62 protein-coding genes (1 of these 62 running past the window's edge) are annotated in these 57,671 nt (G+C 41.0%); 16 read left to right on the top strand and 46 right to left on the bottom strand.

What is annotated here, in order from left to right; translation table 11 throughout:
• Positions 1-186: 186 nt before the first annotated feature.
• From AC3WJJ_RS01525 to AC3WJJ_RS01515, 3 genes are all read right to left on the bottom strand, one after another.
• Positions 187-747 carry a GNAT family N-acetyltransferase gene (locus AC3WJJ_RS01525; protein ID WP_492537379.1) on the bottom strand — a complete coding sequence of 187 codons (561 nt, stop codon included), beginning with the start codon at positions 745-747 and terminating at the stop codon, positions 187-189.
• 29 nt (positions 748-776) lie between these two features.
• A complete protein-coding gene (locus tag AC3WJJ_RS01520) occupies positions 777-1,376 on the bottom strand; it encodes an AAA family ATPase (protein WP_492537378.1) in 600 nt (199 codons plus the stop codon).
• A gap of 196 nt (positions 1,377-1,572) precedes the next feature.
• Positions 1,573-1,872 (bottom strand): hypothetical protein, encoded by a 300-nt coding sequence (locus AC3WJJ_RS01515; protein WP_492537376.1) that lies wholly within the window; start codon positions 1,870-1,872, stop codon positions 1,573-1,575.
• Between the two features lie 495 nt (positions 1,873-2,367).
• On the opposite strand from AC3WJJ_RS01515, the gene qoxA reads away from it, so the two are divergent.
• The 4 genes from qoxA to qoxD all read left to right on the top strand — a co-directional run bounded on the left by qoxA (position 2,368) and on the right by qoxD (position 6,246).
• Positions 2,368-3,351, top strand: a complete 984-nt coding sequence (gene qoxA, locus AC3WJJ_RS01510) for a cytochrome aa3 quinol oxidase subunit II (RefSeq protein WP_492537374.1) — start codon at positions 2,368-2,370, stop codon at positions 3,349-3,351.
• 69 nt (positions 3,352-3,420) lie between these two features.
• Positions 3,421-5,364, top strand: coding sequence for a cytochrome aa3 quinol oxidase subunit I (gene qoxB / locus AC3WJJ_RS01505; protein WP_492537373.1), 1,944 nt, complete (start codon positions 3,421-3,423; stop codon positions 5,362-5,364).
• Positions 5,361-5,957 (top strand): cytochrome aa3 quinol oxidase subunit III, encoded by a 597-nt coding sequence (gene qoxC / locus AC3WJJ_RS01500; RefSeq protein WP_422656714.1) that lies wholly within the window; start codon positions 5,361-5,363, stop codon positions 5,955-5,957. The genes qoxB and qoxC overlap by 4 nt, the downstream gene beginning before the upstream one ends.
• Position 5,958: 1 nt before the next feature.
• On the top strand, positions 5,959-6,246 hold the full coding sequence (gene qoxD, locus AC3WJJ_RS01495; protein ID WP_492537370.1) for a cytochrome aa3 quinol oxidase subunit IV: 288 nt from the start codon (positions 5,959-5,961) through the stop codon (positions 6,244-6,246).
• Between the two features lie 133 nt (positions 6,247-6,379).
• Here qoxD and AC3WJJ_RS01490 read toward each other — a convergent pair whose 3' ends face one another.
• From AC3WJJ_RS01490 to AC3WJJ_RS01445, 10 genes are all read right to left on the bottom strand, one after another.
• Positions 6,380-7,795: a sensor histidine kinase gene (locus tag AC3WJJ_RS01490; RefSeq protein ID WP_492537368.1), complete on the bottom strand. Its 1,416-nt coding sequence runs from the start codon at positions 7,793-7,795 to the stop codon at positions 6,380-6,382.
• Entirely contained in the window at positions 7,792-8,496 is a 705-nt protein-coding gene (locus AC3WJJ_RS01485; protein ID WP_492537366.1) for a response regulator transcription factor, read from the bottom strand. Before AC3WJJ_RS01485 ends, AC3WJJ_RS01490 begins: the two co-directional genes overlap by 4 nt.
• 119 nt (positions 8,497-8,615) lie before the next feature.
• On the bottom strand, positions 8,616-8,987 hold the full coding sequence (locus tag AC3WJJ_RS01480; RefSeq protein ID WP_492537364.1) for a hypothetical protein: 372 nt from the start codon (positions 8,985-8,987) through the stop codon (positions 8,616-8,618).
• Positions 8,988-9,066: 79 nt separating this feature from the next.
• Positions 9,067-10,269 carry a cell wall-binding repeat-containing protein gene (locus AC3WJJ_RS01475; protein ID WP_492537362.1) on the bottom strand — a complete coding sequence of 401 codons (1,203 nt, stop codon included), beginning with the start codon at positions 10,267-10,269 and terminating at the stop codon, positions 9,067-9,069.
• A gap of 127 nt (positions 10,270-10,396) precedes the next feature.
• A complete protein-coding gene (locus AC3WJJ_RS01470) occupies positions 10,397-11,635 on the bottom strand; it encodes a DHH family phosphoesterase (protein WP_492537360.1) in 1,239 nt (412 codons plus the stop codon).
• Between the two features lie 268 nt (positions 11,636-11,903).
• Entirely contained in the window at positions 11,904-12,113 is a 210-nt protein-coding gene (locus AC3WJJ_RS01465) for a hypothetical protein (RefSeq protein ID WP_492537358.1), read from the bottom strand.
• Positions 12,114-12,296: 183 nt separating this feature from the next.
• A complete protein-coding gene (locus tag AC3WJJ_RS01460) occupies positions 12,297-12,647 on the bottom strand; it encodes a rhodanese-like domain-containing protein (RefSeq protein WP_492537356.1) in 351 nt (116 codons plus the stop codon).
• A gap of 178 nt (positions 12,648-12,825) precedes the next feature.
• Positions 12,826-13,821: a biotin synthase BioB gene (gene bioB, locus AC3WJJ_RS01455; protein ID WP_492537354.1), complete on the bottom strand. Its 996-nt coding sequence runs from the start codon at positions 13,819-13,821 to the stop codon at positions 12,826-12,828.
• A 154-nt stretch (positions 13,822-13,975) separates the two neighbouring features.
• Positions 13,976-15,886, bottom strand: coding sequence for an LTA synthase family protein (locus tag AC3WJJ_RS01450; RefSeq protein ID WP_492537352.1), 1,911 nt, complete (start codon positions 15,884-15,886; stop codon positions 13,976-13,978).
• 148 nt (positions 15,887-16,034) lie between these two features.
• Positions 16,035-16,952, bottom strand: a complete 918-nt coding sequence (locus AC3WJJ_RS01445) for a DMT family transporter (protein WP_492537351.1) — start codon at positions 16,950-16,952, stop codon at positions 16,035-16,037.
• A 75-nt stretch (positions 16,953-17,027) separates the two neighbouring features.
• Here AC3WJJ_RS01445 and AC3WJJ_RS01440 point away from each other — a divergent pair, with 75 nt between their 5' ends.
• The gene (locus AC3WJJ_RS01440) at positions 17,028-18,380 is read left to right on the top strand and encodes a TrkH family potassium uptake protein (RefSeq protein WP_492537349.1); all 1,353 of its coding nucleotides are present in this window, start codon (positions 17,028-17,030) and stop codon (positions 18,378-18,380) included.
• 102 nt (positions 18,381-18,482) lie between these two features.
• Here AC3WJJ_RS01440 and AC3WJJ_RS01435 read toward each other — a convergent pair whose 3' ends face one another.
• Complete coding sequence (locus AC3WJJ_RS01435) at positions 18,483-18,758, bottom strand: hypothetical protein (RefSeq protein ID WP_492537347.1); 276 nt, start codon at positions 18,756-18,758, stop codon at positions 18,483-18,485.
• A 151-nt stretch (positions 18,759-18,909) separates the two neighbouring features.
• On the opposite strand from AC3WJJ_RS01435, the gene AC3WJJ_RS01430 reads away from it, so the two are divergent.
• The 4 genes from AC3WJJ_RS01430 (at position 18,910) to AC3WJJ_RS01415 (ending at position 23,083) form a co-directional block, all read left to right on the top strand.
• Entirely contained in the window at positions 18,910-20,142 is a 1,233-nt protein-coding gene (locus AC3WJJ_RS01430; RefSeq protein WP_492537346.1) for an aminopeptidase, read from the top strand.
• 130 nt (positions 20,143-20,272) lie between these two features.
• Positions 20,273-21,502 (top strand): aminopeptidase, encoded by a 1,230-nt coding sequence (locus tag AC3WJJ_RS01425; RefSeq protein ID WP_492537344.1) that lies wholly within the window; start codon positions 20,273-20,275, stop codon positions 21,500-21,502.
• 197 nt (positions 21,503-21,699) lie between these two features.
• Positions 21,700-22,287: an RNA polymerase sigma factor gene (locus AC3WJJ_RS01420; protein ID WP_492537342.1), complete on the top strand. Its 588-nt coding sequence runs from the start codon at positions 21,700-21,702 to the stop codon at positions 22,285-22,287.
• Positions 22,268-23,083 (top strand): DUF4367 domain-containing protein, encoded by an 816-nt coding sequence (locus AC3WJJ_RS01415; protein ID WP_492537340.1) that lies wholly within the window; start codon positions 22,268-22,270, stop codon positions 23,081-23,083. Before AC3WJJ_RS01420 ends, AC3WJJ_RS01415 begins: the two co-directional genes overlap by 20 nt.
• A gap of 52 nt (positions 23,084-23,135) precedes the next feature.
• Here AC3WJJ_RS01415 and AC3WJJ_RS01410 read toward each other — a convergent pair whose 3' ends face one another.
• Entirely contained in the window at positions 23,136-23,627 is a 492-nt protein-coding gene (locus AC3WJJ_RS01410) for a hypothetical protein (RefSeq protein ID WP_492537338.1), read from the bottom strand.
• Positions 23,628-23,791: 164 nt separating this feature from the next.
• Positions 23,792-25,108 carry a hemolysin family protein gene (locus AC3WJJ_RS01405; protein ID WP_492537337.1) on the bottom strand — a complete coding sequence of 439 codons (1,317 nt, stop codon included), beginning with the start codon at positions 25,106-25,108 and terminating at the stop codon, positions 23,792-23,794.
• 341 nt (positions 25,109-25,449) lie between these two features.
• Here AC3WJJ_RS01405 and AC3WJJ_RS01400 point away from each other — a divergent pair, with 341 nt between their 5' ends.
• Complete coding sequence (locus tag AC3WJJ_RS01400) at positions 25,450-27,303, top strand: alkaline phosphatase (protein ID WP_492537335.1); 1,854 nt, start codon at positions 25,450-25,452, stop codon at positions 27,301-27,303.
• A 58-nt stretch (positions 27,304-27,361) separates the two neighbouring features.
• Here AC3WJJ_RS01400 and gerQ read toward each other — a convergent pair whose 3' ends face one another.
• Positions 27,362-27,871: a spore coat protein GerQ gene (gerQ, locus tag AC3WJJ_RS01395; protein ID WP_492537333.1), complete on the bottom strand. Its 510-nt coding sequence runs from the start codon at positions 27,869-27,871 to the stop codon at positions 27,362-27,364.
• A gap of 29 nt (positions 27,872-27,900) precedes the next feature.
• A complete protein-coding gene (locus AC3WJJ_RS01390) occupies positions 27,901-28,326 on the bottom strand; it encodes a cell wall hydrolase (RefSeq protein ID WP_492537331.1) in 426 nt (141 codons plus the stop codon).
• A 174-nt stretch (positions 28,327-28,500) separates the two neighbouring features.
• Here AC3WJJ_RS01390 and AC3WJJ_RS01385 point away from each other — a divergent pair, with 174 nt between their 5' ends.
• The 3 genes from AC3WJJ_RS01385 to AC3WJJ_RS01375 all read left to right on the top strand — a co-directional run bounded on the left by AC3WJJ_RS01385 (position 28,501) and on the right by AC3WJJ_RS01375 (position 31,697).
• Positions 28,501-29,394 (top strand): carbohydrate ABC transporter permease, encoded by an 894-nt coding sequence (locus tag AC3WJJ_RS01385; RefSeq protein ID WP_492537329.1) that lies wholly within the window; start codon positions 28,501-28,503, stop codon positions 29,392-29,394.
• Positions 29,391-30,215, top strand: coding sequence for a carbohydrate ABC transporter permease (locus AC3WJJ_RS01380; RefSeq protein WP_492537327.1), 825 nt, complete (start codon positions 29,391-29,393; stop codon positions 30,213-30,215). The genes AC3WJJ_RS01385 and AC3WJJ_RS01380 overlap by 4 nt, the downstream gene beginning before the upstream one ends.
• A 108-nt stretch (positions 30,216-30,323) precedes the next feature.
• The gene (locus tag AC3WJJ_RS01375) at positions 30,324-31,697 is read left to right on the top strand and encodes an ABC transporter substrate-binding protein (protein ID WP_492537325.1); all 1,374 of its coding nucleotides are present in this window, start codon (positions 30,324-30,326) and stop codon (positions 31,695-31,697) included.
• Positions 31,698-31,764: 67 nt separating this feature from the next.
• On the opposite strand, the gene AC3WJJ_RS01370 is transcribed toward AC3WJJ_RS01375, so the two are convergent.
• From AC3WJJ_RS01370 to AC3WJJ_RS01345, 6 genes are all read right to left on the bottom strand, one after another.
• The gene (locus AC3WJJ_RS01370) at positions 31,765-32,841 is read right to left on the bottom strand and encodes a copper resistance D family protein (RefSeq protein WP_492537323.1); all 1,077 of its coding nucleotides are present in this window, start codon (positions 32,839-32,841) and stop codon (positions 31,765-31,767) included.
• A 3-nt stretch (positions 32,842-32,844) separates the two neighbouring features.
• Positions 32,845-33,501, bottom strand: coding sequence for a copper resistance CopC family protein (locus tag AC3WJJ_RS01365; protein WP_492539538.1), 657 nt, complete (start codon positions 33,499-33,501; stop codon positions 32,845-32,847).
• Positions 33,502-33,791: 290 nt separating this feature from the next.
• A complete protein-coding gene (locus tag AC3WJJ_RS01360) occupies positions 33,792-34,541 on the bottom strand; it encodes an SDR family NAD(P)-dependent oxidoreductase (protein WP_492537320.1) in 750 nt (249 codons plus the stop codon).
• A gap of 61 nt (positions 34,542-34,602) precedes the next feature.
• Positions 34,603-35,019 (bottom strand): DUF2500 domain-containing protein, encoded by a 417-nt coding sequence (locus AC3WJJ_RS01355; protein WP_422656741.1) that lies wholly within the window; start codon positions 35,017-35,019, stop codon positions 34,603-34,605.
• 226 nt (positions 35,020-35,245) lie between these two features.
• Positions 35,246-35,437 carry a hypothetical protein gene (locus AC3WJJ_RS01350; protein ID WP_492537319.1) on the bottom strand — a complete coding sequence of 64 codons (192 nt, stop codon included), beginning with the start codon at positions 35,435-35,437 and terminating at the stop codon, positions 35,246-35,248.
• Between the two features lie 224 nt (positions 35,438-35,661).
• Positions 35,662-36,951 carry a WD40/YVTN/BNR-like repeat-containing protein gene (locus AC3WJJ_RS01345; protein WP_492537317.1) on the bottom strand — a complete coding sequence of 430 codons (1,290 nt, stop codon included), beginning with the start codon at positions 36,949-36,951 and terminating at the stop codon, positions 35,662-35,664.
• A 233-nt stretch (positions 36,952-37,184) separates the two neighbouring features.
• Here AC3WJJ_RS01345 and tlp point away from each other — a divergent pair, with 233 nt between their 5' ends.
• Entirely contained in the window at positions 37,185-37,409 is a 225-nt protein-coding gene (tlp, locus tag AC3WJJ_RS01340; RefSeq protein ID WP_492537315.1) for a small acid-soluble spore protein Tlp, read from the top strand.
• Positions 37,410-37,664: 255 nt separating this feature from the next.
• Entirely contained in the window at positions 37,665-38,594 is a 930-nt protein-coding gene (locus AC3WJJ_RS01335) for an L-lactate dehydrogenase (protein WP_492537313.1), read from the top strand.
• Positions 38,595-38,776: 182 nt separating this feature from the next.
• On the opposite strand, the gene AC3WJJ_RS01330 is transcribed toward AC3WJJ_RS01335, so the two are convergent.
• The 6 genes from AC3WJJ_RS01330 to AC3WJJ_RS01305 form a co-directional block, all read right to left on the bottom strand.
• The gene (locus tag AC3WJJ_RS01330; protein ID WP_492537311.1) at positions 38,777-39,697 is read right to left on the bottom strand and encodes a tyrosine-type recombinase/integrase; all 921 of its coding nucleotides are present in this window, start codon (positions 39,695-39,697) and stop codon (positions 38,777-38,779) included.
• Positions 39,698-39,874: 177 nt separating this feature from the next.
• The gene (locus tag AC3WJJ_RS01325; protein ID WP_492537309.1) at positions 39,875-40,267 is read right to left on the bottom strand and encodes a spore germination protein GerPE; all 393 of its coding nucleotides are present in this window, start codon (positions 40,265-40,267) and stop codon (positions 39,875-39,877) included.
• Positions 40,267-40,467, bottom strand: a complete 201-nt coding sequence (locus AC3WJJ_RS01320; RefSeq protein WP_492537307.1) for a spore gernimation protein GerPD — start codon at positions 40,465-40,467, stop codon at positions 40,267-40,269. Before AC3WJJ_RS01320 ends, AC3WJJ_RS01325 begins: the two co-directional genes overlap by 1 nt.
• On the bottom strand, positions 40,445-41,059 hold the full coding sequence (gene gerPC, locus AC3WJJ_RS01315; RefSeq protein ID WP_492537305.1) for a spore germination protein GerPC: 615 nt from the start codon (positions 41,057-41,059) through the stop codon (positions 40,445-40,447). Before gerPC ends, AC3WJJ_RS01320 begins: the two co-directional genes overlap by 23 nt.
• Positions 41,060-41,115: 56 nt before the next feature.
• Positions 41,116-41,349, bottom strand: coding sequence for a spore germination protein GerPB (locus tag AC3WJJ_RS01310; RefSeq protein WP_492537303.1), 234 nt, complete (start codon positions 41,347-41,349; stop codon positions 41,116-41,118).
• 12 nt (positions 41,350-41,361) lie between these two features.
• On the bottom strand, positions 41,362-41,586 hold the full coding sequence (locus AC3WJJ_RS01305; RefSeq protein WP_492539535.1) for a spore germination protein: 225 nt from the start codon (positions 41,584-41,586) through the stop codon (positions 41,362-41,364).
• A 113-nt stretch (positions 41,587-41,699) separates the two neighbouring features.
• Between AC3WJJ_RS01305 and AC3WJJ_RS01300 the strand changes: the two genes are divergently transcribed.
• Complete coding sequence (locus AC3WJJ_RS01300; protein ID WP_492537301.1) at positions 41,700-42,155, top strand: Hsp20/alpha crystallin family protein; 456 nt, start codon at positions 41,700-41,702, stop codon at positions 42,153-42,155.
• A 759-nt stretch (positions 42,156-42,914) separates the two neighbouring features.
• Here the strand turns inward: AC3WJJ_RS01300 and AC3WJJ_RS01295 are convergent.
• The 16 genes from AC3WJJ_RS01295 to AC3WJJ_RS01220 form a co-directional block, all read right to left on the bottom strand.
• Positions 42,915-43,271: a hypothetical protein gene (locus tag AC3WJJ_RS01295; protein WP_492537299.1), complete on the bottom strand. Its 357-nt coding sequence runs from the start codon at positions 43,269-43,271 to the stop codon at positions 42,915-42,917.
• Positions 43,272-43,365: 94 nt separating this feature from the next.
• Positions 43,366-44,673 (bottom strand): DUF4179 domain-containing protein, encoded by a 1,308-nt coding sequence (locus AC3WJJ_RS01290; RefSeq protein ID WP_492537297.1) that lies wholly within the window; start codon positions 44,671-44,673, stop codon positions 43,366-43,368.
• Positions 44,600-45,202, bottom strand: a complete 603-nt coding sequence (locus AC3WJJ_RS01285) for an RNA polymerase sigma factor (RefSeq protein ID WP_492537295.1) — start codon at positions 45,200-45,202, stop codon at positions 44,600-44,602. Before AC3WJJ_RS01285 ends, AC3WJJ_RS01290 begins: the two co-directional genes overlap by 74 nt.
• 137 nt (positions 45,203-45,339) lie before the next feature.
• On the bottom strand, positions 45,340-45,966 hold the full coding sequence (locus tag AC3WJJ_RS01280) for an ABC-2 transporter permease (protein ID WP_492537293.1): 627 nt from the start codon (positions 45,964-45,966) through the stop codon (positions 45,340-45,342).
• Positions 45,959-46,825, bottom strand: coding sequence for an ABC transporter ATP-binding protein (locus tag AC3WJJ_RS01275; RefSeq protein WP_492537291.1), 867 nt, complete (start codon positions 46,823-46,825; stop codon positions 45,959-45,961). Before AC3WJJ_RS01275 ends, AC3WJJ_RS01280 begins: the two co-directional genes overlap by 8 nt.
• Complete coding sequence (locus AC3WJJ_RS01270; protein WP_492537289.1) at positions 46,822-47,154, bottom strand: GntR family transcriptional regulator; 333 nt, start codon at positions 47,152-47,154, stop codon at positions 46,822-46,824. Before AC3WJJ_RS01270 ends, AC3WJJ_RS01275 begins: the two co-directional genes overlap by 4 nt.
• Before the next feature lie 208 nt (positions 47,155-47,362).
• The gene (locus AC3WJJ_RS01265) at positions 47,363-47,599 is read right to left on the bottom strand and encodes a DUF896 domain-containing protein (protein WP_492537287.1); all 237 of its coding nucleotides are present in this window, start codon (positions 47,597-47,599) and stop codon (positions 47,363-47,365) included.
• A 99-nt stretch (positions 47,600-47,698) separates the two neighbouring features.
• Positions 47,699-48,589 (bottom strand): hypothetical protein, encoded by an 891-nt coding sequence (locus AC3WJJ_RS01260; RefSeq protein ID WP_492537285.1) that lies wholly within the window; start codon positions 48,587-48,589, stop codon positions 47,699-47,701.
• Positions 48,590-48,860: 271 nt separating this feature from the next.
• Positions 48,861-50,933 carry a LamG-like jellyroll fold domain-containing protein gene (locus AC3WJJ_RS01255; RefSeq protein WP_492537283.1) on the bottom strand — a complete coding sequence of 691 codons (2,073 nt, stop codon included), beginning with the start codon at positions 50,931-50,933 and terminating at the stop codon, positions 48,861-48,863.
• Between the two features lie 203 nt (positions 50,934-51,136).
• Entirely contained in the window at positions 51,137-52,180 is a 1,044-nt protein-coding gene (locus tag AC3WJJ_RS01250; protein WP_492537281.1) for a hypothetical protein, read from the bottom strand.
• 76 nt (positions 52,181-52,256) lie between these two features.
• The gene (locus AC3WJJ_RS01245) at positions 52,257-53,060 is read right to left on the bottom strand and encodes an ABC transporter permease (protein WP_492537280.1); all 804 of its coding nucleotides are present in this window, start codon (positions 53,058-53,060) and stop codon (positions 52,257-52,259) included.
• An 11-nt stretch (positions 53,061-53,071) separates the two neighbouring features.
• Entirely contained in the window at positions 53,072-53,881 is an 810-nt protein-coding gene (locus AC3WJJ_RS01240) for an ABC transporter permease (RefSeq protein ID WP_492537279.1), read from the bottom strand.
• Positions 53,878-54,861: an ABC transporter ATP-binding protein gene (locus AC3WJJ_RS01235; protein ID WP_492537277.1), complete on the bottom strand. Its 984-nt coding sequence runs from the start codon at positions 54,859-54,861 to the stop codon at positions 53,878-53,880. Before AC3WJJ_RS01235 ends, AC3WJJ_RS01240 begins: the two co-directional genes overlap by 4 nt.
• Before the next feature lie 28 nt (positions 54,862-54,889).
• A complete protein-coding gene (locus tag AC3WJJ_RS01230) occupies positions 54,890-56,065 on the bottom strand; it encodes a radical SAM protein (RefSeq protein WP_492537275.1) in 1,176 nt (391 codons plus the stop codon).
• On the bottom strand, positions 56,037-57,143 hold the full coding sequence (locus AC3WJJ_RS01225; RefSeq protein ID WP_492537273.1) for a glycosyltransferase family protein: 1,107 nt from the start codon (positions 57,141-57,143) through the stop codon (positions 56,037-56,039). The genes AC3WJJ_RS01230 and AC3WJJ_RS01225 overlap by 29 nt, the downstream gene beginning before the upstream one ends.
• 24 nt (positions 57,144-57,167) lie before the next feature.
• Positions 57,168-57,671 carry the 3' portion of a hypothetical protein gene (locus AC3WJJ_RS01220; protein ID WP_492537271.1) on the bottom strand. Its footprint extends 882 nt past the window's final position, so 504 of the gene's 1,386 nt are visible here — the last part of the coding sequence; its start codon lies off the right edge, out of view — the gene reads right to left on this strand; its stop codon occupies positions 57,168-57,170.

The raw sequence follows: 57,671 nt of genomic DNA, 5'->3' as shown, positions 1-57,671 counted from the left end.
GGCCATGGAGAAAAAGGTCTTCTCAGCTGTTTGAATCTTCCTAACCAGGGCAAATCCGGCATCCTTCCCACTGATTGCTTATCGTTTCTTTTTCATTTACAGGAGCTGCATATACTTCAACATGGCTTAGGTTCATCCTAAATCACCTCCTCACTTCAAGAATTTGCGTGACTTATTGTGAGATATCTACTTGTATTCTTCTCCACGCACTTTAGCATAGATCATTAGATTAATAAGATGCCCGTATTCATCTCTTCTCCAATTCCGAAGTGTACCTTCATAAGTGAATCCCGTCCGCTCCGCAACGTTCTTACTTCGAGTATTCCTTGAGTCGACTCGAATCTCAAGTCGGTTTGCTCCTAGAATCGTGATCGCATAATTCGAAATGCCATCAACTGCCTCGCTAATAAACCCTTTACCTGAACACGAACTACGAATCCAGTAACCAATCTCAAATCGCCTTGCCTTCCAATCGATGCGGTGAAGTCCGCTGCTTCCGACGAAAGCACCTGTCTTCTTGTCAAATAAATGGAGTACCATATCTGTCCGCTCGAGAAAACTCACTCTAGCTTTTCGCACAAAAGACTCCGATTCATGTACCGACGGTACGTTCATTGCAAAGTGCAGCCATTTACGGAGATCCGAAGCACTCTCTCTAATCGCATCATTAATAACTGCTCCATCACCCCATAAAGGAGCTCGTATGAGCAAACGCTCTGTTTCAAAACTTTCAGGAAATTCAAGCATTATTGGATTCAGTCCAAACCCCTCCTATATTAATGATCAAATAGACGCATTTTTTTTAATTGTGTAATTAGACGATCTACTGTCTTGCGAGGCTTTGATCGCTGGTCGGGAAGCATATGTACACCTGACAATGAAGCAATCTGTTCTACTACATTTTCAATGCGCATTCGGTCTGTATTGAGATGATGTTGAAATACTTCATGTGACAAGCCTTCAATGCAGCGATTGATTTGCTGTGCTGGCCAGGAGTCTGCACGATCTCCACGTTTCTTTAGTCTGTGAAGAAGCACCTCTCTGGAAGCGCATAATGTAAAATGATGAACTGTGATGTCATCTCGTCTCAATCTACCGACAATTTCATCAAAGTATTGAAGACTCGTAATGGTCATCGGCACAATGATAATATTTGAGGATGTCTCATTTATGTAGCGCAGCATTGAATAGTTAAACTCTCTCCACATCGGATAATCCTGAAAATCACCATGTTTACTATCACTCGGTAAGTTCTTACGAATATAATAACCAGCATTTTCAGGATCATAGACATAAGAATTCGGTAAACGGCGATGTATCTCGTAAGATGTCTGGCTCTTGCCCGATCCAAATGCACCATTAATCCATATAATCAAAGATTGTCACTCCTTCTACAAATCTTAAACCTATCCTTTCGTCAAGGACAGCTTATAATCCTATTAGACCGAAATTATTCTCTGTTCATACGTGCATACACATAAAAAGGAGATCTATTATCACAGCTTCTACGCTGCAATAATAGATCTGCACGTGAAAAGACAACAGAAGTCCTACCTCAATGCGTATAACCTATTATATCGTAGGGATCGCATCTTCAAATGAAGAAATGAGAAGTCCGCCAAATGCGGCACCTTCCGCAGATGAAGAAAGTTCGACTTTTGTTAAAAGCTCTACAGATAAGCTACGGCTATTGAATCCAGAAATCGTGTACGTAGCATCTTCGGCTTCCGCACTTGAAACAATAAGCTCCACTGGATGTGGGGAGAGGTTTAGAATGTTAATGGTCGCGTTTTTTCCAGTAGACATATCCTCATAATATGTCTTGGTTTCTCCCGTAGGCAGATAAAATAATTCAGGAATGATAAAAGCCATAATAGCAACCTCCTCTCGCTTTTGAGATAATACATAGTATTCCTCAAATCTAGTTGTGCAACGGTAGATGTCATTGCTTAACACTATTTTTATTGGAGGTTGCAAGCTTTAAATTCAGATAATCATAGGCTCAAAAGTATTTCATGGCAAACATCCCCTTTGATTCCTTCAATTACATGAAACCCTATAAACTCTTACACCACAAGGATTTTCAGGCTTTTTAAGCTCTGAAATTGTGACGAATCTGGTAACTATCGTGAATATTTGAACAAAGTTTGAACTCCCCGAAAACCGCAGTATTACAGTGATTTCTCTCACAACGACCCCTCTTTGTAACAATTTGAACACAGAATGTTACATACTTCGTCATGAATAATACATTTAATGGCAATAGGTGAAATAAATGCTTTTTGCAAACTGTGAAAATAATTCTTAGTATAGATTAAGGAAAGAAACAACCACCAGATGAACAAGTATGAAAGAAAGGGGTACACCATGAAAAAACGAGGGCCGTTATTTGCATTGTTCTTGAGCTTTACATTGCTTTTATCGGGATGCAGCTCACTTACAGTTTTAGATCCTAAAGGACCTGCTGCAAGAACCCTATCTGAGACCATCATATTTTCCATTCTTATGATGCTTGGGGTTTTGGCGGTAGTATACACACTGTATATCTTTATCCTGGTTAAATATCGGGCTAAGAAGTCTAACGAAGGATACGTGCCACCTCACGAAGAGGGAAGTAAGTGGCTGGAGATCACTTGGATCGCCATTCCTATTATTATTGTAGCTATTCTGTCTGTAGTGACCGTTAAGACTACGGTTGCTGTCGAGAAGGTTCCAGCTGGTTATGAGGAGCAAAAGCCACTTGTAATTTATGCTGCTACATCAAACTGGAAATGGCATTTTAGTTATCCGGAGGAAGGAATCGAAACCGTTAACTATGTAAACATTCCTACGAACCGTCCTATTGAATTCCGCATTTATTCATTCGGACCGATCACAAGCCTTTGGATTCCTCAATTGGCTGGACAAAAGTATGGTATGAGTGACATGGTCAACAAACTTAATTTGGTAGCAGATGTTCCTGGATCTTACCTAGGTAAAAACTCAAACTTTAGTGGTGAAGGATTCGCTCACATGGAGTTCGAAACACTGGCTATGCCAGCTGCTGATTTTGATGAATGGGTAAACGACGTGAAGGAAACTGCACCAGAGCTTACGGAAGCTGACTTTAAAAAGCTTCTTGATACGAAATTCGTAGGCAGAATGTCTTTCTCGAATAACCACTTATCATTTAGCCCTGCACCAGAAGAAGGGCATCATGGAAATATGAATCATCAAGAGAACAAGACTGAACATCCTGATCCTGCAACAAAAGATGAGGCTGAGTTCGATACAGAACCAAATGTTGATCCGAACAAGCCTCTGCCGGAATCCCCGGCTGAAGACAACTCAACAAACCATGAAGGACATTAATGATCTGGAGGGATACTCCCTCCTGCCTTTGATATGTACTTCGGACATCCAGAAAGGAGTTAAGCCCTTATGAAATGGGACGAATTTTTCGTTACCGGCGAACCGATGATCTATGGCGCCATGGCAAGTATCGTACTTGCAACGCTCGCAATTATCGTAGGTTTGACCTACTTTAAAAAATGGGGATATTTGTGGCGTGAATGGTTGACTACGGTAGATCATAAGAAGATAGGTGTTATGTATATCATAGCAGCCTTGATTATGCTCTTCCGCGGCGGCGTTGACGCTATCATGATGCGTGCCCAAACGGCAGCACCTGAATTAAAGTTCCTAGACGCTCAACACTATAATGAAATTTTTACTACGCACGGCTTAATTATGATTCTATTTATGGCCATGCCGTTTATCTTCGGTCTGATGAACGTTATCATTCCACTCCAGATCGGTGCGCGTGACGTAGCTTTCCCACGTCTGAACGCAATCAGCTTCTGGTTATTCTTCTTCGGAGCTATGCTCTTGAACATTTCATTTGTCATCGGAGGATCACCGGATTCCGGTTGGACATCCTACTTCCCGCTGGCAAGTAATGAGTTCAGCCATACCGTTGGTAATAACTATTACTCCCTTGCCCTCCAAATTTCAGGGATCGGGACATTGCTTACAGGCTTGAACTTTATCGTTACTATTCTTAAAATGCGTGCGCCAGGTATGACGCTCATGAAAATGCCTATGTTTACCTGGTCTGTATTGATTACCTGTGTCATCATTATCTTTGCTTTCCCAGTTCTTACGATTGCATTGCTTCTGATGATGTTTGACAGACTATTCGGTTCCCAGTTCTTTACGATGGCAAATGGCGGTATGGATATGCTATGGGCCAACCTGTTCTGGGTTTGGGGACATCCTGAGGTATATATCGTTATCTTGCCTGCCTTTGGTATCTTCAGTGAGATTATCTCAACTTTCTCGAAGAAGAACCTTTATGGATATACATCGATGGTGTTGAGTATGGCCGTTATTTCTGCTCTGTCCTTCCTCGTCTGGGCTCACCACTTCTATACGATGGGTCAAGGCGCTATGGTTAACGGATTCTTCTCTATCACAACGATGGCGATCGCCGTTCCGACCGGGGTCAAGATATTTAACTGGCTATTTACGATGCGAAAAGGCCGAATAACCTTTACGACACCGATGCTTTATTCACTAGCATTTATTCCGATTTTCACAATCGGTGGTGTAACAGGTGTTATGCTTGCGATGGCAAGTGCTGACTATCAGTATCACAACACGATGTTCCTGGTAGCTCACTTCCACTACGTTCTGATTCCTGGTACTGTATTTGCGGTTATCGCCGGTTTCCACTATTGGTTCCCGAAAGTATTCGGATTCAGACTTAATGAACGTCTTGGTAAAACCGCATTCTGGTTTATCGCAGTTTCATTTAATGTCACTTTCTTCCCACTGTTCTTCTTGGGTCTGAAAGGTATGACACGTCGTACGTACACTTATTCTGCAGAAACTGGATTCGGACCACTCAACATGCTTTCCATGGTGGGTGCAATAGGCTTAACGATTGGTTTCATTCTGCTTGTGTACAACATCTACTGGAGTACTCGTTACGAACCACGCGACAAAACAGGAGATCCATGGGATGGTCGTTCACTCGAATGGTCATTGCCTAGCCCAGTACCAGCATACAACTTTGCTGCTACACCTAAAATCACAAAGCGTGATGCTTATTGGTTCGCTAAACATGAAGGTGAATCATTGTACGATGAGAAGATTACGAAGATTCATATGCCTAGCAACTCCGGCAAACCTTTCATTCTCGGTACAATCTTCTTCTTCTTAGGATTCTTCCTTGTATTCAGTTGGTGGATTCCTTCCATCATTGCAGGAATTGGCGTTATCATTGTTATGGCAACAATGTCCTTCGATCGGGATAACGGATACTATATTCCGGCAGAAGAAATTATTGAAACAGAAAACAAATTGCGGGGTGATACGGTATGAAAATAGATGCCACTCAGCCGCTTGAATACGGAACAGAGGAAAACCGTAACAAGATTTTTGGATTCTGGTTATTTCTCGGAGCTGAAATCGCACTGTTCGCTACCCTGTTTACCGTTTACTTCGTTCTAGTCAACCGTTTTGCGGCAGGCCCGAGCGGAGCTGAAATATTCGAGATCGGTCCGGTTCTTGTTGAGACCTTTGTTTTGTTAACATCCAGTTTTACCATTGGTCTAGCGATCCACGCTATGCGCCTTGGGCTTAAAAAGCAGATGATGATCTTCATGATCATCACCCTGCTACTCGGTGCAGTATTCCTTGGAGTCGAAATCTTCGAATTCTTCACTTATGTTCATGAAGGTGCAACCTTGTCAACAAGTGCATTCCTTTCCAGCTTGTTCATCCTTCTGGGAACTCACGGAGCACACGTTACCTTCGGTCTTTTGTGGGGTGGAGGAATTCTCCTTCAACTACGTAAGCACGGACTGGATCATCGTACAGCTAACAAAACTTTTATCTTCTCGCTGTACTGGCACTTCCTGGACGTTGTATGGATCTTTATCTTCAGCTTTGTTTACTTGAAAGGACTGATGTGACATGTTGAAACAGCTGTTTCCGATTAAGCATGTAGTAGGATTCGTTTCCTCCCTCGTCCTTACCGCTATTGCGCTTGTTGTGCTTATGGACCTTCCGTCCGCGGTGAAGATGGCAATACTGGTGGTTACAGCATTACTGCAAGCTTCCCTTCAGCTCGTCTTGTTCATGCACATCGGGGAATCGGATAATAAGAAATCACTTTGGATCAATATCGCCTATGCATTGTTCGTTGCATTGGTAACCATATTTGGTACACTCTTCATCTTCGTATGGGGTTGGTACGCTTAATAAGCGTTAACTAAGCCATTGAAGCTTGAAGTATACGAACAGCCCTCCTTGATTTCTCAAGGAGGGCTGTTTTTTTATGTTCATTGTTTTCTATTCCATTTCGGCAAAATGTATATGGTACCACCTAATTTACTCATTCTTGCTCCTCCTGCCTCTCAGGCAGTGGAAAGGTAATGTCGAACCGAGTGCCGATGCCTACTTGGCTTCGCACATTTATTGTTCCGCCTTGAAGCTCCACTAACTTTTTGACAATGGAAAGCCCCAGCCCAGTTCCACCATGTTGACGTGAACGAGACTTCTCAACCCGATAGAACCGCTCAAACAGGTAAGGCAGCTCTTCTTCCGCAATACCGATGCCAGTATCCTCAATCGTTATTGTTACCTGCTTCAAATCTTTATGAAGATGAACCCGAATATCTCCTTGATCGGTATACCTTATGGCATTGTCTAACATGTTCAGAATAATCTGCTCCATCCTTAGTCCATCACCAACGATGAGTGGAATTCCTTCATCATAACTCCCCCTCATCACCAGTCCCTTTTCGTTCACTTTCCATTCCATTTTACGTATACCGCTGCGAACAATATCCGTCAGATCAATCCATTCTAAGGATAAGCTGATCTTCCCCTCTTCCATCTTAGCGAGCTCAAAAAGATCATTCACTAACCGCTGAAGCCGACTTGCTTCCTCCTGAATAATATCAAGGTACTTATCCTTCTCCTCCTCAGAGGTATATAGCTTCTCTTTAACAACCTTCGCATAGCCTTCTAAGTATGTAATCGGTGTGCGTAGCTCATGAGATATATTCGCAAAAAACTCCTGCCGAGTATCCCTGTAACGTTGCAGATCTTTAGCTAGATCATTAATTGCTTCAGCAAGCAAGCCTATCTCATCCTGACTCTGAATAGGGAGTCTTGTTTCAAGATCCCCTACAGCGATTTTACGAGTGGCTCTCTGCATCTGAAGCAGTGGGCGAGATAATATTTGTGCTGAAATCCAAGTGATCCCAAGCGCTAGTAACATAGCACCGATGCCAGACATAAGAAGCAAAGTTCGCATTCTACTGATGGACTCATCCATATGATCGGTTGATGCTAAGACATACATGGCTTGGTCTGGAGCTGGGTTACCCTCACTCGCTGGTACAACCATGCCAGACACAATATACCGATTACCATTAGGGTCTTTATGTGTAAAGTTTACCGTATGTCCACTAAAGATTGACTGTACATCCTTCTCACGTATGAACGAGTGATCTGTTGGATCGTGTTCTCCTGAGTGGGCTGTGACTGCCCCCTTTTGGTTAATAATAAATATACTAACTTCAGAGAAGTCTGCAAAAGCATCCAATGAATGCTCACTGTTGTTGTCGGGGGAAGTCGCCATCATAACGAAGTGTGAGGTCATCTCATTCACATTACTCGTCATTTCCGTCTGATGAAAATTAGAAAATATACGGTCAATGGCAATGCTAAGAAAAAAGATAACAATGAAGAACAACGTCATCATCCATATCCCAAGCTTTGTTCCTATCCGATTATGAATCACGCCAAATCACCAGCAGTATAAAATTTATAACCTATCCCCCATACCGTTTGTACCGGGTTATAACTGAGCCCTGCTTTATGTGCTTTTTCCCGGATATTCTTCACATGTGTATCAATGACTCTCGATTCACCATGATAATCATGGCCCCATAATCGCTCAACTAGTTCTTCTCTAGAAAATGCCCGGTGACTGTTCTGTGCTAATGTCAGCAGTAGATCAAATTCCTTCTGAGTGAATTCTACGGACTGATCTTGGATGAGCACGTCTCTTCCATCAGGGTGAATGGAGAGCTCTGGATAGTGAAGTTTCACTTCTTGCGGCATACTCATCTTGGATATGGTCGAGCGCCGAATTAATGAATAGATCCTTGCAATCAGTTCTTCTGATTCAAATGGTTTTGTCAGATAATCATCCGCTCCAATGCCTAGACCATGAACTTTATCTTTCGTCTCTGACCTCGCCGTTAGCATGAGAATAGGTATCTGGCTGTGCTCGCGAATGCTTTTGCATACTTGCCATCCATCCATGTCCGGCATCATGACATCCAGAAGAATTACATCGAATGCATAGCGTTTCATTAACGATAGCGCTTCCGATCCAGTTGATGCTTCTTTTACCTCAAACCCTTCCTTCATCAGATAAATACGCAGTAAATTCCGCATATTCCATTCATCATCAACGACTAATACTTGAATTTTCATTAACGTTTCACCTGCTCCATACGCTTTATTGCTCTAATTATACCGATTTTGGAATACTGTAATCAAAAAACCAGCCTAAAACACTTCATGTGCTAGACTGGTCTTCATAACCTTGCTTCTTATGAATCTTGTAGTGAGCCTGATTGTCCGCCCATCATGTTTGAACCTCGATGAACTTCATCCCTATGCATCATGGTTCCATTATCGTATTCCCGCATCATAGAGCCATCATGATAGCCTCTCATCATGTACCTGCTGTTCTGATCAGCATCTTCACGATATTGCATTCTGTCTTGCATGCCTTCTTGGTCGTTACTGTGGCAATTCTGATACATCTCATTAAGCTGTTGCTCCGAGGCACCCGGATGCATTTGTTTCATAAACGGCAGCATATCCTGAAAAGTCACTTCATTGGCTTCTGCATATACAGCAGTCCCAATTCCGAAAGTAAGTACTGCGATTCCAAGTCCAGCAAACCATTTCTTCTTCATGATGTGATCGCCTCCCTATGAACCCATCATAATGAATAATCATGTGGTTTCTGTGTAGAGACTGTGAACCCGTTGTGAACTAATGTCCACTATGCGCATCGCCACCTGTTACGGGTACGATTTCTAACATATCGTCAATCTCGCTCTGCCCTTTCTCAGAGATTACGGTCTCATTCCCTGTAATCCACGCGTGATTATACGGGCCTTCCGTCGGACTTTGCTTGAACTTTGGCTGGATTGACATGATATATTCCATCACAGACCCCGGCATCCCGTCTTTGTCAGTATAGAGCAGTGGTGCATGCTTTCCTAAATGTGAGAATGGAGCTACTGCTATAGCCAACAAATCCGAATCTAAAGGAAGGAAAGAGAAGTTATGTCCCGGCGTTTCAATGCCCCATCCGAATTGGGTCTCTGGGTCTTTAAACTTGGCAAAATTGACCGCATTTTCATATGGATCTTCACCTGAGATCCTTGTAACTTTGCCGTAGGCCTGTAACTCTTCAAGTACCTTTCCCGACACAACGGATTCTGGACCGATGATATAGATGTTCGCTTTTCTGCCCCTTGCTTCAAGCGCCTTGATGGTTTCCTTCGGCACTTCGTCCTCCTTAACGTATAGCAGAGGCTCTGGCATATGTGCGATCCAGTTTACAGCCGGCATTGTATATTCTGGACTATCCATCGATCCAATGATGACGGATTCGGGCATACTCCCTGAAACTTTAGCGTAATACGCATCAATAGCCTCAGCTACAGCAGCGGGCTGATCCCCTTCTATTCGATCCATCTTATAGTCCAGTTCTTTAAGTTGCTCTTCTACCTTATCCGAGATCTTGCCAACAGCAATCACCTGTATTCCGTCATTACTTTTTGAGCCAGTAGGTTTCAACCGTTTCAACTCATTCCATGTTGCCTCAGGAACCCCATCCTCGTTAACAAATAGGATCGGTCCATTGCTCGGATGATGAATCAAATCAGCGCTGGCAGCAGCAATCTGCCATTGGTCTGAATTAACGATTACCACACTTCCTGGCCTATTGTTATCGTTCGTGGCTGTCCAGAGCGTCCTGGAAGCCAGTACAGCGGCTTCAACTGGATCCGATGAATTAATACGCGTTGTATTTTTAGTGGCGATCCAGGGCAAGTTTCCTTCCTTAGAGAGCGCTTGGTTGACCATTGAAGAATTAGATGATGTTGATTCGTTATCTTTATTCTGACATCCTGCCAAAAGCCCTAATGTTACAAGAGCTGCTGTACCGACGATGACTATTTTTTTCATAAAAAGAATCCCTCCAGATTATACTCTGTCCACATCCTGGACTGTTATCAACTTACCCAACAATAATGTGGAATTTGTGTGGGAAGTGTGAGTTTTCTGAAAGGATTAAATTTTATTTATTTAAATTCTATTCTTTATTGTCTGTAAGCTGAGATGAAGGATCTGTATGACGAGTTCTGATATCCCGCACCGTGTCTGAGAGCTTATTCACATAATCTTCGTCTCTAGATAACCATGCACCATAGTTACGTTTGATATGTCGCTCTGCTTGTTCAAAGGTTTCAAAATGAAAAGATAACAACTCATCATTCCATTCGACGACCCATTGACCAGAGCTCGTCATAAATACGAAGATCTGATCTTCACTGGTGGTCTCATATAACACACCCGTCTCTGTCCCTTTAATATTAAACTGATTGCGACTAGCATCTACTCTAATTGGCTCAAGTTCAAACGGCTCTTCTACATACAATCGGTATACTTCATTACCAATCGTACATCCAGAAGCCTTTGCATGTCCTCCTCCGTTAAAACGCATGGCAATAGCGGATACATCGATATGATCATGAATCGTACGCAGACTCATTTTACGGCCGCCCATGTTAAGAATGGATATGTAATCCAAATGCGGATATTCTGTGCCCAGCTCACTTGCTAATTCTGAATGATAGGATTCAGCGTATACAATCCCGACACACTCGTCTCCAATGAAAGTCTGAATCAGCTCTCTTTTTTTACGGCGGATATATCGCTCGATCTTATTCTCTTCCATATTAAGTATCTTCTCTTCAAACTCATCGAATGAGAACTCCTTGGCATCACGAAGTCTGTCGACCATCTTCGCTTCAAACTCATCTACGGATATCATATAGAAGAGGTCGTTAAGCCGTTTTGCTTGAATCTTATTCTCAGCCTCCCATTCCCATGTGTCATAGAGCCTGACCAGTTCTACGAATTGGTCCATCACTACAGTACGTTCCAGTAACCCGTGCTCGATCATGTAATCGTATAATAATGACGTAGCCGATGAAGTTCTACCGTCAGCATGGTGAACATCTACTTTAGCCCACCCATAGTCGTTAAAATGCAATGCCGTTTTATGATGGTCTAACAATTGGACTTTGCCGCCCTCCTGCACATACTGATGTAGACGCAGCTCAACATCATGATTAACAGTTAAGTCGGTAATAAAGAGTTTATCCTCAGAATTCCTTTGATCTGCATTACGATTCAAATATTTGTCTACCTGTACATTAATCCCAGTTACCGAATTATATCGAATCTCGAGATTCTCTCCGAATGCACACTTGGCTAAGATTCCACATCCTACTCCATCCAGGTCATTATGGCTATATAAATAATACATAAATAAAACAACTCCTTGTAAAAATGTAATGTCCAGCTCTAACCTTCCCTTATATTTTCCATTTTAGTCGCCAGATCCGATACGATACCATAAAGCGCAAAAAAGAACGACCGAAGCCGCTCTATCATATTCAATACATGGTATAGATCATTAAAAAAACAGCCATCGTTTAAGGATAGCTGTTTTTTATGGGTACGACAACCTAAATGTGTTCTTAATCTTCATTAGAGTTAGAAAATCACCTGTCATTGTTAAGTTTTTGTTAGAATTATCGGATTATTCCGATTTGGGTGCCCATAATGACGCTTTCCCAGTTGTACATATTGTCTGATTCGTAATTTTGCCCGGTTGGCTGTTCTTGATTCGTTGAAGGTTTCGTGTTTTGTGATGTATTGTGATTCGCATTTGCAAAAGCTGCTGTTCCAATTCCCAAAGTAAGTACCACGATACCTAATCCCATAAGCCACTGTTTCTTCATGATGTCTGCCTCCCCTGTACATCTTATTATATTAGAATTTATTATGTTTTAGACATTCAACCTGTGACTCATTTGTGAAATTTTTCTCAAAATAATTGATGTTAGATCAGTTACCACACATCTCATCAAAATGAGCACAAAAAAAGAACGGCCTATGCCGTTCTATTATTAATACATCCCAACTTAACTGTTAGGGCAGCATCTTTGACAGTCGTCCGTTAAATAAGATAACGAAGTAAATCCTGCTTTCTTCAGCTTTCGTGCCGCTAGAATCCCATCTGACCATTTCGGTGTCACAATGATTACTTCGTCATCAGGGCTAAGCTCCTTATCCCACACGAAGGGTAGACGTCCTAATGAAATATTTACAGATTCTTTTATGTGACTTACATCAGCTGTATATTCGGAAACATCCCGCACATCAAGTACTTTCAAATGCGGACGTTCTTGCTTGGCCTGAACGAGTTCACTGCACTTCATTAACTTTAAGCCATTCACAGGAACTGAACGCCGATAAGCATAAATTATGATCATGCCTACAAAAAAACATAACAGATACAACAAAGCCCTTTCCCTCCCTAAAGGTCCGTGCATAACCTCTTATCTACGATAAAATGAAATTACAGAAATAAGCATTACCTATTACCCCTGCGGGTATAATTTTAGGGTGTCTTATCTTATAAGTCAAGAGGGCAACAGCTATCTCTGTTACTTAAATTGCCTGCGCTTCAATTTCAAACCCAAGATCTTCAATCATTTGCCAATCCCGTTCATATTCCTGGCCGGCAGTTGTTAAATAATCACCAACAAAAATAGAGTTAGCTGCATAAAAAGCCAGCGATTGGAGAGAACGTAAATTCACTTCTCTTCCTCCTGCAATTCTAATTTCTTTTGTCGGATTTACAAAACGCATCATGGCCAATATTCTCAGACATTTAAGAGGAGTTAGCTCTTTTCGCCCCTCAAGTGGTGTTCCATCGATTGGGTTTAGGAAGTTACAGGGAATGGAATCTGCATCTAACTGTTTAAGTGTCATTGCAATATCTACGATCTCTGCATCCGTTTCTCCCATACCGAAAATAGCGCCAGAACATGGAGAAATTCCGGATTGTTTCACCTGCTCAATCGTTTCAATTCGGTCTTCATAAGTATGCGTTGTCGTTATGTTGCCATAATTATCTTTGGAAGTGTTTAAATTGTGGTTATATCGATGAACACCCGCTTCGGCTAGTTTAAGAGCATGATTCTCTTTCAGGAAACCTAAGCAGCAGCATATCTTCAATTTTGATGACTTTCTAATTTCACTCACGGCTTGAGCTACATGATCGATTTCTAGATCGTTTGGCCTTCTACCGGAAGCGACAATGCAGTACGTTCCCGCTTTACGTCTAATGGACTCTTGTGCGCCTTCAATGATCCTTTCTTTCGTGAGCCATGCATATTTCTCAATCGCAGCTTCCGATATGATCGACTGTGAACAATAACCGCAATCTTCAGGGCAAAGGCCAGACTTTGCATTAATAATCATATTGAGTTTAATTTTTTTCCCGAAATACTTGCGCCTAATTATAAATGAAGATTGAAGAAGAACTAATATTTCCTCATCATTACACTTTAAAATGGATAGAGCTTCTTCATTACTTATCGGATATCCGTTTATAACTTTTGATGCTAGAATTGTCCATTCATTGGTTGGGTGCGTAATCATATGATTATTCTCCTTATCAATTATTATTGTAAACCAAATAATTTACGCTTTAGGTTAACAATAATGACACATTAAACCAAATAGCTGTAAATATCAATCCCATTACTTCGAATAAAAAGAACCGTACAATAAGCTTGTACGGTTCTTCATCTATCTATGGGGCCCGATTTGGCAGTCGTTTCACATACTCATCAGACAATTTCATGAGGCGCAGAATATACTCATAGTCTTCTCGATAAGGAGAAATATCTTTCACTGGCTTAAGCGTCTTTAAGGAAACGGCTGTTCCATCATCAAAACCATTACCAGGTACAAACATGACCTCATTGTTAAAGAAGGAACCCGTAGGTAAGTAGTATCTCATTCCGATGGCATTCTTCTCAATGTTGAGCAGATCTTGTCCGAGAGCAGTGAACTGTTCTTCTCTCAAGGATATACCCATAATATTTGCGATTGTAGGCATCATATCCACTTGCCCGCCGACTTGTTCAATCCGCTTTCCTTCGGTTAAGCCCGGAATGTGAATGATAAGGGGAATGTTAAATCGACTTACTTGATCATGGTAAGGTACACCTAGATAAGATGTAATTAAACTGGAATCTGTATCTTTACTGTTAATACCTTGATGATCTCCATATACCATTAATACGGTATTCTCCCACAGCCCATTCTGTTTGAGTGACTCAATCAGCTTACCCAGAGCATAGTCAGAATAGTTAACTGAATCCAGATAGTTTCCAAGCTGAGTTCCTACAAGCTCTGTAGGAATTTCTATCTTCGAGAATTCCTCTGGAACGGTGAATGGAGAGTGACTTGAGACGGTGATGAACTGTGCATAGAATGGTTTATTATCCTGCTGCACCTGCTTCAGCTTCTCGATGCCTACACGATATAACTCTTCGTCCGAAGGTCCGAAAGAATTAAAATGATCATTCGTATAATTAGGCTTATCATAATAATGGTCAAAGCCTAGTGCTGGGTACATTTTAACTCTGTCCCAGAAGGTTACTTCGTTTACATGAAATGTATTGCTTACATATCCGAATTTTCCAAGGAGCTTAGGTAAACTCGGCAGTTCTTTCCCACCAAATCCAGTTGACATTGCAACTGATCCTAGTGGATAGATCGACGTGTTGGATAAAAACTCCGCATCTGACGTATTCCCCTGACCAATCTGCTGGTAGATATAGGGGAAATACAATCCATCATCGGCGAGTTGATTCATTACAGGTGTCAGAACCTGATTATTTAATGACTGATGAATCGGGAAGTTTTGCAAGGACTCCATCTGCACGATGATGAGATTTTTACCTTTACCGGCTCCAAAATACTTCGGTTCCTTCCCGATTTGATCGACATCTCGGTACGGATAGCTTTCTTGAAGCTCTTTAATTTCATTAATAGTATCCTGCAAGCTACCTTCTGCCAGCTCCCGCTTCTCCTGATTGCTCTTCAGGATCGCTGTGACTTGGTAATTAATGAAACCCATATGTTCTGCTCGTACGAGTTCATTCTCTATTCCCCACCCTTTTCGGATGTAGAGGGCTGAGATGACAACACCAACAATAAATAATCCCACCATGCTTAGTTTCCACGCTGATATTCTGCGGCGCCCTCGGAAAGAGTATTGTGTAAACGTCATTTCACTTGATTTTATTCTCTTGCGACGGAATCGATTTACAATCCAGAAGATTGCCATAACCAGAACATCTATGAAGAAAATGAAGTGTTCCGGTTCGATTAATGTAGAAATACTTGAGCGAACTTGATGCACCTGTCCCAGGCCGGATAATGCTGTATACGTTGGTATAGAGCCAAAGTATACATTGTAGACCGCAGAAGCAAACAATATTATCGATATAATCAGGTTAAAGACCCAGTAAGCAACATGTCTAGCCTTCATTGGAATAAGAAGTTCAAGTAAGCTCATTAAGACCAGTAATGAGAATACATCAGTCAGAACCCTTCCCCATTCGACTTCATTAAACAAAAATAATCTTAGAAGCATTAATTTCAGCAGCAGGAGCAAAAAAACGCCGCAGAACAATGCTGTTCTTTGTTTCATGGTTCTTTCCATTCTCATTCTCCCTGTCTCTCTTTATGAAATATTATGTTAAGAATCGTTCCCTATTATAACAGGTAAGTAAACCTCATTCTATTTTGGCTCTTTATGAGTAAGCTTTTATTCTAAGTAAATAGTTCATCGTGAAGCTTCAGCTCATACTTTTATTTGGAAGTTCGTTAACACTTTTTCGGGATGACCGAACATTCAAGAATAATATCAGTCCAAGCAGGACAAGACCACCTCCAGCCGCTTGTAACCCATTCATAGATTCATGGAGTAACAAGAATGCGAGTAGACTTGCCCCTACCGGTTCCCCAAGCACACTCATGGATACGGTTGAGGCTGATGAGTATTTCATCAACCAATTAAAGAGCAGATGACCAAACACCGTCGGTACAATCGCGAGCAAAGCAAATATCCCCCATTCGTGAAGCGGATAGCCTGTCATGGGAATGCCTGAGATGCCATTATAGAGAGCCAAGAACAGTGCAGCAAACGCAAAAACGAACCAACTGTAAATAAAGGATGGTATTCGGCGAAGTAGCATTTGCCCGAGCAACATATGTACAGCAACAGCCATCGTGCCAAAGAGTGACATTAAGTCCCCTGTCAGATGCGATTGGCTTCCACTCATCCCCCCTTTTCCAATGAGCAGAAATACACCAAGGAACGCAATCCCCATTCCGAGTAGTGCTGAATAAGATGTTTTCTCTTTAAAGAAGAAATAAGCGCCAATCATAACAAACACAGGCTGTAACGCCAAAATAATGGTTGAGCTGGCTACGCTGGTCCATTGCAATGACCCCATCCAGAGTAAAAAATGAAGAGCCAACATGGTCCCGGAGGCTATAAGCTTAAATACATCAGCTCCTGTAAATCTGCGAACATCTCTTATGTACCTTAAGCTAAAAGGAAGCATAAGCAGCATCGTGAATAAAAGTCTATACATGGCTTGGATAGATACCGGTGCATCTGACCATTTTACAAAAATGGATGAGAATGAAATAGCAGTAATGCCGATAAAAAGTGGAATTGCGACCGGAATTGGAGGTTTTTGTGGATTCATGATGGTTAAATCTCTCACCTTTCGTGTATTATTAGAGAATGCTTATTATATTGTAAGGAGATTAATTGCAGCGATATGAAGAAGAAACAACTACCTAATCGGATGAGTCCACCGAAATTTCTAGCGATTGGCTTCCTTTCCATTGCACTCATCGGCACATTTTTATTAAAACTCCCCATTTCAGTCGAACATGGCATACATACCAAGTTCATTGATGCATTTTTCACAGCAGTATCCGCAATTAGCGTTACTGGCCTAACCGTAGTGGATACCGGAACACACTGGTCAACATTTGGCCAGATTGTTATTCTGATGCTCATCCAGCTTGGTGGTCTCGGCTTTATGACATCTGCAACTTGGATTGCACTCATGCTGAACCGAAGAATCTCTCTTCGTGAACGCATGATTCTTCAGGAAGCTATGGGTCAGTACCAGATTCAAGGGATTGTAGACCTGATTCGGCGTGTTCTCATTTATGCCTTTACCATTGAAGGTATTGGTGCGCTGCTACTAACCTTACGTTTTTGGAAAGAGATGCCGTTAACGGATGCTGTCTATCTCGGCGTATTTCAGAGTGTTTCGATATTCAATAATGCAGGATTTGATTTACTCGGCAGTATTCATGGTCCTTTTACTGGATTTGTTGCATATGGCACGGACCCAATACTCAATATCATCAACATGTTTCTTATTTTCCTCGGTGGTATCGGTTTTATCGTTATGTTTGATGTCATGGAATATCCCAAGTGTCGAAAATTATCCCTGCACTCTAAGGTTGTCCTTACCGTCTCCGCGCTCTTGATTGGTATCGGGGCATTAGCGCTGTTCATGCTTGAATTCAGCAACCAAGCAACGCTCGGACCGCTCTCCTATCCGCAAAAGATCATGGCTTCCTTCTTTCAGTCCATCACATCTAGATCTGGAGGAATCAGTACCGTGGATATCGGCGAGCTTCAGCAATCAACTCAATTTTTCTTAATCATGCTCATGTTTATCGGAGCAGCTCCCGGATCAACGGGTGGAGGAATCAAGGTGACCACTTTTGCCGTGTTGGTCGGATCAGTAATTACCATGATAAAAGGAAAACGTGATGTTGTACTGTTCCGTAACCGTATCTCTGAAGCCATTGTCTACCGTGCAGTTACGTTAACGATTATTTCGCTGCTACTATTGGTTGGTTTCTCCATGTTCCTCTCAGCTACAGAGTCTAAAGACTTTCTAGCCATTCTGTTTGAAGCTGTTTCCGCTTTTTGTACCGTTGGCTTATCGATGGGAATCACCACAGATTTATCTGAAGTAGGCAAGGTTACCATTGCGATCCTTATGTTCCTTGGTCGTCTTGGGCCGTTAACTTTAGCTTATGCTTTGAACCGTAAACGTTACAAAGAATTGTACCGTCATCCTGAGGGCCGAATTATTATCGGCTGATACCTCACCGCTCTTGAATCACAGAACAAACCGTCCACTCCTATACGGAATTGGACGGTTTGTTTGTGTTTCACGCTCCCATACATTTAACAGCGCTTCGTATTATGACTCAAAACCACCTGCATCAATGGCTGCATCCAGTAAATCATCAAATAAATCGTCGTCTGCTTCAATAAGTGCATCTACTTTCAAGAACTCTTCTTCTGGTCCAGGTTCTCCAGCGAAGTTCATACTATAATCCCAATCCTTACCGTTCTTGCTTAAAAATGTGATTTCATATGCGGTCGCTTGTCCTTCTACGGAAAACACGGCGTAGCCTACAAAATTATTCTCTTCATCACGCTGCATACCTGCGCGTTCAATGGTAACCTTAGACATGGGTACACTCTCCTTAATCATGCTTAACACTGTTGTTCACAGATCACAGTATATCATTTTTTGTTCAGATCGATTAGAATTTTTCATCTTGTGTGCAATTTAGTATAATGTGGTTATGTTTTAAAATAAATATGTAATTGGAGGGTACCAAATGTCCAACTTTAAATCATCTCTGGACAAATATGCGGAATTGACCGTAAAAGTAGGGGTCAATGTACAGAAAGGTCAGACCTTAGTGGTCCATGCACCTGTAGAATCCGCTGATTTTATCCGCTTGATCGCTACTAAAGCGTACGAAGCGGGTGCCCGCCTCGTCAAAGTGATCTGGAACGATGAAACCTTAACAAGGCTTCAGTATGAGAAGGCATCTGACGATGTGTTTACAGATAAGCCTAAATGGTTTGCAGGAGAAATGGTTGAACTGGTTGAGAACGGAGCAGCGGTCCTCCATGTACTTGCTGAGAATCCAGATCTCTTGAATGGTATTGATCCAGAACGAATTGCGAATTTCTATAAAACACGCGGTGAAGCTATGAAGCAGTATCGTGCGTATCAGCAAGCTGACAAATTCAGCTGGTGCCTGATTGCCGTTCCATCCCCTGCTTGGGCTGCTAAAGTTTTCCCAGAGGCTCCAGAAGATCAACAGATGGACAAGTTATGGGAAGCTATCTTCCATACGGTACGAGTAGATCAAGATAATCCAGTAGAAGCTTGGAAAGAGCATCTTAAAGTGCTTGACGAGAAATCTGCTGTACTAAATGCTAAGAAGTATAAAGCACTGCATTACATAGCACCAGGAACCGATCTTACGATCGAGCTTCCTAAAGGTCATATATGGGCTCAAGGGGATAGCATTAACGAACAAGGTCATTCCTTTGTTGCTAATATGCCTACAGAAGAAGTGTTTACTGCTCCACTTAAGACCGGAGTTAACGGAACCGTTAGCAGCACGAAACCACTAAGCTACGCAGGCAATATTGTAGATAAGTTTTCGCTAACATTTGAGAACGGTCGTGTTGTCAGCTTTACTGCTGAACAAGGTTATGAAACACTTGAGCGGTTGCTCAATATGGATGAAGGTGCTCGCTATTTAGGTGAAGTTGCACTGGTTCCTCACCAATCTCCAATTTCGGAATCGAATATTTTATATTACAACACTCTATTTGATGAGAACGCCTCTAACCATTTAGCCATCGGAAGCGCTTATGCATTTTGCCTTGAAGGCGGTAAAGAGATGTCTCAAGAGGATCTTGTGAAACATGGACTGAATACAAGTGTGACACATGTGGATTTCATGATCGGTTCAGCTGATATGGATATTAATGGAATTACTGAAGATGGCCGTGAAGAGCCTGTATTCCGTAACGGAAACTGGGCATTTTAATCGAAGTCACAGCGCCGAAACTCTAAGGAGTAACGGTTGCTGTACCTTATTATTCATGTGACCTCTCCCACCCTGTAATTGACCCAAGGTAAATTATATACATTACATTGATAGATATGGAGGTTCCACTATGCTTACATTTGAGGAAAAACTAGATCGTTATGCCGAACTCGCTGTGAAAGTTGGTGTTAATCTACAGCCTAATCAAACGCTGGTTGTTAACGCAATGATTGAAGCCGCACAACTTGTGCGCCTTGTAGTGAAGAAGGCATATGAAGCGGGTGCTAAGAACGTAAAAGTCAATTATAGTGATGAACAAGTAAACCGGATCCGTTACGATTTAGCGTCAGACGAATCCTTTCTTGAACCACCGAAGTATTATGCTGAAGAAATGACTGAGCTCGCTGAGAATGGAGCAGCTTTTATGACCATTCTCTCAGCCAACCCAGACCTGATGAAAGGCGTTCATCCAGAACGCATCTCTAATTATCAGCGTACCTTCGGTTCTGCCATGGCAAAATATCGTCAGTATCAACAAGCTGATAAAATGAGCTGGACAGGCCTCGCTTTTGCTTCACCAGATTGGGCGGCTAAAGTGTTCCCCGATGCTCCGCAAGAAGAACAAGTGCAATTGTTGTGGGATGCTATATTCCAGGCAGTACGCGCCGATCAAGAAGATCCAATTGCAGCCTGGGAAGATCATATTGAGAAGCTTCAGCAAAAATCAGATGAACTAAACCGTAAGAAATATCATAAGCTTCATTTCATGTCAGAAGGTACGGATTTAATGGTTGAGTTACCTGAAGGACATATTTGGGCGCAAGCTGGAAGCCTCAATGAAAAGGGTGACCGATTTGTAGCTAACATTCCTACAGAAGAAGTGTTTACAGCTCCTCTGAAGACAGGTGTTAACGGCACGGTTCGCAGCACCAAGCCACTAAGTTATGGAGGTAACATTATTGATAACTTCTCCATAACCTTTGAGAACGGGCGGATCGTTAATTATACTGCAGAAGAAGGATTCGATACGCTCACACGTCTTATAGAAATGGATGAGGGGTCTCATTATCTTGGAGAAGTAGCATTAGTCCCTTATGCCTCCCCTATTTCAGAGAGTGGAATCCTATATTACACCACCTTGTTTGACGAGAATGCTTCTTGTCACCTTGCAATCGGAAGTGCATATGCCTTTAACCTTGAGGGTGGAAAGACAATGACATCTGAGCAGCTTGCTGAAAGTGGTCTAAACGCAAGTATTACTCACGTTGATTTCATGATGGGCTCAAAAGAGCTTAATATTACGGGCATCACCCATGATGGTCAAGAAGAACCCATCTTCTTGAACGGTAATTGGGCATAAGTAAACCATTTCAATCGTAACCTGAAGAGGTAACCGAATCATCGGTTACCTCTTTTTTATATTCAAGTATAAATGCTTCATAAACTTCCTCTCTTAAAATTTTCCTAATCACTAGAAAATATTGGGCTTTCGTGCTGAAAATGAGGTAAAATGATGGAAGGATACGGAAGAGGATACACCGAGGAGGAGATATTCGCATGTCGAATCGACTGCAACTACTCCTCGCAGCAGATTTTAATGACTTAAGTGAACCCCTTCAGGAAGAGGTTTACTACGAATTTTATGATTTGGTTTACGGACAGATTATGTACGTGCTCCGAGACCACACTGCTGTTGAGGATATCATTCAGGAATCATTCATTAAAGTGATTACGAATAAACCTACTTTTGAGAACGAGAATAAGTTAAAAGCATGGCTAAGAGTCGTTTCCAAAAATACAACGATGAATTATTTAAGAAAAAATAAAAAATACCGTAACCAAGTCGATGTTGACCGTGTTTTTATTAGTGAAGAGGAATTGGTTGTTTCTTCCACTAATATAGAACATCAAGTTGAATCCAAAATGATGGAAGAATCAATTGTGTTCTATCTTGAGCAATTGAAACCAGAATATCGGCAGCTTATTGAATTTCGATGGAAACAGGGGTTAACTTACAAGGAAATCGCTGAACTGTTAGACACCAGGGAAGACATTGTGAAGCAGCGACTCTTCCGAGCCAGGGAATCCGTTAAGAAAATGCTCTATAGGGAGTGGGGTGTTATGGATGAACAACGAAAAATATGATGATTGGTTTAACGAAGCTTTTGATGAAGCTTTTGAACGTGCTGCGAATACCACTTCTTCAGTTAATCATGACACCAAACGAGAATCCTGGCTTCAGGTTAAGCAGCAGATTGCAGCGAGAAGTAAACAAAAAAAGCGTTGGCGCAGATTTCAGTATGCGGGTATTATTGCAGCATCTATGGCCATGGGGGCTATCGTCTTCTCTCCCCCACCTATATCTCAAGCCGTAACGCCTATATATCAACAGATTAAAGATTGGGGCGACGGCATTGTAACGATTATATCCGGTAAGAATAAACCTTCATCTGGAACCACAATACCTAAGACCAGTCGGCCACCAGAATCACCTGAACAATCAGGAAATTTGGGAGAGAAGCTATTATGGAGTAGTTCATCCTCTGACTTTGATTTCACGTTTGATGAAGTCTTATCTAGGATTACATTTCCCTACACAGAATTCGGATACTTTCCGAAGGAATATCAATACAATCAAGTCTATGTAGCTCCTGAGAATGATACTGCACCGATTTATAACATGATCGTACAGTATGTATCTTCGGAAGGAAAGCTTCTAAACGTAAAATATACCGATCTGGAAACAGGTGAGGTTGCTGTGAGTACCCTCATTTCTCCAAATGCTGAAACATTGTATCTGAAATCAGGAATTGAGGCAATTTATTCACAGGGCCCAAGCAGTGCTGATTCATTACAATTTACTTATAATACTGTACTAATACACATTAATGGTGAATTAAGCAAAAAGGAACTGTTGAAGATCGCTAACAGTTTACCATAAAGAAGAGGGTGCACCCTATGGGGTACACCCTCTTCTTCTATGTATGTGATGATTAACCCATCAATAAAGATTGGGTAAACATGACTTGTTCTTCATAAGAAGAACCTTTACGAACATAATGGGTCGTTCTACCGCGATAATAGTATCCCGACACTGCAGTAAAGCTACTAGAGCCATTGTAGGCACTTGTATTGGATGAACTACCAGAATAGCTATCTATATCAACCCATACGGAGCCTGTCCAACGTTGAAACGTGAAGTTAACTCCGACTGAATCTACAGTCTGTGTAGCTGTTGTAGTCGCAGTAATCTGAACATTACTTGAAGATAGCTTGCGGATATCAGAACTTGTAGTTTTTAAATAAGTTGCGAGTGGATTAATCGTATTTATATTCATTTCTACGGGAGGAGCAGACGTCTTTGCCCCTGGTGCAAACTCTGATGCAGATGTATCAGCAGATGCTCCGCCTGCGATGGCTAAGCTAAGTAACAAACTTGCAGAGAAAGCCGTGATTACTCGAGAACGCTTTTTCATTTTGGACATATACCTCACCTGTCTTCTTTATATTTTAGTGAACATCCATATATTAACATCGTTAACCACCTAAAAAATTACATCTTTATCATCTTTTTCTGTCATGTATAGAATGTGTTTAGATCACAAAAAAAGACAGTGGCTAAAAGCCACTGCCTATTACTCCGCCGGTTCTAAGCGCCGGCTTCTGCTTGTATCTCTTCCTGTCTTAACAAACGTATACGTGATATTCTCTTATTCTCTGTTTCTTCTACCACGAACAAATATTCGCCATAATTATAGGATTGACCTTGATGAGGTAAGATGGCCTCCAATCGAGAAGACAACCAACCACCAATGGTATCGTAATCCTCTGTATCCACATCTAGACCAAACTGGTCATTAATTTCATCAATCAACATCAAACCGTCAATAGAATACTCATCCTCCGACACGATCTCAATACCCTGCCGCTCCTCATCAAATTCATCCTGAATTTCACCAACGATCTCCTCCATAATGTCTTCGAGTGTAACCAGACCAGAAGTTCCGCCATATTCATCGATCAGAATTGCGATCTGAGTCTTACTACGCTGCATTCTTTTTAAGAGTTCACTGATTTGCATGGATTCAGGAACTGCAATAATGGGGCGAATAAGTGATAATTGATCCCGAATATATCCACGCATCAGATCCTTAATGTGAATAAAACCAATGATATGGTCCTTATCCTCATCACAGATTGGATATCGAGTTCTCATGCCTTCATGAGCTATTTCAAGATTTTCCTCCATAGACAGATTGGTGTAAAGACAGATCATATCCGTACGCGGAATCATGATCTCTCTTGCTGTTGTATCCGCAAATTCAAATATATTATCTACTAAGGTCAGTTCGGTATCATTGATTAAACCAATCTCACTGCTCTCCTTCATGAGATCTCGGATTTCTTCTTCCGTATGAGCACTTCCCCGCTCTACGACAGGCGTCATTCGGAATATACGTAGTAGACCATTAGATAAACCATTTACGAACCAGATAACCGGATACATTAATTTATAAAATACGTTCATCGGCCTTGCCGACATTAACATAATCGATTCTGCTTTACGAACGGCAACTGTTTTGGGAGCAAGCTCACCGAGTACAATATGCATTACAGCGATCAGTGTAAATGCAATCACAATGGACACGGCGTGCAGTAAGATGTCATTAAGACCTAACATTTCAAACCAAGGAGCGATAATGGCAGCCAATGCACGCTCTCCGATCCATCCAAGTATTAGAGATGAAATCGTAATCCCTAGCTGACATGCGGATAAATAATTGTCTAGATTACGCAATATCTGCTGGGAAATCTTCGCCTTTTTGTTTCCTTCTTCAGCAAGAACATCAATCCGACTTCCTCTAACTTTAACAAAGGCTAGTTCCGCTGATACAAAAAAGCCATTAAGAACTACTAAGAATAATACCAAGGTTATTCCAATAAAACTCGGTAAAGGGTCACTCAATCGATCTCCTATCCGCCGTAAGAAACACTAAGACGAATAGGAACACCTCCTTCGGTTATCAAAAATGTGTGGAGCCATTATGCATAATAACGTATTTAGGACACGCATCAATTCCCCAATGGTCTCATCTCCTTTTCTTTTTTAACGTAAACAACCTATATAAGTAATTATATAGTTATACGATACACAGTCAAACGCTCTGATATGACATAAAACCGTGATGTTACATGCTGTTTTTTGAATATCATCATTTAACACTCGTTTACACCGATTTGATGCCCTCTTAATGTTCACCCTTCATACTAGTTCTCAAATACAAATTATTGAGGAGGATTAGTATAATGAAGAATGGTACAACACGAATGACCGCTCTCTTGCTTGCCCTCATAACTGCACTAGGTGGAACGGCCCCTACCGCCGTTTTCGCAGATGGAACTGGTACAAAACAGACAGCCGCTGCTCCCGTAATTACAATTCTACCTATTGATCGTGCTACCGTGTTGGCAGGACAAAAACTAGACTTTCGAGTTGAAATCACGGGCCTCTCTACAACAACAGAAGCACTCCAAGTACTTGTTAACGGGAAGGACGCCACAACATATTTTGGTAAGAAACCTGTTCTTACTCACGCCACAAAGAACAGTACCGAATATACGATACGCGATATAGCATTCAAAACTCCTGGACAAGTTTCCATTCAGGTAAAAAGCAAGAATAACGGCAAGATGATCTCTAAGACAGTCAAGTACGATGTGTATCAAGCGATCGGAGATACGAAAAAAGCCAAGAATGTCGTTCTCATGGTAGGCGATGGTATGAGCGCTAATATCAGAACAGCAGCACGCGTCGTTTCAAAAGGGATAAACGAGGGCAAATTTAATGGATGGCTCGAAATGGAGAAAATGGACTCATTCGGTATGGTTACAACTTCTGGGATGGATTCCATCGTAACAGATTCAGCTAACAGTGCCTCCGCATATGCTACTGGGCATAAAACAGCAGTGAATGCTGAGGGGGTATATCCTGATAATACCCCAGATCCCTTAGATGACCCCAAAGTTGAAAACATCATTGAACTTGTGAAGCGAACGCGTGGAATGTCTACAGGGCTTGTGACCACAGCAGATATAACCGATGCTACTCCTGCCGCTATGGCAAGTCATACTCGTTCTCGTTATGAATCCGAATTCATTGCTAAATCCTACTTAGATCCAGCTCGTAGCCCTGATGTTCTGCTTGGAGGTGGCAGAGAGTGGTTCCTTCCCGAACAATCTGGTGGCAAACGTAAAGATAATAACAATCTGATTGATACATACAAAAAAGAAGGTTATTCCTATGTATCAAGCGCATCCGAGCTATCAAAAGCAAAAACAAATGGTAAGCTAATAGGTTTATTTCGGCCAGGAAATATGAACGTATATTTTGACAGGGAATACACAAAACCAAACAACCCAGCAATCGTAGGTGAATATAAGGATCAGCCTACTCTTATGGAGATGACTTCTAAAGCAATAAGTATTCTAGACAAGAACAAAAATGGATTTTTCCTGATGGTTGAAGGTGCTTCCATTGATAAACAAGCACATACGATGGATATGGAACGTTTCCTCTGGGATACGATCGAGTTTGACCAAACGGTAGGTCTTGTTAAAGAATATGTGCGTAAACATCCTGATACACTTGTAATCGTTACTGCTGATCACGGTCATTCCATGACGTTAAATGGAACTTTCTCAGTGAAAGAGTCTGCTGGTAAAACAGGAGATGAGCTTCGTGAGTTCATTGGTACGTATGCAGATTCCAAATTCCCTACCTATACGGATAAGAATGGTGATGGCTTTCCAGATCATCCCGATACAGACTGGAAACTCGCTATTGGCTGGGGCAACCACCCAGATTACAATGAGAACTATCTAACGAATCCAAAACCGATTAGTCCGACCATTCAAGACCCTACAGTTACCGATAAATCTTGGTACATTGCGAATCCTGATAAAGATTCGGATGGAATTCATTATAATGGAAACTTACCTCATGATGAGGGCCAAGAGGTTCATACGTTTGATGATGTGCCAATAAACGCGTCCGGCGCTGGAGCCTCCCTCTTCAATGGCTATATGGACAATACGGAAGTCTTCCGTAAGATGATGATTGCATTGCAATTAGATCCCGTAAAAGAAAAAGTGAAAAAGTAACATCCGTATTCAAAAAGCCGTACATCCTATGTTAGGATGTACGGCTTTTATATACTTATTATCTTCCTGTCTGTGGTGGATTGCCAACTACTCCAGGGTATTGGTATTTCAACGGCTCATCGAAGACTACATAATCAAGATTTACCATGAGCAGAAGAATTCTGCGTCCGGTTTGAGGCTCACTAATAATGATATGATCACGGCCAGCCGCTTCCAATACGCCTTTGAACACTTTTGCATTCCACTGCGAGTTGTTCTCGTAAGTCATATAGAAGGTTCCTACTTTACCAAGGTTCAAACGAAGGATATTTTCAACATAGGATTGCTCAAACTGAGGTGGAGTCGGAACAACGGTTCCTCCTGGTGTCATTGTTGCGCCGCTCATCACCTGAGGGGGGACGTTACCTGTATAAGCTCCAGTCCCGCGTTGTTGGCATCCTCCTTGAGGGTTACTTTGTTGTTGGAATCCTTGTTGCTGTTGCGAGAATCCCTGTTGAAAGTTCTGCTGTTGAAGTCCAGGGTATCCATTTCCGATCGTATAGTTCACAGGTGTCACTCCGTTATTCATAAGTAATTTCCTCCTTTAATAACCAAAAGCTATCTGTACACATTCGGACAATCATCATAAGTAGGTTGGAAAAAGCAGTGGGCTTTGTACCGACCGGTGTTTTCTTGGTTATACCAAGTTGGTGGACAATCTCCTGCCGGTCTAAAGAACCACAATGCATAATTCGCAGGCCAGGTCCGTTCCCCGTTAATAGCTCGCTGAGCTAATCTTCGATCCCGATCTCGAGCTCTCTGATAAAAATAGCCCTTCTGCGTTGCTTCAAATCCGCCAGGATTTTGGTACACCATGTCATTCATATTCCGGATATTTTTGAAGTCTAAGCAGTTCGCTAAGATCCGGTTCACGCCGACATTTCCAACCATCATCATTCCTTGCTCCCCTTCACCCTCAGCCTCAGCACGCATCAATCGGGCTAATAAGTCGACATCCGATGAATTCGTCTTGATAACGGCCACAGTCCCCTCCTCCTTCCTTCCTTGTGTTCACCATGTATCTTATGTGCATCTGCCTAGGGTGGTGACAATACGTTAATTAATTTTGATAAATTACGCTGAACTTACATAACCAACCATTAAACTTAACAAGAGCAATCTATACTTGGCTTTGTAAGGTCAAGTTGAAAGTGAGGTATGGACAAATCGATGATACTGATGAGGCGTAAAGAAATGATGTTGGCGTATGTTTTGTTGGCTCCTTCACTGCTTCTGTTCGGTATATTTCTGTTCTACCCGCTCCTAAAGTCCGTTTATCTTAGTTTGTTCCTAACGGATCCACAAGGTCGTGTAGCCGAGTACGTTGGAATGGATAACTTCAAAGAAATACTCCTATCCGAGAAGTTCTATACAAGCTTTATGAACACCGTGATATTTATCGTACTTACGGTGCCCGTTGGTATCGCAGTAGCCCTATTGCTGGCTGCGTTAACCCATAATTATTTGAAGGGAATGAAGCTATTCCGATTTATATTCTCATTACCCATGGCTGTTTCTGTAGGTACCGGGTCAATGATCTGGATGATTATGTATCACCCCACTTTAGGTATACTCAACTACTTCTTGCAGATCGTTGGACTGGATTCAATTCAGTGGTTAACGGATCCCAGGTGGGCTATGCTATCCGTTTCACTGATGACGATATGGATGAATCTTGGTTTCAACTACATTTTGATGCTAAGTGGAATGCTAGGTGTCTCGGATGAGATTTATGACAGTGCAAGAATAGATGGCTCAGGACCGCTGCGAACCTTTGTACAAATAACAATGCCACTAATCTCCCCAACACTATTCTTTACCTTCGTAGTATCCATCATTGGGGCTTTTCAAGCATTCGGCCAAATTAATATTCTGACTAAAGGCGGCCCAATGAACACCACGAATGTGATGGTCTATAACATTTATCAAGATGCATTTATTAACTTTCGCTTCGGCATCGGAAGCGCACAGGCATTAATTCTGTTCGCTATCATTCTTTTACTCACCATCGTTCAATTCAAATTCATTGAAAAGAAGGTGCATTACGGGTGAAGATCCGTCTCTTTCCCAGAAGCTGCATTTACATCTCGTTATTGATCTGCGCTATTCTTGTCTCATTTCCTCTGCTGTACACCCTATCTAACTCCATGATGAGCGAGGCAGAATCAGCAGTCTATCCACCACCCTTACTTCCTTCTTCCTTAAACCTGACGAATTTTATAAAAGTTATCGATACGATTCCTGTTCTTCGTTTCATTAACAACAGTATGATCGTTTCCATGTCCATTATGATCGGGCAGATTATGACTGCCAGTCTCGCTGCATATGCCTTTGCTTTTCTTAGATTCCCAGGTAAAACACTGTTATTCAGCTTGTTTCTAGCGACGATGATGGTTCCATGGGAAGTAATTATGATTCCTAATTACTTAACAATTAAAAGCCTTAACTGGCTCGATTCTTATCCGGGACTCATCGTGCCGTTTCTCGCTACAGCATTCGGAACCTTTTTACTAAGACAGTACTTTATGCAGCTCCCTAAAGAGCTCTTTGAAGCAGCAAAAGTGGATGGCTGTGGACATTTAAGAATGTTTATCCGAATGGTTATGCCATTATCCTTGCCAGGCGTGGCTACCCTTGGCGTATATTCGTTCCTAAACAACTGGAATATGTACTTATGGCCGCTTTTGACAACCAATCGAGAGGAAATGCGAACCGTTCAAATCGGTATCGGCATGCTTCAGTTTGAAGAAATGAACTCGTGGAACCTCATACTTGCAGGGGTATTATTACTTCTGATACCTTCTCTTCTATTACTCGCTCTAGGACTTAAACCTTTGGTTCGTGGGATAACCGCAGGAGCATTGAAAGGTTAATGGTACGATGGTTCGATCGTTTTTTAGAGCAATCACTTTTGCGGGTTTTGATTCCGCAATTTTGATATAGATACATACTATATATTCAAAGGGAGAGATTAACCGATCATGAAACGTATTGGAAAAAGATCCTTCACCTTGATGCTGCTCGCTTGCATGATGATTCTATCCTCAGCTTGTGGAAGTAAAACCTTATCTAATGCTCCTGAACCTGTAGCCGCTGATCCTTCAGCTCCATCCACTCCTAAAGAACCAGTTAAAGTAGTGTGGTGGCACTCTATGAGCGGGGAACTGGGAACTGTCGCCGACAAGTTGATATCAGACTTTAATGCTGAGCATCCCGAGATTCAGGTCGAAGGCGTATTCCAAGGGACATATGATGAAAGTTTAAATAAGCTCAAAGCTTCTCTCGGGTCTGATAGTGGTCCGGCGATGATTCAGGTCTATGAAATCGGGAGTCGTTTCATGATGGATACGAAAGCCATTAAACCCGTTCAAGATTTTATTGATGCTGAACAATATGACCTATCCGCATTGGAACCCAATATTAAGAATTACTACACATTCGAAGATAAGCTATATTCAATGCCATTTAACTCCTCAAACCCTATACTTTATTACAATAAAGATGCTTTTAAAGCAGCTGGTTTAGATCCGGAAAACCCACCTAAAACTTATGAAGAAGTGGCTGATGCAGCGAAAAAGCTGACAAAAGATGGACAGACTGGTGCTTCTTTTGCGATTTATGGATGGTTTATGGAACAGTTTTTTGCTAATCAAGGCGCTGATATTCTCAATCATGGAAATGGTCGTAGTGCTCTAGCTACAGCTTCTCAAGTGAATATGGAAGCAGGTGTGAAGACACTGGAGTGGTGGAAAGGAATGCTAGACGATAAATCCTTACTCAATCTAGGACGAAAAACAGATGATACGAAAAAAGCATTTGCGGCTGGACAGATCGCCATGATGCTTGACTCTACAGCCTCCCTACGAGGTATCGTCAGCGCTTCTGAGGGGAAATTTGAAGTAGGTACTGCTTTCTTACCAAAACCTTCTGATGGCGGCAAAGGTGGCGTTATTATCGGCGGAGCCAGCCTATGGATGCTTAACAACAAGTCGGAAGCTGAACAACAAGGTGCTTGGGAATTCATGAAATATCTTGCTGAGCCGAAGACACAAGCTTACTGGCATATAAATACAGGCTACTTCCCGGTGACTACCAAAGCCTATGAAGAATCAATAGTGAAAGAAAATTTGGAGAAATACCCTCAATTTCAGACAGCAGTGGATCAGCTCCACCAGACAGAGCCGAATCAAGCAACGCAAGGTGCAGTCATGGGTGTATTCCCAGAAGCTCGTCAAATTACAGAGACCGCAATTGAGGAAGTATTAAATGGAAAGAAATCGGCACAAGAAGCGCTGGATCAGGCTGCGAAAGAGATCACTTCAAAAATCGAAGTATATAACAAAACTGTTAAGTAACAGGTTGATACAAAAAAACATCCCAAAAGATCTCAGATCTTTGGGATGTTTTTTCATGAGTTTGTTTTTATTGAAATGAGAACATGACTCCGGCATAAATAGCTGCCGCTGCACCAAGTCCACATAACAGGACAATACTTGCACCTTTGCTACGTTTAAATAGAACAATCATTGCAGAACATAGTGCTGCTCCAACCAAGAAGAGTAGTATACCAATTACACTCCATTCAAAGGCCAGAGGCATACCTGTGTATTCTTGATGGAACCATCTGAAAGGCTCAGCTGCATCGGCTCCGGTTAAGGCTACAGTTACATCATGTGGAGCTGGCTGCTGATTCATAAACCCGGTCACAATATAGATTAATCCTAAGATTACTCCTTCAGTTCTAGTCCATATCGCGGGTTTAAAGCCCGGCTGCCGTTCCAGTTTTCTCTTCATCAGACTTCCGTTAATAAATCCGAAGACCAGAAGCGGAATAATCAGGATGTGCTTAACAAGAAGTGCTTGACCATATGGGACAACCCAACTATTTATTAAATCAGGTGTAACACCACTCATTAGGTACAGGCCAGAACCAATTACAATTAGAACAGAAATGATAGCAACGGGATGGAACCATCTTAGGAAAGCTCCCCATCCAGATGTTCCTTTGTTAAAAAAGCCAACCATAAGCAGTGTTCCTGTCCATACCGCCATCGCTGTGAAATGTCCGAAGAAAGCAAGTTCACCCTTAAATCCGAACAAGGAAGCAGCGTGATTAAATGAAGACATCGCAAAGGAGATCCCTAATAAGCTGATGGGCATCAACCAACGCAGTTTAGTGGTAGGTCTTCGATGATGAATGACTGTTAGAACAGCCATGAGCAGGGATAATACCGCTACCCATGCATATTTCTCACCTTCACTAAAGGAGAACATGACTGCTTTAAACGATTGAGCGAATCCTACATCATCTTTAAAGAACATGATGATTTGAAAAATCGGAATGAAAGCACATATAGCAACGATTACAGCTGCAGCTGGACCGAGCCAGATAGGGTATTTAATGTTTGGTTTCTTGCTATCAGGTACGAAAGAAAGAACCGTAATCCCCGCAAGAGTTGCATATCCTAAATATAGTAGTGGTTCACTAATCCAATACATCGATTACCGTCTTTTCCGGGATTGTTTAAGGGCGAAGAACCCTCCGATCGCTACTAAGGCGATAATCAGTACAACCCACAGTGTAGTTCCAGAACCGGACTCTGTTCCACCCGATGAAGCTTGAGACTGCTCGGCAGGAGCATTGTCTGTATCCGCTGGTTGTTGTTCAGAGTCTTTAGAAGTGTCGCTTGGCTGTTCTTGGTTCGAATCTGTTGGTTCGTTAACAGCTGTGTTACTATTCTCTCCATTATCTCCAGGGTTCTCAATAGGGCTTTCTTGATCTGCTTCTGGAGTTGCTACGGGTGCATCAACTTGAAATGCATAGTTTCCTTTCACTGGATGACCGTCAAGACCAACAATCTTCCATTCCACCGTATAGGAGCCTGATTCCAGGGGACTTCCTAAAGTTGCTTTCATTTCACTGTTCTCGATCTTCACTTCAGTAGCATCTATCTTCTCACCTTTATCGTTAGTGATCGTCAACGTACTAAGCGTTGAATCAATCTTTTCATTAAACGATAAGCTAAGTTGCTGAACGGCTTCAGTTTCAGTTGAATTGGCCGCGGGAATGCTTGATTGAAGTTTCGAATGTGCCCAAGTACCTGTTGGGAATGCAAACACAAGGAGCATGGCGAGAAACATAATCAGGGGTTTAAACATTTTCAAGGGTGAATCCTCCTTCTTCGACAAGAAATATCTTAATTTTTAACCATCCTCATGATAACAAAGAGAACGAAGCAATACTATGTGCAATTTGTGAATAATTAAAAACACATCGGATATGTATGGATTATAGTTAACATATTAAATGTTATGTAAACAAATACTAAGAAAAGATACCTCTTACTCGATTGAAAAACTCTCTACTGAAGTCTCTCATCTTCTAAGAAGCATCATTTGTAACAAATTCTATAATTAATCTCATTAATAATTAATGAGATTAATTATTATTATTCTTCATAGATCATCTTTTTTGTCATGCCTCCATCGACAACCAAGTGAGATCCAGTAACAAAAGTATTCTCCGGATCTGTTAAATAAAAACAAGCACGAGCAATATCTTCAGATCTACCTACTCGTCCTGCTGGATGTTGGACATGATCTCGCTCGCTTAGAGCCTCATAATCACCGGTATCTATCCAACCCGGACTGATACAATTGACTCTGATTCCATCTGGTCCCAGACTAACTGCTAGCGCATGAGTTAAGGATACAATCGCACCTTTCGAAGCGGCGTACGCTTCAGAGTGAGGTTCAGACTGGATAGAGCGCGTAGAAGATATGTTCACAATAGAGCCGCCTTTTCCATGGGTCTTCATATGTTTGGCTGCTTCACGTGATACAAGAAAACAACTACGAGCGTTCGTGTTTAGCACATCATCCCATTCATCTACAGTCAATTCGTAGAGTGATTTGAAACGTGATACACCAGCATTATTAACTACGATATGGATTGCACCCGTCTGATCAAGAGCAAATTTCATTAGGTTTACAACATCTTCTTCCTGCCGAACATCACAAGTTGTAAACCATGCTGAGTAGCCATCGTCAAGCAGGCTACGTTCTACTTCACGGCCTTGTTCTTCTAGGTAGTCGCTGATTATCACCTTAGCGCCTTCAGCTGCGTAAGCACGTGCTAATCCAAATCCTATCCCCTGTGAAGCACCGGTGATAACGACTGTCATATCTTGAAATTTCATGGACTGCCCCCTCCTTGATAATATTGATTATATAACAAGGTGGGAACAGCCCCAAGTATGTTCACTTATGAACTTCATATCCTCGAACGGGTTCTTGATATTGACGGGGATACCGCTCGAATTTATAGTAACGGGTTCCTTGAAAAGACAATCTTCCCTCATCACCCTCTGCACAAATGCCAAACTCATTCCCATTCACTAAAAACTCCATTCGATCTCCGCTTTCCACTTCAAAGGTCAGGTAATATGAAGTCCGGGTACGGCTGGATATGTTATCATCTGGCTGATGGCTATGTGTAACCTCGCTTCTTTTACTGACGATACGAGAATCTACGGTTAACAGTGGTTGCTTGTTATTACGGTTCCATTGCATGATGCCTTTACTGGCAGAGAGCAGAATGATACCAAGAACTACCACAAACACAACAGGCATCACACTCCCGAAAAAATCGAACATCCAAACTGAATCCGATCCCATACGCCTCCCCCTTCCATTTTTCAGCGAACTATTTCCATGCAGCCTTTGTCTTGATTCAATTATATGCGGAGAGGAAGACAACTTTAACTCAAGAATCGGAAAAATAACTCGTTTGTTGTTGGACAAGGGTAAACAAAACAAAAAGCTGATGATCTGTATCGCTACAAACCATCAGCTTTAAGTCAAATATTGACTCATTTCCTTCAATTGTCCTCTTACGCTTTCCCTAAGCATGTATCAGTTGCAGAAGTTCCTTTGTTTCACGAAGCCCTTCATCTTCCTCATTCTCCATTGGTAGTAAACCTTGTTCTGTCCAGCAAGCTCTACATTTTTCTTCGGTTTCACATAGGTGTGCATCTTCACAGTTGTAGCATAAGCGAAGCAGGTTGACAGTCATCATATCGGTTTCGAATTTCATCTCAATCACTCCTATTTTTTTAACCTATTTGGTGTATCTCTTCTTTACACTTTTATAATAGCATGAAAAACCGCTATAGATTGTGATTATTTTCACAACTTTGTGAACAAAATCAAAATTGTGATTTTCAAATTATGTATGAATGCATTGATTGAAATAAGTTGTGAAACTATAAAAAACCTTGTCTCCAGCTTGATCGCATGAAAACAAGGCTTTCGTATGTGTCATCGAACTCTCCAATTCTTACCACCATCTAAAGTTTGAAGAAGTCTTGAGCGTTTACCGTCAGAAGATTCTACCAACATCCAACCTACATCAGTTGAAGCAAATTGCAATTTTGATATTAATGGAAAATCAACAAGATGCTCTGTCAATTCAGGATCCTTAGGAAAAGCATTCCAAGTCTTTCCCATGTTCTTCGTGTGATACACGATACCGTTAATTACGCTCCAACCTTCTTGAAGATTTCTAAAGACGGGACTGATTGTTCTTTCACTAGATTTTGGATTTAAAAGGAAAGGCACAAGTTCCCAAGAAACCCCACTATCCGAAGAGAAATACCCAAGGTACACTGTCTTCTGATTTTGATCTGTGCTGGTTACAGGAATCCATACATCATTAGTTCTCCCGAGGAATTGTGGTGTACCTGGTATGTAAGAGACATAATTACTTAATTGACCTTCTTGGAATACGGCATTCGAAGCGCTCCACTTCGTACCTCCATCTCTAGTTACATAGAGTTTTGATCCCTTCATCTCTTGAACAGTAGCTAGTCCCGTATAAGAGTTAGCAAATGACATACCCATTAAGTGACCTGTTCGTGGTATAACCGTTGCTGGAATCCGTGATGCAGGGTAATCAGAATTCTGCATTATCGTGTTCCAATTCCCCCCATTATCTATCGTTCTGAATAAGGATTTTTCCTGAAATCCAGGTGACTCCTCTCCAGCTGACATGACCCATCCACGCACAGCCGAAGTAAATGATAGAGCTGTCACTTCTTTAACCCCCGGGAGTGAAGACAACTTCCACTCTTTCCCTCCATTACTTGTATTCATCAGAATGGTTTCCATATTTCCTTGAGCATTACGAACGATCCAGCCATGATCTTTGTCAGTAAAAACGATATCTTTTCCATACACAAGCTTATCTACAAAATTAATGTTGGAAGATGGCGAAATATTAACCCAAGTCTCTCCATAATCCTCTGTAAGATAAAGTCGCAATGATGTTTTTGTCAATCCCCAAGCTATCCCTTCTGATTCACTCAACATATGAAAGTCAGTTAGTCTGGTCTGAATTTGATACTTACTTTTTTCCTTAGTGTCACTATTTGAGGTTTCATCAGTTATAACCGTTAAGACCTGTCCATCTTCAACAGATTCGTTATCAGTCTCTACTGGGCTCTGTTGTATCACCGTCTGTGTCGGTGTAGAAGAACAAGCAGTAATCATAAATATGAATATGAATAGCATACTCATGCTAAGACTATACGAATGATTGCGTAATCTCAAACAACATCCTCCTTCGTATTCATCAAGCGTAATCTTGTCGCTTTTTCGGTCATTATATCATACCACTGGTATGATTATAGAACTGAACCTTTGCAGTTTGATAACAAAACTGTATCCTTTTTACTATTTTTTAACAAAAAATTAGTAAATGCATAAGGTAAAGCCTATTTAGGGAAACTTCACTATATGCAATTATGGCAAGTAAAAAGATTAGGCTCTTGGAGGTGAAATTCATGTCAAAACCGGACAATCGTAAAGATAATGTTGCTCACTTGCAAAATGCCGTACAAGATACCATTGAAAATTACCGTGAAGCTGAGAACTATCTCAATGAATACAGTGATGAAATCTCAACTCCCGAGAAAGAACAAATTTTGCAGAAGAATAACAGACGTAAGAACAGTATTTCTAGCTTCCGAGAAGAAATAAAAGATGAAGCCAATCATCAGCAAGATTAATAAGATGCGTATATAGGAGATCACTGACCTTAGTACCCATAATGCGTCTTCAAGAAGGAGACATTCATATAAGCTAGCCTTGTGAAAATCCAGATTTGACAAAATTGTAAAAAAATCAAAGTGTTTTCATTTGTTTTTGTGATCAAAATCATGTAAACAATACCCATTTCAATGATTTACCCCTATAATGGGTAATGGTATGCGTACAGCATTTTCCATATAAACCAAAGTATTTAGGAGAAGGAGATGATTTGAATGAGTTCTGCTACTTTTAAACCAAGCCGTGTCGTCATCGTCGGAACCGGCGCAGTAGGAACAACAACAGCTTATACACTGTTGCTTCGCAAACGTGTATCGGAGATTGTTCTGATTGATGTTAACCATGATAAAGCCGTGGGTGAAGCGCTAGATATGAATCACGGTCTACCATTTATTGGTGGAGTTAAAGTTTGGGCTGGAGATTATTCTGACTGCACAGGTGCAGATATCATTATCGTAACAGCGGGAGCTTCACAGAAACCTGGCGAAACCCGTATTGATCTCTTGAAGAAAAATGCAGCAATTTTTAATGATATTGTACAAAATATCACCAAATATAATAAAGAAGGTATTCTTCTGATTGCCACGAATCCAGTCGATATCCTTGCCTATATAACACAAAAAGTAAGTGGTTTCCCAGTTAACAGAGTTATTGGCTCGGGTACACTGCTGGATAGCGCACGTTTCCGTTATTTGATTGGTAAGAACAAGAATATTGACCCACGTAGTATTCATGCCAATGTAATCGGGGAACATGGTGATTCTGAGGTACCGGTGTGGAGCCTTGCACACGTTGCAGGTGTAGACCTAGAGATGAGTGAAGAGGACAAGAAAGAGATCAGTTCCAATACAATAAATGCAGCATATGAAATTATTAATGCAAAAGGTGCTACATTCTATGCAATCGCACTGGCACTGGATCGGATCGTAACAGCTATTATGCAAAACGAAGGCGCAGTACTTACAGTCTCCACTTTACTTCAAGACTACTGTGGAGTATCCGATGTGTACCTCGGTGTACCATGTGTTGTAGACCGGACAGGTGTAAGAGAAGTTCTCGACATTGAACTCACACAAACAGAGACACAAATGTTCCAAGAATCCGCTGAAAAAATGAAAGTCGAAATCGCAAACCTTAGAGGATAGCATAACAAAAGAACGTCTGATGACTCATGAATAGATGAGCGAATCGGACGTTCTTTGTTATTGATATTTAATTAATAACATTAACCATTAATGTCATGAGTTAGTTGATGGATGGATTATAGCATGTTTTTAGAAGAATATGTATAAAGCCAAGTAATATAGTTTACATAACATATAATATGTTACCTAATTCCCGTTGGAAGCTGAATATTTAAACGAGCAATAGCCTCTTCTTTTTCACGGCTTGTCACATGGGTATAGATCGTTGTTGTCTGTATGGATGAGTGTCCAAGTAATTCCTGAACGGTCCTTAGGTCCGCACCCTTTCGAAGCAACATCGTTGCAAAGGAGTGTCTTAGCTTATGGCTAGAGTATGACAATCTCTGCTGTTCAGGCACTTCCGCCTGAAATCGTTCAAAGGTTTCCGAAGCAATCTGTTGTATACAACGGATAGATAATCTTCTTCCCTTCTGTGACGTGAACATCGCTTCCTCTTTAGCTCGCCAGGGGTCAATTCTTTCCGAAATTGCCTGCTCCAGCATATGACTAACTGACTCAGGTACCGGAAGCGAACGCCATTTACGTCCCTTACCAAATACACTTAACGTCTTATGCTCCGCATTGAAATCAGACAAGTTAAGAGCATGTACTTCACCTATACGCAGCCCCATATATGCCATAAGTAGAAATATCGCAATGTTTCGTGTGCGATATTTACCTTGTACAGACTCGAAGAAACGCATTAATTCTTGTTCATTTAGAAAAGAAGGAGCTCTATTCGACTCTGTTTTGGATTTTTTTACTCCGGCTGCAGGGTTTTGTGTCGTCAATTCTAATTCAATCAATGCTTTGAAAAAGCAGTTCACCGCTGCATGCTTGCGATTTCTTGTAGCATCACTGACTCCACGTTCCCGGACAGATGACAAGTAAGATATCACATGAAGCTTCTTGACTTGTTCCATCGTTTTCCCCTTCAACGACTCCAAAAATCCATAAACATCACTCAAATAGGACTTTTGTGTATACATGGTATAACCCGCATCCTTCATCCAGATCAGAAAAGCGTCTAACTGCTCTTCGTAGATGTCTTTTACATCGGTCATAGCGCTTCTCCTCCTCCTTATACTGAACATAATTTTAACACAAATCCTTCAGGTTCGTGGTAATTGCAGCAATTCATGGCATCATACACACAAAAAAAGTCCGCTCTCTCCATCAAAGAGAACAGACTTTTATGAGCACGAGAATGAGCTTGTTAGCAAGGTTGTTTTCCTCACACTTTAACCTGCTGTAGATTCTACCTTAGCATTCGATGATGGTGCCTCTTTAATCAATTTAAGCCGGCTCTCCAAGTCCATAGTTCGATTCGCTCCAACCTGGAAGGTCGATCCTGCTCTGACAGACAGTATTCTAACTGAGTCTATCCGAATAATAGATTCTTGTTGTTCCGTAGTGATTGTCATTTCCACTTCATTATCATCAACCCAATGAGGTATTTCTTGCTGAAAAATTGCATAATCCGAAAATTCCACCTCATCTTCCGAAGTTATCTTCTCTTTCTGAACGTTTATGCCGCATGATTTGGAAACGATATTTCCGGACTCTCCACATATCATGGCTGCACTTTCATAGATACGATTGATGTATAAATTCGTTAATTTCGTGGTTCTCATCACGGTTCCTTATGCAATGGAAGTGCCTGCTGTTCTGTAGTAGGCTCTGGACTAGGCAGCAAAGAATCTGGCGGAGTATCGCTAACTGATGAACAGTTAATGACTTGCGTATCACCAACAAGGAATACAGATGAACTACTGATGGACAACACTTTGATCTCGCCTACGGACAGCTCTTTATTCACGACGTTCAGTTTCATTTGTATCCTTCTTTCCCATATAAGTCTGTTCAATATGCTGCTTTACAGCGACATCAATATCTTTCTTCACTTGCTGAACAATTGTATCCAGCACGGACGCATCATCTAGCTTTTGTGTATTATTCGATTCCATTTGATCTACATATAAGACAATGCGAGCATCAACCTGTCCTTTAATATCTTGGATGATTAATTCCTTATGTTTCGAATCGATTTGCCCTTCCTCTGTTAAACAATCAATCATCTTCGGAACCTCATGTTCAAGATACGAATAAACAGCCTGCTGAATATTCGTGATCATTAATGCTCGCTTGGGATCAGTCTGAATTTGTTCCATCGTCTGGCCGTTTACCATCACATCGTCTATTGTTTTACCTGCACTTTGTGTCATCCCAATATTTAAAGTACCCTCAAGCTTCTCAATTTTGAGGAGATCAAAATGATATTCAATTCGCTCAATGTTCGTACTGTTTTTGCTCATTAAACCATCTACATCTTTACGTAGATCCTGCAACAACTGATCCATCTTCTCTAGTTTCTCTGATTGCCTCTTCAGTTCTTGAAACAACTGCTGAATGTAAAAAGGATGCATACAACCCCTCCTATCGTATTCTATGTAGGGGTTGTATGAATAATTCAATGAACATATTAAGCGATAAACTTCCTTAGGCTCGGTTCGGGTAAGGGAACCATCGGCTTTGTCTTTTCTTGTTCTGCTTCAAGTTCGTTGCCCTCAGCCGCGCTTTCCGCTCGATTGGTGTTATATACATGTGAAAGAGCCTTTATCGTTCCAGAAGTACCAATTTGCAATACAGATGAATTAGATACAGAGCCAATACGTAACTGTTGAACCGTTATACACTGATATACGGATAAGTTCATAAACCTACATCCTTAAGGAACAGACACCTGATCAACGGCATCTGGATCTAATGTATTTGTACTACTCGCTTGATTGTTGGTAATGACCGTTCCTAAAGCATCACCGACAGAAAATGAGTTTGCCCCACCGTGATTTTTTACATTACTGCTAAGTATCACTGATGCCGTATTCCCTACTAATACGGTGGAACTGGGGCCAACGCTGTTAATCTTCATATTGCCGATTATTGAAACCACCAATCCACGCTCCTTCAAACAAAATCACTACGTCATTCTATGTAGATACTAGCCCAGTTGTCACTAAAAAGGTCATTCACCCATACAATACATAAGAACAAAGGAGGGAGATTATGAGTTCAGATCTGCCGAATTTAGACTGGTTACGAGAAGATCCATTCTTCAAGAAGCATTTTCCTTTCAAAGGAATTAAAGAACATCTTAAATTCAATTCCGATGAAGTGGATCAATATGTTGAAAATGCATTACGTGAAGCAAATATGAATTCTGCATTAAAAACCAGGAACAATTCCAAACTACAGTATGAACATGTTGATACACATAACATATTAATTACAAAAATTAGAATACCAAAAGGCGTTCACCCCGAAAATATTTGGGTTCAGTTGAATCGTACTCAGATTCGAATTCATGGATTGAGTGATGAGGATGAAAGTGAGATTATCACATTACCAACACCCATTATACCCGACCAAAGTAAGGCAACATTTAAACAGAGATCTCTTCAACTCAAGATGCCAAAAATGTCCTCAGGTCGCTTCAAGGATATCCCGATTCGATTTTTATGAATAATTGTTAAAAAACGTCGATTTAGAACGTAACCACTTGCCTATCCAACCAAATAAAAATGCTTTAAATCAAAATATGCGTATAATTTATGTTATACGCATATTTTTTAGGCGTTATTTACGTGTGAAATTGACTGATTTTCCAGCCCTAAAATGCAGAAAAAAGCCGTAATAGCGCGGATTTTTAGTGTTTTCATCCTCTTTTATGTTATTATTCCTAACGAACCCCGTTCATGAGTGCTTCTAATGCGTATCTGTTTACAAAATATAAGGTCATCTACATCTCGTATGATCATTTCTAAGTCGGATCACTAAACAATAACCCTGTTAAGATGTATGGGAGTTGTACCAAATCATATCTGCGATTTCATGTGTGTTCGTGTGGAGTATCCCAATGGCTTGAACATAATTAAGGATATATAAGATGATAATTCTCTTAAAGTTTAAGAGTTTTAATACTAAGGAATTCTGACTTCGATTAGTTTACATAATATATAATTTGTTAACTAACTTAATGGTTTTATTTCACATGGTTGACCCCCCTTCATTCCTAGATATTAGAAGGTAGCTTTCACACTGATTTTATAATCTTTAAACATATTACCAAGTTTAGCTATACTCCTCGTTCTTCTTCCCTTGTTCCTTTAAGCTAACTAACTATGTGTAATAACATATCAAATCAACAAAACAACACGCACCGATTAAGTACCGGTGCGTGTTGAGTGGCTTTGTTAAAAAGTTATTAGTATTACATTTCTACTATAAAATGACTAGCTTTATTGGAATGTTTTTTAGCGGTAGAGATTCAAACCACACCTTTGGTGTTACCACAACAATGTTGTGCCCCTTCTCTAGCTCAGATAATTTTTGTTTTTCATCTCTAAGGATTAATATCTCTTTTGTTTTTTGATCTTCTATCGTTATGGCTAATTGACTTTTATAAGGAACTAAATCTTTTACCACTGCCCATCGGCTTTCTAAAGCTTCTTTTGAGTAAGACGGGTTTTCTTTCACAACATCTTCGATTAATGAATTTTTTAATTCTTCAACTTCTTTCTCATCAACTTCCTCTTGTGATGAGCAACCTATTAATAGAAACACTAGTGCAACTGACATTAGACTTAATAATAAAGACCGCCTCATTTCCCTAACTCCCCCTCATAGTTAATATTGACGGGAAGTAATAGTTAAAGTTGCATATCATTATTTTTCACTTTACAGGAATAGATAATGTCTCATCGTAAGTTTTAACATAGTGGAATCCGTCCAGCAGTAACTGTTCTGGTCGGTCCGTTGTGTTAAAAGAATAGGTCTGCTCCCATAGAATATTACCGTTGTTGAGATCCCACCGCCGTGATGTGGAAATGGATGATACGGGTACTATGTTACCACCAGCTTGTATGGATAGATTTTCTGTATCCAAGATTGTAAATTGTTTTCTGGCGATAACGATATCATAGCCTGTGTCAGTTTTGGTTACACTTCGAATCCATATCTTTTCATCCCCAATTTTGATGGATTGATCTGATGGGGAGGCAATGGATATGGGCTCTTCTATTTTCTGAAATCCAGTAAAGGTTTCAAGTACAAGTTCAATGGTCTCAATCTTGTCAGTAGGTAAGACATCGAATTCAAGTTCAAAACCCGGAGTGCCCGGTTCAGCGTGATCTGATTGCATTCCCCAAAATTTCACTTCTGTTCCATTCACATAAAGCTTTGTTTTACCTGAAAATCTCGGGTATTCATCGCTATCCATTTCATAATGTCCCTTCAAGATGGTTGAAGAGGGTGAAGCCGTAATGGTGTCATAGTGAACAGTTCCCTGATCGACAGAAACAGATTTAGAAATATCCTCTTTAATAATACTCTTCATTGCTTTATTGGCTTCAAACTTGAAGGAAATAGGATATGACCCTCGTTCCTTTTCATCCAGCCACTCGGTAAAAGTAACAGTTAATGTTCTGGAGAACGGACTAACCGGCTCGAATTTATATACGCCCTCGTGATGTGTTTCATATTCGCTGTACTTGCCATATCCACCTTTCCAAACTGAATCAGTCAAGAACCCTTGTATGTTACCCACATGATAACGAGGTGTACCATTTTCGTTAAATACGGATCCTGTCATGCGATCAATGGTGTAATACATTAATAATGCGTTATCATCAGCTATAACACCATTAATAGTAATGACCGTGCCGTCAGGAAGTGTAGTGCTTTTGTTGACGACTTGTCCATAGCCTTTCTCCGCTACTTCAGTAAAGCTTAGCGAGGACAGCTCGATTTTATTAAGTAACTTACCTCCATAATAAGCAAATGCAGGGTATTGATACGTTCCAACAATCAACAGGAGTGCTGCAGCTGATGATACAACCCACGTCATCGGTTTATTCTTTTTTTTCTTCTTAGTCGGTACTTGTATCAATGCGTTTCGAAGTCTATCTTCAAGTTCTGACGGAGCCTGTACCATATTCAAGGTTTGTTTGTGTTCCTTTAATTTCTCCTCGATCGTTCTCATAACGATCACCTCCGATCATGGCTTTTAATTTTTGTAGACCTTGCGAAATTCTTGATTTGATTGTCCCTATTGGTGCACCGGTCATTTCCGCAATGGCCTGATATGGAAGATCATGTACGTACCGTAGTTCGATCGCCTCTCGCTGCCGTGAGTTCAGATGAGACAACAGTACTTGCATGTCCATCTCAGACTCTGAATAACGATATGGGTTATCTTCGGTTAATGCAGCCAGTGATTGTTCCCGCTCGTCTTCCAATGGAAGAAATCGCTCCTGTTTGCGCAGTAATGTTTTACAACGATTAACGAGAATCGTTTTACTCCAGCTGTAGAATGCCTCACTCTTTTGCAATTGATCAATCTTTTCATAAAGTGTAACTATCATATCTTCCATCGCGTCCATTGCATCATGCTCGTTTCCCATATATGTATAGGCAAGACGATAATAAGCGTCCTGATCGGCTATGATTAATTGTAACAAAGCTTCCTTATTTCCATTTTGGGCTTGCCTGACAAGACGGCCAACATTCATGTTCTCCCCCCTTTTCATAGATAAGAGATTGTAGAGATGAAAAAAGTTCATTTTGCACAAAAAAAGGAGTCAAGCCGTGGCAAGTACTCCTTTTGGAATCAACTAGATTTCCAAGTATGTAACTGTTATTGAATGGTCTATATATCTTTCTTAGAAAATAGACTCATTGTCAAGAAATAAGAAGCAATGAATATAAGGATGATCCCCAGTGGAATATAGAGCATGGATTGATCCTGTAATACATCTTTCTGATTAATCGCCGATATGGCTACAGCTACAGGTTGCGACATCGTTATAATGGCCACCAGGAATACAGCATTTATAATACCTGCTCCTTTTTTACTAAGTGCGTAGAATAGGGGCATATAGATTGATGTTAATAATAGAACAATTGCTATGGGAACCAAGATGGCCAGGACCGAGTAATCCGGCTTACTAAACTGTGGATATACAACCTTCGCGAACCAGTGAATGCCGTAAGAAGCAAAAACACCAAAAAGTGTAATTATAATGGCAGTTAAGAATTTAGCCTGCACAATTTGCTTCCGGCTGACGGGTAGTGTGACCAAGAAATGATGATTATTGTTCTTAATGTCATTCATCGTAATTAGTGTAATTGAACCAAAAGCAGTATAGATACCAACGAAGTAAATCGAGAGTTCACTCTTGGGTATGAACGTAACACTGAATATTCCAAGATAGAGGAAAACCATCCACAAAGAGCTTTTTAAAGCGATGAAGTCTTTACGAAGCAGATTAAGCATGAATACGCCCTCCTTTAGCAGAAAAATACATGATGTCTTCTAAAGAAGGTTGATCCAAAACAGCGTAACTGCTAAATAACAGCTCGGCTTCCTGCCTATTATCGACTAAGCCCTCGAAGCCAACCGATGTTTCTCTTATGCCGATGAACTTTTTTCGAATATCCGAATCAAGAAGCTGTAAATCTCCCTTTACGATCGCATATTTCTCTAACAGGTCTTCTTTTGCTTCATTAAATATGACTTTCCCACGATTTATGAATGTGATGTAGTCCGCTATACGATCCAGATCGGTGGTAATATGCGTGGAGAAAATAATCGTATTTTTCTCGTCCTGCATGATGTCTGTAAGAAGATCGAGCATTTCTCTTCTAAATATGGGATCAAGTCCAGAAGTAGGCTCATCCATGATTAGAAGTTCTGCCTCATGTGATAATGCGATGGCAAGGGCTAACTTAACTTTCATCCCTTTTGATAAATCCTGCACCTTATTCTTAAGTGACAATCCAAACTGATCTAGATAGGTTCGGAATTTATTGTCGTTCCAATACTTATAAAATGGTTGAATCATCTTCATCGTATCCAAAATGGTGAGATGTTCGTAGTAGAAGCAATCATCTGACACAACACCAATACGTTGTTTAATGTCAATTTCATGTTTCGGCATTTCAAGACCTAATATATTAACACTTCCAGAATCAGGGCGAATCATACCAAGTATCATTCGAATCAAAGTGCTCTTTCCAACACCATTTGGACCTATTATTCCTGTGATGTATCCCTGTTTCACATCTAAAGATATTTGATCAACCTTAAACAAAGGGTAGGATTTGGTTAGACTACGTACTTCAATAGCATTCATAGTAGATCTTCCTCCTCAAATAATATAGACAGATGGTCAATCACCTCTTGTCTGGACATGCTTAATTCCTTGCTTTCACGAATAATATCCATCATTTTCTCTTCCAATCGCTTCATGCGTTGTTCTCGAATAAATTCTTTATTGGCTCCTGATACAAAACAGCCCTTCCCAACAACAGAGTCAATAAGCTGTTCCTTCTCAAGTTCTTCATAAGCACGCTTTGTCGTAATGACGCTGACCTGCAGCTCTTTGGCGAGTTGTCTAATGGAAGGAAGACTATCTCCCGCAACCATTTCACCACTCAGGATGCTCTGTCTAATCTGATTCATGATTTGTATGTAAATGGGATCACTCGATGCGTTAGATAATATGACCTTTATGTTGTTCACCTCAATTCCGCAAAAAAAGTATATACCGTATATATATAATATATACACTTTAAATATTATCGTCAACACATGTTTTAAATGTATGTCAAATACAGAAATAAGAAAAACCCCCACAAAGATTGTGGAGGTTCAGATTACTATAGGGTGCTTAGTGCTTCTGTGACTGATTCTGTTGTTGTGTAATTTTCAATTTCTCAGGGGTTACATCATCCCCGTTAGGGTCTACAACTTTCAAGGTAGACATAGTCGAAAGGACTTGCCCACGAATGTCTTTCAGATATTCCTGACGAAGTTTTTGTTGCTCTTCATATTCTTCCTGAGTTAGACCTGTTGTTTTCTGTTTGCGGCTCAGTTCATTAATTCTATTTAATGAAGGAATGCTCATAGTTATTATCTCCTTCCGTATAACAAGATGTAACGTACAGTTTACTTGAAAACATCCATAGATGCAATAAACACTTGTCTAAGTTTTTCTCTTACAAGATCACCAAGATGATAGTTCTGTTCTTTTCCAGTTATTTTGACTTACGCAAACATATACATATTCATCATCCCAAGCCATCTGCCCTTGGCTGCAGGCAGAACTGGAAGAAGCCGGTGTATACTTATTGCGGATACGTAGCTTGTCCCCATTAATATCAAGCTTCGAGTCTGGGTCACTCGTACCAATGCCGACATTCCCGTTATTTCGCTGTATGGTCAGCGGAGAATCCAGAACTTCACCATCGTTACTGTAGCGAACAAATTGTAGGTTTGCACCTGTATTACCTTCATCCTCTTTTGAGCTGTCAGCCCGCACGGCCCATCGAGGTGTGGTCTTATTATTCTTACCGGATACACTAAACTGGATGTCCCGATTCGTATTCTCTTCTCCTGCTACTCGTAAAACTCCGCTCATCACATTGAAGTTCGATGAATGAGTTCGAATTTCGCTTATATCGGTATCGAAGGGGATCTCGAATCGTGTAAATAACTGGTCAGCATACTGTCCGGTTGGCGACATCGTTGTCTCAAATGAAATATGCTTGTGATCTTGCTGTTCCGGATTGTTGGCTTTGTCATGGGAGATAATTGCCGTCTTATCCTTACCTTTCTCATCTACCCAAACGATCGCTGGCTTAGCTCTTTCAGCTGTCCATTGAAGTCGAATGAGATCAGACTGATGCCCCTCCCTTTCGATCCATTTCTTGTCCGTTGAAAAGAGAAGTCGCTCATTGTGTGGAATACGAATATTTTCGCCATTTTGCTCGGTTTGTTCTTCTAGCACCGTTGTATCCTCTTTGTCTTTCTCTACCTCATGCTCCTGATCTGTACATCCTATCCCAAACAAGCTAAAGCTCCCTAGTAAAATCATCATCACTCTAAATAATTTCATAACGTTCCCTCCGTTTATCATCAAGATTCATTTTCATTCGAATTTATGAATATGTCTGATCGTATTATATGAATTACCTCACGTATACCCATTTCAACAAAGTTCCCGGAAAAATGATTCTTTACGTCTATATGTACTTCACTTGAAGAAATAAGATTTTTTGTATTAGAAAAGACCTAGTCTACATCAGATTCAACCCCAATAAAAAGAACAGGTATAGGTAACTTTCCAGCGAAAGGTACCCTACCTGCTCCTTGGTTTATCAATGTAGTTATTTTGTATTAAACAATCCTGCTGGGAGCTTGGCATCCCAATTTTTTGGTGTATCTAGACGTAATGCATGTGCAATGACTGCAGCTGTATCGATGTTTCTTACTTCACCCGACAATATAGTACCTGGCTTTATGGAATTTCCTTTCGCAGCCCAGAAAATCGTCTGCTCTTCAGTCGTTTTACCCCCATGTCCTGTACCGCTCCCACCGTGGTCAGTCGTGACAATAACTAGTGTATCCTTCATCAGCCCCGCTTCCTCTAATGCTATCATAATTTTCCCAACGTTCTGATCCGCTTTCTCTAGCTGTTCATAAAACTTATCGCTGAAATAACCATGATTATGTCCGGCTCCATCCACTTCATCCAAATGGACAAAAATACTCCGTGTATTCAAGCCTTGTGATTGAATGTACTCAACCGTTTTATCGGTTGTTATTGAATCGTTGCCGCCGTTCACTTTATAAGCGCCTGAAGAATCTTCAATGATGCCCTTATTGATCGGTGACCAAGTCGTAAAGGATGCCATCTGAGTCTTAGGTCGTTCTTGCTTCAGAAGCTTCATAAACGAAGGATAATCATTTACTTCAGGATATGGAGTGGAACCTACTATATCATTGGTCAGTTTATGTTTTGAAGGCTCCACACCATGAAACATTGAACCCCAATTCTCAGCACTAATCGTTGGCAGCATCGCTTTTGCCTCAAAAGTTGAAGCACCTTCACTCATTAATTTCAGAATATTCTTTGCATTGGCTTTTGGGTCTTTGACGGCATTACCGGCTCCATCAATTCCAATAAAGACAACACGTTTATACAAAAAATCATTTTTATAAGGCTTAAGCTTATCTTCTATGATTTGTACATCCTTGCGGTCTACCTTCTTATCGTTATTAAGATCGGCCACTTTGGACTTATCCCAACGCTTGTCCCCTTGCTTACTATTTTGTCTCTTCAAAACTTCTTGAAGATCCTCTTTCGTGAGCAGCCCATCACCCGTAAGATCCAAGGAATTTGATACAACGACACGTACAGAAGCTGTCTTGTTTCCATCTATGGTATTGACGGTAATTGTTGCTTCTCCAGGCTCCCCTGCTATAACGGTTGGCCGTTCGTTCACTGTGACTACCTTTGCAACTTTTTCATTGCTAGAGGTCCATTTCACATCTTGAACCGTAGCATCCATTGGAGAGAACTTTACATTCAGCGGCATTGGAGCTCCAGTCTTGATGGAAAGCTCTGTTCGATCCAATGAGATGGATTGTACAGGCGTAGGCTTTAGCGGTGGAGCATTATCAAACATCAAGCGTGCATCCGTATCGGAAAGTGCGCTTCTAAATACTTGTAACTCATCCACTTTAGCTTTCAATGCAGAACCGTATTTCCCAGTGCCATCCTGGCCAATTTTGGTTGTGAACGGTGAATCCAACGTACCCTTCATTTGCGAAATATCGACGGTATTGATGAGTACACCATCTTTATAGAATCGAGCTTGTCCTTGAGTCCGATCATGCGATACAACGATATGATGCCATTTATTATCCGCAACATCCGGCATGCTGTAATCCAATCGTTTACTTAGAGACGTTTTATAATTCCAAGTGAGAGAACCAGAACCGTTCACGCCAATAATCCACCCCGTATTCGCTCCGGAATTCCAATCCTTATTCGATATGATAGAAGGATCTCCTGAGATCCCTTCTGTTTTAATCCAGAATGCAATGGAAAAATCGGTGTTTTCACCAAAGCGAAATTCATCGCGATCCCCTAAATCTATGTACTGCTCTTTGGAGACCAATCGTACAGCTTGACCAATGCGACCTTGGGCATATTCCGGATTGCCAAAGACTTTCGCAGATATAGAACTTGGCGAGCTGTCAATCGCACTATCTTCAAATTTCAGGTTTAGAACAGAAATCGGAAGTTCTGCCTTTGCTGCAGACGGACTTCCGACTTGGCTTTCTAGCTGTGACGCTCCTAACGCATGAACGCTAGTACTATAGGGCGTTGTTAGTGAGATCAGTACAGCAGCAGAGATCGATGAAATAAACAGGCTTTTCATATGTTGCTTCATGAATTCCCTCCTAGTAAGATGTTTTCGTCTCATTGAACCCACATAAAACAAAGTATTATTATTTGTTTTTGTGTGGAATCACTTTCATCTTACGATTCATTTGTAAATTTAATTACTTAATTATTAGAGATCCTTGTAAAAAAATAGGCCTGATGAAAAATCATCAGGGCCCTCTTTTAGGTAAAATTTAAAAACCTTTAATATCAAGCAAGCAGTAATGCAATCAATTTTTGAAGAAGAATAGACTCTTCTTCCCGAAACTGTTCGAATCGGAGCTTTAATCGAGGAAATACTTCCCTATCATAACGAATTTCATGACGAATATACTGATCCCTTAGCTTCTTTGCTCGGTTACTTATATCCTTGAAACCTTGAACGAGTTCCTCATCATATGGAATTACTCCCTCATCAATCAAGTATCCGATTCGTTCACTCATCAATTGTTTGTGTTCCCATAGGACATGAAGATGCCTGACATCATTTCGTCGAACCAGTCGGGAATCGTCTCTCTCTACAGCATCAAAGTACAGTTGAAGATAGTCGTAAATCTTAATTCCGAAAGCTTCATCTTGATCAAAGTTATAATTAATTCGATTTAGATGAGTCTCTCCATTTATGTAATCACGTAGTTGATCGACCGCAGCCGTCTTATCAAAAGTATAAGATGAATGAGGAATACATTTATAAAGATATGTATGGTGATCGAATGTACGCTTATTATCAAGTAACTGCTGCATGGAATGAACAGCTTCTTTAATTTCCTGAAATGGTATCTGTACATTCCGATATATTCCCTGATTGTCAAACATCGAAGCATAAAAGATCTCTTGTTCCCAATCAAAACCATATAGAAGCAGATGATGGGGGAAAGGTTCTTTCTGATAGGATGCAGCTAGGGATAACCTTGATTCGTCTATAAATACAACACAATAGTACCTACTTCGAATGAGGTCTGCGAAAAATTTCGGGAAATCGTCGATATGTAAATGGTCTAGAATCACATAATTGACGGCACAGGTCAGTAGAAAAGGATTATTATAATTCAGTTCATTCGGCTTCCCCCTGAAAAAATCAACATAAAACTGTGTACTATTCTCCAAAAAATCTTTATTGCAAGATAACTGTATAAAATTACTGTAATACCAAGGTTTTGTTTCTTCATAACTACTAGTAATGGATAGCGTGTAGGCCCACCTCAAAAATCCCTTCAGTGGAGGGTTCACAATCGGAAGCTGTACAGTGTTCATCGGATACTCCCCTTTTGACAAAATAATACGCATTCTTCCAAGGACATGTATTTGTGGACATTTGCATGATGCTTTCTTAACTGCTTGCACTACTATATCCCTTTACGGCCTGCTTCCAGAGCAGTCGAATAAGAGCAAACAACAGAATTGAAGCAAGCATCGCTAATCCCGTATGTAACCAATTCAGCTGACCCAGTAGAAACATAGGTCCGAAATTGGTAATCAAGAATAATGGAATGACAAATGTTCCTATTCGACGGACCCAAGATGGATAAATTGCCATTGGGAAATTATTAGCATCCCAGACAGAATGTGAAATTTCCGAAACAGAACCAGTCTGGACGAACCAGAACGAAAGCAGTGCTGGAATAATCATCAAACAGTATGTGATAACTATAGAAACGAATAGCAGTATGATAATACCGGCCAAGTGTAAAAAAGTGAGTGGTATATCCATTGCGTACCAACCAATCCCCATCAAGATAAAACCAACGATAATATCAGGAATTGGTAGAGCCAGATCAATGTAGCGCATGGAGGCCATAAACTGCAGAGAAACCGGCTTTGTGAGCATTAAATCAAGGGAGCCGTCTTTTATATATTCCGGAATTTTCATGAAGTTTGTAAAGAATAGTCCCACATAAATCCCAGTCACGACAGTATGCATCCCGATAAATAGAAGTAATCCTTCAGGGGGAATACCATCCACATGCAGATCTGTACGGAACACAACCAACACATAAAGGAGCTTAGCTATCAAATATACAGATTCGACGATCAGACTCATCATGAAATTGCCGCGGAACTCCATTTGAGCAATAAGACAGTTTTTGATGAATAGACCATATAGACGGAAATATTTTTTCGTAATTTTAAACATACGCTCTTCCCCTACCCTCCCACTGCCGAATATTTCTTAATGGAAATTCGCCATGTGAGACGGGATAACCAAAAAAAGAACAGTATCCATCCAAACTGGATGAATAACCCTTCGTTCATTTGGGCTGAATCCATTTTCCCACTCAAAATATTAACAGGAAAGTAAATGGTATACGGAAACGGTGTATACTGCAGTACCTTCACAACAGAATCTCCAAATATTTCGAGAGGAAACATGCCTCCACTTAAAATATTGACGAGCAAACTTGTAATCACAAAAAAATAAGATATTTCGTGCAGATAAAAAGCACTAGCACAGATACAGTAAGCGATCAGAAAATTTAGCAAGAGCGCTCCCCAAAGCGTAAAGGCAAACAAGGTCACCCGTATAGCTTGGAGTTCCATTACGCCTCCGGAAGAAGCAATCCATATGATGATAATGAGCAGTAATGCAGTAATACCATAAAAGATCGATTTCTGACCTATGAAGGACATGAACCGATAACCAAAGTAACTGACTGGTTTGATCAAATACTTATTTAGACCACCATTCTTAATATCATCAGCAATTTGGTTTTCAAACTGGGTCGCAATCAACTTGGATACAAGTCCTGATAATACGGTATACATAATAATTTGACTATATGAATACGTGAACAGAGCCGTCTGCCCTGAATGTTCGTAAACAGCGGTCCAGATGAAATACTGAACAAGAATGGGAAAGACAGCGCTGAGTAGTCCAAGAAAGAAGTGAAGCCGATATTCCATCGAATGCTGAACGCCCATCGAGAATACAGCTGTATATAATTTGCGTCGATTCATCCAACCGATTCCTTGCGGTATAGCATCGAAATACTCTCCTCGATCGGTACATCCTCAATCGTCCAGTCCATGATCGGGAATGTATCGAGCACAGCTCGTGATACTTCTTTCAAACGATATTTAGGCAGTTCAAGTACTGCGTTGTATTCATCAGCACTGATGATTTTTCCGAATTTAGCTAATTTCTGTTCAGCGACAGGATCCGAGAAATGCAACCTTATAATTTTGTTCTCTCCAAAAAGATCATTGATCTTGTGAAGATCCCCATCATATAGAAGATTGCCCTCATTAATGATAATTGTCCTCTTGCATAAATCTTCGACATCCTTCATGTAGTGACTCGTAAGCAGGATCGTTGCACCGAACTGTTCATTATAGTATTTCAGGAACTCTCTCACTTTTTTCTGTGATGGAAAATCCAGACCAATCGTTGGCTCATCAAGATATAACAGCTTCGGGCGATGAATAAGTGCGGCGATCAGCTCCATCTTCATTCGTTCACCTAAGGATAATCGGCGCACCTGTACATCCAATAAATCCTGCACATCGAGCATCTCTGAAAGCTCTTCTAAGCTGCGGCGGTAAAGATCATCATCGATGTCATAAATACATTTATTCAAATAAATAGATTCGCTAGCGGGAAGGTCCCACCATAGCTGGTTTTTCTGTCCCATGACAATAGAGAATAACCGTTTAAATTCATTCTTCCGTTCCCAGGGCACATAACCAAGTACATTCGCCTCGCCGCTAGTAGGATATAAAATTCCTGATAACATTTTGAGTGTCGTCGTCTTTCCTGCTCCGTTCGGTCCAAGGAACCCTACACACTCTCCGGGGCCGATATCAAAAGAAACGGATTTGACAGCTTCCTTCACAAGTGATTTCCGAGCAAATAAGTTTTTCAATGAATTTCTGAATCCAGCTGCTTTACGGTAATATATAAATGTTTTATGCAATTCTCGCACATGGATATAATCCATCTCCACGCCCCCTGATCGTAAGATCAATCTAGACCCCATTGTTGTATAGAAGCACACATTTCGAGCATATGGGCATTAAACCACAAGCTAAAACCTCACGTTGTTTCTTGAGATCTTCACCATGGAATATGTCAGCCACGCTTTGTTCGTATAGATTACCGACACTGAATTCAGGGAAGAACTTACATGGATTTACTTTTCCGTCGGGCATTACATCCATTCGATTCGAGATCGAGAAACACTTCGATCTGTTCATAGCCGGCTTCTCACTGCCACGGATAAAACCTTCTACTTCTTCGGGTTCAAGCGCAGGCTGATAACGGATACGTACATTCCATACGCGTGAATTCACTTTTCTAAGTTCTTCTATAAGTGTGTCAAAATTTTCGGGAGAGATATGGAATGTGAAAGAGTGCCAACTATTCTTGTGGCTATCTGTAAAGCGGGAAGTAAGATGTGGGAAGTGAGCATCGAAATAGGTGTCCATTTTCTCAGCGGTATCGGAAGGAATGTACCATGGGAAGCAAAAGTAGACGGAATCCACACCCATTTCTTCGAAGTATTCCATAAAGCTATATAACTGGCCAACCATCTGATCATTAACCGTCAAAGCTACGGATACTTTACCTTTATAAAGACCTTGCTGTTGCAGATCCAGGAGAAGTTGTATCGCATGAATCACTTTCTTAAAGGTGCCTTTCCCTCGAATCGCATCATTCTCCTTCTCAAATCCTTCAAGGCTGATGAGCATGACCAGATTCTCCGACATTTTCAGAATAGAATCCAGCTTCTTCTCAATAAGGATTGCGTTCGTACAGATGGTTGTGTAGCGATCTTCTTTAGCAAGTAGTTCTGCAAGTTCATCGAATTTAGAGTAAAATAGCGGTTCTCCGCCCCATAAGAAGACACGTGATTTATTTTCTCTTGTTTCAGCAAGCAACTTTTCAACGACAGGAATTTCAATCTCGTCATTCTTCACTTCTTTGGCAAAACCATGATGGAAGCCTTCAGGATTCCATTCGAAACAGTGTTTACATCGTAGATTACAACCATTGTTGAGTTTAATTCCTATTTCATAAGGGACTGCTGCTGCATAAGTTGGATCTTCACGACGCTTTCTGCTCGTTTCCGCTAAAGGAACCAAGGTTCTTTTCATATTCCGAAATGTAATTGGATCAAACGTAACTGTTGTTTTCGGCTGCATAAGTTATCCTCCCAAAATGGTTGATTGTTGATCGTTGCTCCAGCAAGCGTCTGCAAATATCCATCAGCAGCTGTTTCGAGTAACCCTGATTTTTCCACTCCGTAAACTGAATGCCGAAACCGCAGGATTCCCAGTATGCAGAGTTATGTAGCTCATGGTCGCCGAACGGCTCCAACATAATGAACGGGATACCAAACGCCAATGAGTCATTTAACGTTGACCCTCCCGGTTTACTAATAATAGCTGCGTAATTTCGCATCAATTGAATATATTCGAAATAGTCCTGAAGTGGATACTCATGAAGAATACCATCTTCACGAACATAATGGATCATAGGTGGAAAAGTGTGCTGTCCTTGCTCATCTCGGCTCCATGGATCCCAAGAATCCTTGGTTCCATAATATCTTGTAATTCCATCATTCTCTTCGACCTCGGAGGAATCATAGACAATCACATCCAAAGCGTATCCGATTTCACGAAGTTCTGATACGGTGTCTTTATAGGTCCCGATGCCCCATCCACCACCATGAATCAGAATACGCCCATAGCGGCGATGATACGGTAATGGCTCTTCCTCATTAGAGTTAAGGTAACTGTATGGTGACAACTTCGAGGGGTCATAGAACCAGACATTGTTAAATCGCGGGTACAACTGCTTGTGTACCTTAAACGATGGTGTGTCTATGGCATCCATCCTTATCAGTTGAATGTCTACGGGGTTGTCTGCAACTTCCTCATAGCGCATGAGAATAGGTATCCAGAATCCAGTAAATACCGCAAAACAGGTGATATTAGCTTCTTTCCATCTTTTCAAAAGAGTCTGAACAGCCTCTTCATCGAGAGAAGAATCAATAGGTTTGGCCAGCTTATGTCCCATACGAGCAATGTTGAAATCTGAATGGAAGGCCTTTTTAGTGATTCGGATCTTGTCTCTGATTTCAGCATGATACAAATTCTCCAGCACATGAATCTCGGTTTCGATTCCATTGCCTTTTAGAAATGTGTGAAGGTGCATAGCAGGAATATATGCTCCAAGAGAATTTCCTGACGCCAATAACGCAACCGAAGATGGGTCCATAGATAGCCCCCTGTGTCTTTAAATTTAGTTGTATACTTTTACAGACAAGCTCACAAGCATATGGTGAAGTCTTTCAAATAGCTCATCACGATGCTGATCATCCCGTGCAACCACAGATACATACAGCCGTCCTTTCGGAATGCCTTTTTTCAACTGTAATCCCTCTGAGACGCGTCGACGACGTATGTTCTCGTTTACCATCATAGTATTTGAGGATAAAGGAACGATCCCATATTCTCCCGGAACAATTAATAGAAGTCTTGATTCACGCATCGAGTGGAGTAAATTCTCGAATTCGAAGCCTTCTGGAAGACCTACCGACACATAAGTGAGCCAGCTATGAAGGCCATATGGGTGCCAATGCTTATCCAGATATGCATTGATGAGCCCCATAGATTTTCGTGCGTTAATCTCTACAATAGGTACAATTTCACCATTCTCCAGAACCATGGAGTCAAAGCAGACATAACCGTGATACCCATCCTCCACCAAAACCTGGAGTGCTTTCTCAATGACTTGAAAGTATCC

Source organism: Paenibacillus sp. FW507-14B1B (genome assembly GCF_058781425.1).
Note: the sequence above shows the minus strand (reverse complement) of the source record. Positions and strands in the feature narration are given on the sequence as shown.

Bases quoted from the DNA above. Each gene is read 5' to 3' on its own strand.
- bioB (WP_492537354.1), bottom strand. From the start codon at position 13,821: ATGATTACGCACCCAACCAATGAATGGACAATTCTAGCATCAAAAGTT.
- gerQ (WP_492537333.1), bottom strand. From the start codon at position 27,871: ATGAATAACGGAGTGACACCTGTGAACTATACGATCGGAAATGGATAC.
- AC3WJJ_RS01525 (WP_492537379.1), bottom strand. From the start codon at position 747: ATGCTTGAATTTCCTGAAAGTTTTGAAACAGAGCGTTTGCTCATACGA.
- AC3WJJ_RS01480 (WP_492537364.1), bottom strand. From the start codon at position 8,987: ATGAAGAAGAAATGGTTTGCTGGACTTGGAATCGCAGTACTTACTTTC.
- AC3WJJ_RS01415 (WP_492537340.1), top strand. From the start codon at position 22,268: ATGAACAACGAAAAATATGATGATTGGTTTAACGAAGCTTTTGATGAA.
- AC3WJJ_RS01295 (WP_492537299.1), bottom strand. From the start codon at position 43,271: ATGTCAGTTGCACTAGTGTTTCTATTAATAGGTTGCTCATCACAAGAG.
- AC3WJJ_RS01460 (WP_492537356.1), bottom strand. From the start codon at position 12,647: ATGATCATAATTTATGCTTATCGGCGTTCAGTTCCTGTGAATGGCTTA.
- qoxA (WP_492537374.1), top strand. From the start codon at position 2,368: ATGAAAAAACGAGGGCCGTTATTTGCATTGTTCTTGAGCTTTACATTG.
- qoxB (WP_492537373.1), top strand. From the start codon at position 3,421: ATGAAATGGGACGAATTTTTCGTTACCGGCGAACCGATGATCTATGGC.
- AC3WJJ_RS01445 (WP_492537351.1), bottom strand. From the start codon at position 16,952: ATGAATCCACAAAAACCTCCAATTCCGGTCGCAATTCCACTTTTTATC.
- AC3WJJ_RS01250 (WP_492537281.1), bottom strand. From the start codon at position 52,180: ATGAACACTGTACAGCTTCCGATTGTGAACCCTCCACTGAAGGGATTT.
- AC3WJJ_RS01425 (WP_492537344.1), top strand. From the start codon at position 20,273: ATGCTTACATTTGAGGAAAAACTAGATCGTTATGCCGAACTCGCTGTG.
- AC3WJJ_RS01475 (WP_492537362.1), bottom strand. From the start codon at position 10,269: ATGAAAAAAATAGTCATCGTCGGTACAGCAGCTCTTGTAACATTAGGG.
- AC3WJJ_RS01410 (WP_492537338.1), bottom strand. From the start codon at position 23,627: ATGTCCAAAATGAAAAAGCGTTCTCGAGTAATCACGGCTTTCTCTGCA.
- AC3WJJ_RS01330 (WP_492537311.1), bottom strand. From the start codon at position 39,697: ATGACCGATGTAAAAGACATCTACGAAGAGCAGTTAGACGCTTTTCTG.
- qoxC (WP_422656714.1), top strand. From the start codon at position 5,361: ATGAAAATAGATGCCACTCAGCCGCTTGAATACGGAACAGAGGAAAAC.
- AC3WJJ_RS01350 (WP_492537319.1), bottom strand. From the start codon at position 35,437: ATGAAATTCGAAACCGATATGATGACTGTCAACCTGCTTCGCTTATGC.
- AC3WJJ_RS01260 (WP_492537285.1), bottom strand. From the start codon at position 48,589: ATGAAATTATTTAGAGTGATGATGATTTTACTAGGGAGCTTTAGCTTG.
- AC3WJJ_RS01375 (WP_492537325.1), top strand. From the start codon at position 30,324: ATGAAACGTATTGGAAAAAGATCCTTCACCTTGATGCTGCTCGCTTGC.
- AC3WJJ_RS01335 (WP_492537313.1), top strand. From the start codon at position 37,665: ATGAGTTCTGCTACTTTTAAACCAAGCCGTGTCGTCATCGTCGGAACC.
- AC3WJJ_RS01320 (WP_492537307.1), bottom strand. From the start codon at position 40,467: ATGAAACTGAACGTCGTGAATAAAGAGCTGTCCGTAGGCGAGATCAAA.
- AC3WJJ_RS01325 (WP_492537309.1), bottom strand. From the start codon at position 40,267: ATGAGAACCACGAAATTAACGAATTTATACATCAATCGTATCTATGAA.
- AC3WJJ_RS01270 (WP_492537289.1), bottom strand. From the start codon at position 47,154: ATGAATCAGATTAGACAGAGCATCCTGAGTGGTGAAATGGTTGCGGGA.
- AC3WJJ_RS01485 (WP_492537366.1), bottom strand. From the start codon at position 8,496: ATGAAAATTCAAGTATTAGTCGTTGATGATGAATGGAATATGCGGAAT.
- AC3WJJ_RS01275 (WP_492537291.1), bottom strand. From the start codon at position 46,825: ATGAATGCTATTGAAGTACGTAGTCTAACCAAATCCTACCCTTTGTTT.
- AC3WJJ_RS01240 (WP_492537279.1), bottom strand. From the start codon at position 53,881: ATGAATCGACGCAAATTATATACAGCTGTATTCTCGATGGGCGTTCAG.
- AC3WJJ_RS01225 (WP_492537273.1), bottom strand. From the start codon at position 57,143: ATGGACCCATCTTCGGTTGCGTTATTGGCGTCAGGAAATTCTCTTGGA.
- AC3WJJ_RS01440 (WP_492537349.1), top strand. From the start codon at position 17,028: ATGAAGAAGAAACAACTACCTAATCGGATGAGTCCACCGAAATTTCTA.
- AC3WJJ_RS01400 (WP_492537335.1), top strand. From the start codon at position 25,450: ATGAAGAATGGTACAACACGAATGACCGCTCTCTTGCTTGCCCTCATA.
- qoxD (WP_492537370.1), top strand. From the start codon at position 5,959: ATGTTGAAACAGCTGTTTCCGATTAAGCATGTAGTAGGATTCGTTTCC.
- AC3WJJ_RS01420 (WP_492537342.1), top strand. From the start codon at position 21,700: ATGTCGAATCGACTGCAACTACTCCTCGCAGCAGATTTTAATGACTTA.
- AC3WJJ_RS01255 (WP_492537283.1), bottom strand. From the start codon at position 50,933: ATGAAGCAACATATGAAAAGCCTGTTTATTTCATCGATCTCTGCTGCT.
- AC3WJJ_RS01230 (WP_492537275.1), bottom strand. From the start codon at position 56,065: ATGCAGCCGAAAACAACAGTTACGTTTGATCCAATTACATTTCGGAAT.
- AC3WJJ_RS01450 (WP_492537352.1), bottom strand. From the start codon at position 15,886: ATGAAACAAAGAACAGCATTGTTCTGCGGCGTTTTTTTGCTCCTGCTG.
- AC3WJJ_RS01280 (WP_492537293.1), bottom strand. From the start codon at position 45,966: ATGCTTAATCTGCTTCGTAAAGACTTCATCGCTTTAAAAAGCTCTTTG.
- AC3WJJ_RS01360 (WP_492537320.1), bottom strand. From the start codon at position 34,541: ATGAAATTTCAAGATATGACAGTCGTTATCACCGGTGCTTCACAGGGG.
- AC3WJJ_RS01290 (WP_492537297.1), bottom strand. From the start codon at position 44,673: ATGAGAACGATCGAGGAGAAATTAAAGGAACACAAACAAACCTTGAAT.
- AC3WJJ_RS01430 (WP_492537346.1), top strand. From the start codon at position 18,910: ATGTCCAACTTTAAATCATCTCTGGACAAATATGCGGAATTGACCGTA.
- AC3WJJ_RS01235 (WP_492537277.1), bottom strand. From the start codon at position 54,861: ATGGATTATATCCATGTGCGAGAATTGCATAAAACATTTATATATTAC.
- AC3WJJ_RS01265 (WP_492537287.1), bottom strand. From the start codon at position 47,599: ATGAGCATTCCTTCATTAAATAGAATTAATGAACTGAGCCGCAAACAG.
- AC3WJJ_RS01300 (WP_492537301.1), top strand. From the start codon at position 41,700: ATGAGTTCAGATCTGCCGAATTTAGACTGGTTACGAGAAGATCCATTC.
- AC3WJJ_RS01355 (WP_422656741.1), bottom strand. From the start codon at position 35,019: ATGGGATCGGATTCAGTTTGGATGTTCGATTTTTTCGGGAGTGTGATG.
- AC3WJJ_RS01515 (WP_492537376.1), bottom strand. From the start codon at position 1,872: ATGGCTTTTATCATTCCTGAATTATTTTATCTGCCTACGGGAGAAACC.
- AC3WJJ_RS01370 (WP_492537323.1), bottom strand. From the start codon at position 32,841: ATGTATTGGATTAGTGAACCACTACTATATTTAGGATATGCAACTCTT.
- AC3WJJ_RS01245 (WP_492537280.1), bottom strand. From the start codon at position 53,060: ATGTTTAAAATTACGAAAAAATATTTCCGTCTATATGGTCTATTCATC.
- AC3WJJ_RS01285 (WP_492537295.1), bottom strand. From the start codon at position 45,202: ATGAATGTTGGCCGTCTTGTCAGGCAAGCCCAAAATGGAAATAAGGAA.
- AC3WJJ_RS01365 (WP_492539538.1), bottom strand. From the start codon at position 33,501: ATGTTTAAACCCCTGATTATGTTTCTCGCCATGCTCCTTGTGTTTGCA.
- tlp (WP_492537315.1), top strand. From the start codon at position 37,185: ATGTCAAAACCGGACAATCGTAAAGATAATGTTGCTCACTTGCAAAAT.
- AC3WJJ_RS01310 (WP_492537303.1), bottom strand. From the start codon at position 41,349: ATGAACTTATCCGTATATCAGTGTATAACGGTTCAACAGTTACGTATT.
- AC3WJJ_RS01465 (WP_492537358.1), bottom strand. From the start codon at position 12,113: ATGAAGAAACAGTGGCTTATGGGATTAGGTATCGTGGTACTTACTTTG.
- AC3WJJ_RS01385 (WP_492537329.1), top strand. From the start codon at position 28,501: ATGGACAAATCGATGATACTGATGAGGCGTAAAGAAATGATGTTGGCG.
- AC3WJJ_RS01470 (WP_492537360.1), bottom strand. From the start codon at position 11,635: ATGTATTATTTATATAGCCATAATGACCTGGATGGAGTAGGATGTGGA.
- AC3WJJ_RS01435 (WP_492537347.1), bottom strand. From the start codon at position 18,758: ATGTCTAAGGTTACCATTGAACGCGCAGGTATGCAGCGTGATGAAGAG.
- gerPC (WP_492537305.1), bottom strand. From the start codon at position 41,059: ATGCATCCTTTTTACATTCAGCAGTTGTTTCAAGAACTGAAGAGGCAA.